Here is a 42,943-nt window from a genome sequence, read left to right as displayed (position 1 = left end):
GGGGGGGGGGGGGGGCCGCGGGGGGGGGGGCGGGGGGGGCCCCCCACCCCGGAGGTGTGCTCAGCCGAGCCGGTCGTAGTACGCGATCTTCCAGGAACCGGTGCCCTTGATCCGTACGCGGTACTTGCCGCTGATCCGCTTGAGCGTGGCGTTGTGCGCCGTGCCGTGGAACGTGACGACGCTGCCCGCCGCCGGGCCGGTGAGCCGCTGCTGGGCGAAGGTCCAGCTCTGCTCGGTGACCACGCCGTCGTTGTCGGACAGGCCGAAATGCTCCTGCCACCACTGGGTGGCCGATTCGGTCTCCGGGCCGAACGAGCCGTCGATCTTGCTCTTCTCGAACGGATGCGGGTCGCCGTCGTCGTCCTGGTACTGGGCGCCGTCCGCCCACAGCACGGTCTGCCAGAGGGCCGTGGCGTTGCTCTCGGCGTAGTCGTCGACGCCGAGGTTCTCCTCGTCCTGCCAGTCGTCGCTGACGGCGCCGCCGCCGTCGATGCCGTGGTACGGCGGGGCGGCGGCCGCCGCGGCCGGTGCCAGGGCCAGGCCGCCGGCGCCCAGCAGTACGGCGGCCGCCATCGCGACGACCCGGGTGCGCATGCTCATGAGCGTGTCCTCTCCTGAACCGCCGTCCCTCGCGGGTCCCCCCTGGGGCGGCTCGCTGTGCGTTCGCAGGACCCAGAGTCACGGTCGGGAGCCGGAGCTGCGAGGCCTGCCGGAGTATCCGGACCGAACGGGGACGACCCCCGCCCCGTGCACCGGCGTCCCCGACGGGCACGGGGTCGCGCGGGACCGCCACGGCAGGGCGGAGGACACGGAACGGCGGGCCCGCGATGCGATGTCTCCCGTGAGTCTGCGGCTCGCGCGAACCGGCGGCTCCGCGAATCGGCGGCTCCGCGAATGAACAGGCGGCACGCGCGAACCGGCGGCCTCGTGAACCGTCGACTCCCGTGAACGGTCGGCCTCGTGAACCGTCGACTCCCGTGAACGGTCGGCCTCGTGAACCGTCGGCCTCGTGAACCGTCGGCCTCACGAACCGGCGGTCCCCGTGCAGTGGCGGCCCCCGCGCAACGACGGAACACCGGTACGAGGACTTCCGGCCGCTCGCCGTACCGGGCACTGTGAACAGAACGGTTCTCCTGTCCTAGGCGGTGACAGGCACATGGCACTGGGTACGGCCGCGGCCCCGTACGAGCTGCGCTTCGACGCCGGGCGGATCTGCCTGGATCTGCTCGCCACCACGCATCCCGGCGAACGGCTCGACGGACTCACGGCGTTGCGGGCCTGGATCACCGGTTCCCGGCTCGTCCCGCCGGGCACCCCGCTGGCCCACGCCGACACCGGCTGGCTGGTCGGCTTCCGGGAACTGCGCGATCACGTGGGGCAGTTGGTGCGGGGGCGGACCACGCCGAGGGTGAACCGGCCGTACGACCTCGCCCTCGCCGTCGCGCTCGCCCGCGTCAACGAGCTGGCCCGCGTCGCCGCGCCCCCGGCCCCGCGCGCCGTACCCGGCGAGGACGGACTCCTGGTGCGGGAGTTGGCCTCGCCGCCGGAGTGCGCCGGGCTGCTCGCCGCCGTCGCCCGGGACGCCGTGGAGCTGCTCACCGACCCGGTCGCGCGGGCGGCGGTCAGGGAGTGCGAGGGCGACAACTGCCCCCTGGTGTACCTGGACACCTCCCGGGGCCGTAGGCGCCGCTGGTGCTCCAGCGAGGTCTGCGGGAACCGCGAGCGGGTGGCCCGGCACCGGCGCCGCGCCGCGCTCGCCCGTGCGTGACCACGGTCACACCAGTCCCAACTCCCGCCCCATTCGCGGCTTCTGTCGGATCTTCATCGAAGTTCCGGGAAAGTGATTTCGACAACACTCCGTTTGGTGACCGGCGAGTACGGGCAGCACGGCCGCCTTCGACGTTGTGTCGGAAATGTAAAGATCACGCGGGGGGAATGTGGGGTCATGTCCCGCTCGTCATGTCACCTCGCAGAAAAATGTGGGGTCTTGTTGAACACACCGTGAGTCACTTCCGTACCGATGGGGGAGCGACCGACTGGGGGAACCCCCGGACACCGGAGGTGGGCGTGCGCAAGGATGCGGCCGTGGCCAATGAACGTGGATCGAGGGCCCGACATCGCATGTCCCAGCCCTCGGAGCCTGATGAGGAGCTGATGCGTGCTCTGTACCGGGAGCACGCCGGACCTCTCCTTGCGTATGTCCTTCGGCTGGTCGCCGGTGACCGGCAACGTGCCGAGGACGTCGTGCAAGAGACACTCATCCGTGCCTGGAAGAACGCCGGACAGCTCAATCGAGCTACCGGATCGGTACGCCCCTGGCTGGTGACGGTCGCTCGCCGCATCGTCATCGACGGTCACCGCAGCCGGCAGGCCCGGCCGCAGGAGGTCGATCCGTCGCCGCTGGAGGTCATCCCCGCGGAGGACGAGATCGACAAGGCGCTGTGGCTGATGACGCTGTCGGACGCGCTCGACGACCTGACCCCGGCCCACCGGGAGGTGCTCGTCGAGACGTACTTCAAGGGGCGTACCGTCAACGAGGCGGCCGAGACGCTGGGCATACCCAGCGGCACCGTCCGTTCCCGGGTGTTCTACGCCCTCAGGTCGATGAAGCTGGCTCTGGAGGAGCGGGGGGTGACGGCGTGATGAGTGTGTACGGGGGGCACGGCGGATTCGGCACAGGTGGTTCGGGTATGTCTGGAGCCATGCAGGAATCTCCGGTGCCCAATGAGCACGAGACCGTCGGCGCGTATGCGCTGGGGATTCTCGACGACGCCGAGGCAACCGCTTTCGAAGCTCATCTGGCCGGGTGCGAATGGTGCGCCCAGCAGCTCGACGAGCTGGCCGGAATGGAGCCCATGCTGGCGGCCCTGGCGGATCTGCCAGGCTCCGGGAGCACGCCGTCCATCGGCGAGTCGCTGTCCGCGAAACCCAGTCCGCGGATGGTCGAGAAGCTCGTCGTGGAGGTGGCCGACACGCGGAAGGCCCGCGGCCGGCGCACCCTCTTCGCCCTCGCGGCCTCGGTCGCGCTGATCGTCGGCGGCCCGCTGGCCGTGCTCGCGGCGAGCGGCGGATCGTCGGACGGCACCTCGAACACGGCGGGCGGGACGACCGCCCAGGCCGCCTTCCAGACCCTGTCCGACAAGATGACGGCCACGGACCCGACGACCCACGTCACCGCGACCGTCGCCCTGGAGAAGAAGGACTGGGGCACCCACGCGGTCCTCCAGCTCAAGAACGTCACCGGCCCGGAGAAGTGCTCGCTCATCGCCGTGGGCAAGAACGGCGAGCGGGAGACGGTCTCCTCCTGGTCCGTCCCGAACTGGGGTTACGGCCTCGCGGACGCCAAGACGGACAAGGCCAAGCAGCCGCTCTACGTCAACGGTGGCGCCGCCTTCACCCCCAACGAGATCGACCACTTCGAAGTCATGACCTTCAACGGCAAGAAGCTCGTCTCGGTCAGCGCCAACGCCTGACCGGCGGATCAGGCCGCGGGAGATCGGCGGCGGCTGTCCGTGCCGGTGAGCGGGACGTGGTGTGCGTGCCACGTCCCGCGTCCACGGCACGATCCGCCGGACAGGCCCCTGGCTTCGGCGGGTCCCCTTCGCGTACGGTTGACGGCTGCCCAGCACGTCAGAAGGGGGCCCGGTGGCCGCTCAGGCTCAGCAATCCGCGGTCGGCTCGCACGGCTCCGAACGGGATTCCGTACAGGACTCGGTCCAGGACTCCGTTCGGGACCGTGAGATCAGCGTCGAACAGGAACACCTCGACCGGGTGTACCGCCGCCTGGAGGAGAAGATCCACGAGGCGGAGTTCCTGATGAACGACGCTGCCAAGCGCGGTCAGGTGGGCACCCCCGGTGCCCTCGCCGAGCGGGACGCGCAGGTCTTCCGGGCGGGCATCCACCTGAACCGGCTCAACAACGAGTTCGAGGACTTCCTCTTCGGCCGGATCGACCTGCTCCTCGGCAAGGACGGCAAGAAGGGGCCCGACGGCGCCTACACCGCCGTGGAACCCGCCGAGGGCGCGGTCCGCGCCGACAACACCGCGGACATCGCGGAGACCCTGCACATCGGCCGCATCGGCGTCCTGGACCAGGACTACTCGCCGCTGGTCATCGACTGGCGCGCCCCGGCCGCCGCGCCCTTCTACAGGTCCACTCCGGTGGATCCCGGGCGTGTCGTACGACGCCGGGTGATCCGCTCCAAGGGCCGCCGGGTCCTCGGTGTCGAGGACGACCTGATGCGCCCCGAGCTGACCGCCTTCCTGGACGGCGACACGCTGCCCGTCATCGGCGACGGCGCCCTGATGGCCGCCCTCGGCCAGGCCCGCAGCCACACCATGCGGGACATCGTCGCCTCCATCCAGGCCGAGCAGGACCTGGTCATCCGCGCCCCCGCCGCCTCCGTGACCTACGTCGAGGGCGGCCCGGGGACCGGCAAGACCGCGGTTGCCCTGCACCGCGCCGCCTACCTGCTCTACCAGGACCGGCGCCGGTACGCGGGCGGCATCCTGATCGTCTCCCCGACCCCGCTGCTCGTCGCGTACACCGAGGGCGTGCTGCCGTCCCTGGGCGAGGAGGGCCAGGTCGCCATCCGCGCCATCGGCTCCCTGGTCGAGGGCGCCGAGGCGACCCTGTACGACACGCCGGCCACCGCCCGCGCCAAGGGCTCCTCCCGGATGCTGCGGGTGCTGCGCAAGGCCGCCCGCGGCGCCCTGGAGCTGAACGGCGCGCCGAACCGGCTCCGGGTGGTCGCCTTCAACCGCCGCCTGGAGCTGGAGGCGGAGGACCTCGACCGGATCAGGCAGACCGCGCTGGGCGGCACCGCCCCGGTCAACCTGCTCCGCCCCCGCGCCCGCAAGCTGCTCCTGGACGCCCTGTGGGCCCGCTCCGGCGCGGCCGGCCGGCACTCCGACCCGGAGCTCGCCGCCGAGCTGCGCTCCTCCTTCGACGAGGACGTCGCCACCGAGGACTCCTTCATCGAGTTCCTCGACGCCTGGTGGCCGGAGCTGACCCCGCAGGCCGTCCTCGCCGCCATGGCCGACGAAAGACGCCTCGGCCGCTGGGCCCGCCGCGTCCTCAACCCCGGCGAGGTCCGCCGGGTGGCCCGCTCCCTGAAGCGGGACGGCCACACCGTGCACGACATCGCCATGCTCGACGAGCTCCAGGCCGTCCTGGGCACCCCCGCCCGCCCCCGCAAGAAGCGCGAGGCGGACCCGCTGGACCAGCTCACCGGCCTGGAGGAGCTGATGCCGGCGCGCGAGGAGTCGCAGCGCGAGCGCGCCGAACGGCTCGCCCAGGAACGGGTCGAGTACGCCCACGTCATCGTCGACGAGGCTCAGGACCTCACCCCCATGCAGTGGCGCATGGTCGGCCGCCGCGGCCGGCACGCCACCTGGACGGTCGTCGGCGACCCCGCCCAGTCCTCCTGGTCCGACCCGGACGAGGCGGCCGAGGCCCGCGACGAGGCCCTGGGCAGCCGCCCGCGCCGCCGCTTCGAACTCACGGTGAACTACCGCAACCCGGCCGAGATCGCCGAGCTGGCCGCCAAGGTCCTGGCCCTCGCCATGCCCGGTTCCAAGGCCCCCTCGGCCGTCCGCTCCACCGGTGTCGAGCCCCGCTTCACCGTGGTCCACGACTCGCTGGAGAAGACCGTGCGGGGCGAGGCGGAGCGGCTGCTCGACCTGGTCGACGGCACGGTCGGCGTGGTCGTCGCCATGGACCGGCGCGCCGAGGCCGCCCGCTGGCTCGCCGGGCTCGGCGACCGGGTGGTGGCCCTCGGCAGCCTGGAGGCCAAGGGCCTGGAGTACGACGCCACGGTCGTCGTCTCGCCCGCGGAGATCGCCGACGAGTCCCCGGCCGGGCTGCGCGTGCTGTACGTGGCCCTCACCCGGGCGACGCAACAGCTGACCGTGGTCTCGGGCGAACGGGACGTACCGGATGCGGCAGGGGTTCCGGACCTGCTCAGGGACTGATCCGGGGGCCGGGGGACAGGTCCCCGGCCGCGCCCGTCAGGGCTGCTTCGGCCCAGGTTTTCCTGTGAAGTCGCCGGACGGGAATGGTCACGCGGGATCCGTTTGTTAGCCTTGTCGTGACACCGGCTCGATCCAAGCCCCCGGGCCCAACCTTAGTCGCTGCGAGCGACCACTTGCCGCGAGGCGAGCATGGCGGGTCGGTGTCATGAACGTCGAAGAGGCCCACGTCACCCGGTGACGTGGGCCTCTTCTTCGTGCGAACAATAGGCACGAAACCCGGCCCGGCTAACGCCTACTGGGCGGTAGGTGCGACGATCGGACGGCACTACCCGCGACACGGTGAACAACGAAGGAAGTCGGCCATGGCAACGGCGCCCAGCGTCTCCTACTCGATGACCATCCGGCTGGAGGTGCCCGCGAGCGGAACCGCCGTCTCGCAGCTCACCACCGCCGTGGAGTCCTCCGGAGGCTCGGTCACCGGCCTCGACGTCACCGCCTCCGGCCACGAGAAGCTCCGCATCGACGTCACCATCGCGGCCAGCTCGACCGCCCACGCCGACCAGATCGTGCAGCAGCTGCGCGGGATCGAGGGCGTCACCCTCGGCAAGGTCTCGGACCGTACGTTCCTGATGCACCTCGGCGGCAAGATCGAGATGGCGTCCAAGCACCCGATCCGCAACCGTGACGACCTCTCCATGATCTACACCCCGGGCGTGGCCCGCGTGTGCATGGCGATCGCGGAGAACCCCGAGGACGCGCGCCGCCTCACCATCAAGCGCAACTCCGTTGCGGTCGTGACGGACGGCTCCGCGGTCCTGGGCCTCGGCAACATCGGCCCGAAGGCCGCCCTCCCGGTCATGGAGGGCAAGGCGGCCCTCTTCAAGCGGTTCGCCGGCATCGACGCCTGGCCGCTGTGCCTCGACACCCAGGACACCGACGCGATCGTCGAGATCGTCAAGGCGATCGCCCCCGGGTTCGCCGGCATCAACCTTGAGGACATCTCCGCCCCCCGCTGCTTCGAGATCGAGGCGCGGCTGCGCGAGGCCCTCGACATCCCCGTCTTCCACGACGACCAGCACGGCACCGCGATCGTCGTCCTCGCCGCCCTGACGAACGCGCTGCGCTGCACCGGCAAGGCGATCGAGAACATCCGGGTCGTCATGTCCGGCGCCGGCGCGGCCGGCACGGCCATCCTCAAGCTGCTGCTCGCGGCCGGCGTGAAGAACGCCGTCGTCGCCGACATCCGCGGTGTCGTGCACGCCGGCCGCGAGGACCTGGTGGGCGCCCCCGCCGACTCGCCGCTGCGCTGGATCGCCGACAACACCAACCCCGAGAACCTGACCGGCAGCCTCAAGGAGGCCGTGCGCGGCGCGGACGTCTTCATCGGCGTCTCCGCCCCGAACGTGCTCGACGGCGAGGACGTGGCCGCCATGGCCGAGGGCGCGATCGTGTTCGCACTCGCGAATCCGGACCCCGAGGTCGACCCGGCGATCGCCCGCCAGACGGCCGCCGTGGTGGCCACCGGCCGCTCCGACTTCCCGAACCAGATCAACAACGTGCTGGTCTTCCCGGGTGTCTTCCGTGGCCTCCTGGACGCCCAGTCCCGTACGGTGAACACCGACATGATGCTCGCGGCCGCGAAGGCCCTCGCGGACGTGGTCACGGAGGACGAGCTGAACCCGAACTACATCATCCCGAGCGTCTTCAACGAGAAGGTCGCGGGAGCGGTGGCGGGCGCGGTGCGAGAAGCGGCGAAGGGCGCCTGAGAAGCGCCCTCGCCGGGAGCGCCCTGAAGGGGCGCGGGGAACCGCGTGAGCAACCCCCCACCGTCCGGCAGCCGAAAACGCGACGCATCCCGCATGATGCGGGGGTCTGGGGGCAGTCGCCCCCAGGCAAACATTTGTGAAACTTGCCACGCCATCCGACCGGCGCGTCGTGAAACCCCCCCTTCGGCCCACCCGTAGGGTATTGGCGGCACCCGGATTGGCGTTCCCGCCGCAGGTGGGGGCAGGATGCGTCCCGGCCCAACATGCGGCTCCGCCGCGTGGCACGCCTCCATGGCAAGAAGAACACGGGAGTAACAACATGAACCGCAGTGAGCTGGTGGCCGCGCTGGCCGACCGTGCCGAGGTGACTCGCAAGGACGCCGACGCCGTGCTGGCCGCTTTCGCCGACGTCGTCGGCGACATCGTCTCCAAGGGCGACGAGAAGGTCACCATCCCCGGTTTCCTGACCTTCGAGCGCACCCACCGTGCCGCTCGCACCGCGCGCAACCCCCAGACCGGCGAGCCGATCAACATCCCGGCCGGGTACAGCGTCAAGGTCTCCGCGGGCTCGAAGCTGAAGGAATCCGCGAAGGGCAAGTGAGCCGGGCGCTTCGCCTGAGCGCCGTGAGTGACTGCGGGCCCGTCGTGGGCGGCCGCGCAGTTCCCCGCGCCCCTTGCGGGGCGTTCCCGTCGAAGACGTGAAGACGTCCGGCGGACCAGCGACAAACGACGATGGGGCGGCCCCTCCACCAGGGGGCCGCCCCACCGTCGTACCGGCTCTCTCCATGCTGTGTCTGCCCGGGGGCGACCCCCGGACCCCCGGCCGGAGGGTGTCGGTCCGGGCCGGGGTGGGAGGCGTGGTCAGCCGAGTGCCTTGCCCGGCAGTTCCACCTTGGCGCCGAGTTCGACCAGCTTCTCCATGCTGTGTCTGCCCGGGGGCAACCCCCGGACCCCCGGCCGGAGGGTGTCGGTCCGGGCCGGGGTGGGAGGGATGGTCAGCCGAGTGCCTTGCCCGGCAGTTCCACCTTGGCGCCGAGTTCGACCAGCTTCTCCATGAAGTTCTCGTAGCCGCGGTTGATGAGGTCGATGCCGTGGACGCGGGAGGTGCCCTGGGCGGCGAGGGCGGCGATGAGGTAGGAGAAGCCGCCGCGGAGGTCGGGGATGACGAGGTCGGCGCCCTGGAGCTTGGTGGGGCCGGAGACGACTGCGGAGTGCAGGAAGTTGCGCTGGCCGAAGCGGCAGGCCGAGCCGCCCAGGCACTCGCGGTAGAGCTGGATGTGCGCGCCCATCTGGTTCAGCGCGGAGGTGAAGCCGAGGCGGGACTCGTAGACCGTCTCGTGGACGATCGAGAGACCGGTCGCCTGGGTCAGGGCGACGACGAGCGGCTGCTGCCAGTCGGTCTGGAAGCCCGGGTGCACGTCCGTCTCCAGCGCGATGGACTTCAGCTGACCGCCGGGGTGCCAGAAGCGGATGCCCTCGTCGTCGATCTCGAAGGCGCCGCCCACCTTCCGGTAGGTGTTCAGGAACGTCATCATCGAGCGCTGCTGGGCGCCCCGGACGTAGATGTCGCCCTCGGTCGCCAGCGCCGCCGACGCCCAGGACGCGGCCTCCAGCCGGTCCGCCAGGGCCCGGTGGGTGTAGCCGCCGAGCTTCTCCACACCGGTGATGCGGATGGTGCGGTCGGTGTCGATCGCGATGATCGCGCCCATCTTCTGCAGTACGCAGATGAGGTCCTCGATCTCCGGCTCGACCGCCGCGTTGGACAACTCCGTGAGGCCCTCGGCGAGCACGGCCGTCAGCAGCACCTGCTCGGTCGCCCCCACGGACGGGTACGGCAGCCGGATCTTCGTGCCGCGCAGCCCCTTCGGCGCCTCCAGGTACTGGCCGTCCGCGCGCTTCTCGATGGTCGCGCCGAACTGCCGCAGCACGTCGAAGTGGAAGTCGATCGGCCGGCCGCCGATGTCGCAGCCGCCGAGGCCGGGGATGAACGCGTGCCCGAGCCGGTGCAGCAGCGGGCCGCAGAAGAGGATCGGGATCCGGCTGGACCCCGCGTGGGCATCGATGTCAGCGACGTTCGCGCTCTCCACGTACGTCGGGTCGAGCACCAGCTCACCGGGTTCCTCACCCGGCCGCACCGTCACCCCGTGCAGCTGCAGCAGGCCGCGCACCACGCGCACGTCACGGATGTCCGGAACGTTGCGCAGCCGACTCGGTGCACTGCCCAGAAGGGCGGCGACCATGGCCTTCGGTACGAGGTTCTTCGCACCGCGGACACGGATCTCGCCCTCCAGCGGGGTGCCGCCGTGGACAAGCAGGACATCGTCGTTGACGGTCATGAATCTCGCGTTCCATGGAGTGGGGCAGGGCCGGAAAGACAGAGTAATCGCCCATCGGCCCCCTCCCGTAAGCCCGAGGACCACCCAGCCGCGTCATAGCTGTGTCACAACACGAACGGTTCCGAACCGGACACATGGGGTCACCGTCCGTGACCGTGCGCCGGGGGCGCTCCCTTCCGCCCTGAGCTGCATTCACCCGCGGGCCCGGATTGGCTCCCCACGCGGCGGGAAGATGCGGGATCATGTCTGGCATGACCGAGGTGTCCTCGCTCACAGGGCGGCTGCTCGTGGCCACGCCCGCCCTGGCGGACCCGAACTTCGACCGTGCGGTGGTGCTCCTTCTCGACCACGACGAGGAGGGTTCCCTCGGTGTCGTCCTCAACCGCCCCACCCCGGTGGACGTCGGCGACATCCTGGAGGGCTGGGCCTCCCTCGCCGGCGAGCCGGGGGTCGTCTTCCAGGGCGGCCCGGTGTCGTTGGACTCCGCGCTCGGTGTCGCGGTCATCCCGGGCGGTGCCAACGGGGACCGCGCCCCGCTCGGCTGGCGCCGGGTGCACGGCGCGATCGGCCTGGTCGACCTGGAGGCCCCGCCGGAGCTGCTCGCCTCGGCCCTCGGTTCGCTCCGGATCTTCGCCGGTTACGCCGGCTGGGGCCCCGGCCAGCTGGAGGACGAACTGGTCGAGGGCGCCTGGTACGTCGTCGAGTCCGAACCCGGCGACGTCTCCTCCCCGTCCCCCGAACGACTCTGGCGCGAGGTCCTGCGCCGCCAGCGCAACGAACTCGCGATGGTGGCCACCTACCCGGACGACCCCTCGCTCAACTGACGGCGCCCCTTCTCTCAACCGTTGTCCGGGTGCTTCAGTACCCTTGGCGTTTATGAGCACTCTTGAGCCCGAGCGCGGGACTGGTACGGGGACCCTCGTAGAGCCGACGCCGCAGGTGTCCCATGGCGACGGCGACCACGAGCGCTTCGCCCACTACGTCCAGAAGGACAAGATCATGGCGAGCGCCCTCGACGGCACCCCCGTCGTGGCGCTGTGCGGCAAGGTGTGGGTACCCGGCCGCGACCCGAAGAAGTACCCCGTGTGTCCCATGTGCAAGGAGATCTACGAGTCCATGGGCAGCGGCGGCGACGGCGAGGGCAAGTAAGGCCCCGTCCCCCGGCTGGGCTGTCAAGGGCCCCGGGCGCGCTTCGGCGTGCGGCCGGGGCCTTTGCCGTGCCCGCGCGTCGGCGCGGCGCGAGCCCTCTCCGCCCGGGAGAGTGGTACAGACCTCTTGTCGGCGGGCTCGTGCGGTCCGTAGGCTCGGTGGTGTTGTGCGGAGCGGAACCGGCGTTGCACATGTTGCAATGCGGTGTGCTCTTCCCGCTTGAGCGGCGCTGCCGGAGGGGCACTGCGTGAAGCTTCCCGTCCCCGCTCCGGTCCGCCCGCAGCCGCCGTGCCGGCAGGGGGAGGAGCTGTGACCGTCGTGAATCCTGTGCGCGGGTCCGGGCGCCCGCCGGGGCCGCCGGACGCCGAGGGGGCCGCGTCGGCGGCCGCCGTACGCGTCGCGTTTCCGCGCCATGGGAAGATCCTGGGCGCCTTCGCTCCGGACTCCTTCCGGCCGATCTCCGGGCGGCGGGAATTCGCCCGCCCCTGCGTCTCGGCGCTGATCGTCTTTCCCGTCGCGACCTCCGTGACCCGATTCCGCATCCCCTTCCGGACCGCCTTGCCGATCACGTTTCCGGTGGCCCGGACGGCGCCCGCGAGGCCTCCTGCACTTCCCGGTGCGGGACTTCGGAAAAGGGGGTGTCGAAGGGGCCGGAGGGGGCCGCGCACATCGACGGGACGGGCCGGTCGCGCATTCCCCGTCTCCGTCCGGAACGACTTCCTGTGCGCCAAGTCGTGCATCCACGGCGGCACTTCCCGGCCGGCGTCGCTGGGGCAGGGCGATGGCGCCCGTCACGGCGACGGCGATTGCGGTGCCGGTGTTCTTCGTAGGCGTACAGCGACGCCCGGTCCAGAGGCCGGGCGGAACGGTCAAGGACTGAGGTGATTTCCCCGATGGATCTGATTCCCGCGCCGCGTACTGTCGTCGCCGGATCCGGCGAAGTGCGGCTTTCGGCGCGCTCCCGGCTCTGCGCGGGCCCGGGGGCGGAGGGCGTCGGCCGCTGGCTGCGCACCGTCCTGTGGGCGGCCACCGGTCTGCCGCTGCGCGAGGGGCGCGAACTCGACGACACCGAAGGCGACGGCATCGGGCTCCAACTCGACCCCCGTCTCGGCGCGGAGGAGTACCGCCTCGTCAGCGACCCGGACGGCGTCCTCGTCGAGGGCGGCAGCGCGGCGGGCGTCTTCTGGGGCGCCCAGACGCTGCGGCAACTCCTGGGCCCCGCCGCGTATCGCCGGTCCGCCGCCGAACCGGACCGCGTCTGGGCCCTGCCGCACCAGGTGATCGAGGACTCCCCCCGATTCGCCTGGCGCGGCCTGATGCTCGACGTCGCCCGGCACTTCATGCCGAAGGAAGGCGTCCTGCGCCATCTCGATCTCATGGCGGCGCACAAACTCAACGTCTTCCACTTCCACCTGACGGACGACCAGGGCTGGCGCCTGGACATCCGGCGCTACCCGAGGCTCACCGAGGTCGGCTCCTGGCGGACCCGCACGAAATTCGGGCACCGGGCCTCACCCCTGTGGGAGGAGAAGCCGCACGGGGGCTTCTACACCCAGGACGACATCCGGGAGATCGTCGCCTACGCGGCCGAACGGCATATCACCGTCGTCCCCGAAATCGACGTGCCGGGACACTCGCAGGCCGCCATCGCCGCGTATCCGGAACTCGGCAACACCGACGTCATCGACACCACCGCCCTCACCGTCTGGGACTCCTGGGGGATCTCTCCGAACGTACTCGCCCCCACTGACAACACCCTGCGCTTCTACGAGGGGGTGTTCGAGGAAGTGCTGGAGCTGTTCCCCTCCACCTTCATTCACGTCGGCGGCGACGAATGCCTGAAGGACCAGTGGCGGGCCTCGCCGGCCGCGCAGGCGCGCATCGAGGAACTCGGGCTCGCCGACGAGGACGCGCTGCAGTCCTGGTTCATCGGCCACTTCGCGAAGTGGCTCTCCGCGCGCGGGCGTCGGCTCATCGGCTGGGACGAGATCCTGGAGGGCGGGATCGCCGAGGGCGCGGCCGTCTCGTCGTGGCGCGGCTACGGCGGCGGGATCGCGGCCGCGCGGGCCGGGCACGACGTCGTGATGTGCCCCGAGCAGCACGTCTACCTCGACCACCGGCAGGCCGACGGCGCCGACGAGCCGGTGCCGATCGGTTACGTCCGCACCCTGGAGGACGTGTACCGGTTCGAGCCCGTTCCGCCGGAGCTGGACGAATCCGGGGCGCAGCGGATCCTGGGCACCCAGGCCAACGTCTGGACCGAGGTGATGGAGGACCACGCGCGCGTGGACTACCAGGCCTTTCCCCGGCTCGCGGCCTTCGCCGAGGTCGCCTGGAGCGCCCTGCCGGATCCGGCGGAACGGGACTTCGCCGATTTCGAGCGCCGTATGGCGTCCCACTACCGGCGGCTCGACGCCCTGGGGGTCGCCTACCGGCCACCGGCCGGACCGCTGCCCTGGCAGCGCCGCCCCGGCGTCCCCGGCCGCCCGATCGACGGGCCGCCCCCGAATCGCTAGCCCGGTCCCGAACACGTCATGGAAAAAGAGCCCAAGGGTCACCGAAGAGTGTCAATCGCCGCGCACAGGTGAGGTGTGGATAAAACGGACCAAGTCGCCGGTGAGGTGGGCGAATGCCTCCTAGCGGACCCGTGCGTTCGAGGCTTGCGAAGATGTGCCAGAGTTGCCACGTCCGCCCTGTGAGCACGTACCGTACGGCCACACAGGTGGGACCAGGTGGGGCAGCGGGAAGGGGCAGCCGGTTTTGAGCACGCACGCACCGCAGGCGGCGCACGCCGTCACGCTGCCCACGACGCTGAACGAGGCGGTGGCGGCCCTCACCGCCATGCCCGCCGCGGTCCCCGTCGCGGGCGGCACCGACCTCATGGCCGCCGTCAACTCCGGGCAGCTCAGGCCCGCCGCCCTGGTCGGCCTCGGCCGGATCAGCGAGATCCGCGGCTGGCAGTACCAGGACGGCAACGCCCTGCTCGGCGCCGGGCTCACGCACGCGCGCATGGGCCGCCCCGACTTCGCGGCCCTGATCCCGGCCCTCGCCGCCGCCGCGCGGGCCGCCGGTCCGCCGCACATCCGCAACGCCGGCACCCTGGGCGGCAACATCGCCACCGCCGCGCCCACCGGCGACGCGCTGCCGGTGCTCGCCGCCCTGGAGGCGACGCTGATCATCGCGGGACCGGGCGGATCCCGCCGCGAGATCCCGGTGTCGCACCTGCTGGCCGGCGTCGAGATGCTCCGCGCGGGTGAGCTGATCGGCTTCGTGCGGGTGCCGCTGCTGCACGCCCCGCAGGTCTTCCTGAAGGCGACCGGCCGCACCGGACCGGGCCGCTCGGTGGCCTCCGTGGCGCTCGTCCTCGACCCCGCGCGGCGCGGCGTCCGATGCGCCGTCGGCGCCATAGCGCCGATGCCGCTGCGGCCCCTGGACGCCGAGCAGTGGGTGGCCCGGCTGATCGACTGGGACAACGACCGCGCGCTGGTCCCCGAGGCGCTGAGCGCCTTCGGCGAGTACGTCGCGGCCGCCTGCATCCCCGACCCGGCGCCCGAGCCCGACGGCTCGGTGCCGCCGCTTCCGCCCGCCGTACTGCACCTGCGGCGCACTGTCGCCGCGCTGGCCCGACGAGCACTGGGGAGGGCGCTGTCATGACCGACGACCAGCACGCGGAGGGCGCGCCCGCGAGCGGTGGCGGCCGCTGGGACCCGCTGCCCCAGGGCGACTACGACGACGGCGCGACCGCGTTCGTGAAGCTCCCCGAGGGCGGCATCGAGGCCCTGCTGTCCGCCGACAGCCCCCTGGCCGCGCCCGGCCACGGCTATGTGCCGCCGCAGATAACGGCCGCGCCCGGCACCGACGCCTGGGGGGCGCCGGCCGACGGCCCCCGGTGGCCCGACCCGAACGCGGTTCCCCAGGAGCGGCCCGCCGACGACCGGTTCACGTACAACCCGGCCGCGACGCAGCAGTGGACGTACGAGGAGCCGCCGCCCGCGCCCGGTCACGATGTGACCGGCCAGTGGTCGATCCCGGTGGCGGGCGGTGATGTTCCGGACGAATCGGGCGAGTTCACCACATCCGCCCTCATGGAGCAGTGGGGCGGCACACCGCCGGCGACCCTGCCGGGCGGCGCCGCCGCGCCATGGGCGCCGGAGGTGCAGGCGTGGGAACACCCCGAACGCCCCACGGAGGGCCCTGGATCGCCCGCCGCGCCCCGCGCGGGCCGCGGCGGCACGGGAAGCCCGGATCCCGCCTCCCAGGCCGCCGGGATGCCGTCTGCGGCCGACGCGCCGACGGGGGGCGAAACGGGCGAAGGGGGCGCGGGGGCGGAGATCGGCCAACCGCACCCCACCGGCACGGGGCCCGACACCGGTGCGGAGACCGACACCGGTGAACCGGCCGCGACCGGAGGGCCCGCCGGGTTCGGCGGCCCGGCCGACGCCGGCGAGGCCGAAGCGCTCCACCACGCCGCCGGCTCCCGCCACGCCCACGACGAGCAGGCCGCCGACGGCGAGTCCGCCGCCCCGCAGGGGCCGCCGCCCGCCCCCGACGACGAGAGCGCAGGGAACGGCGAGAGCGGCGCGGCCGGGAGCGAACACCCCGACGTCGAGGCCGAGGCGGTCGACGACCACCCCCTCGCCTCCTACGTCCTGCGCGTCAACGGCGCCGACCGCCCCGTCACCGACGCCTGGATCGGCGAGTCCCTCCTGTACGTCCTGCGCGAACGCCTCGGCCTGGCCGGCGCCAAGGACGGCTGCTCCCAGGGCGAGTGCGGGGCCTGCAACGTCCAGGTCGACGGCCGCCTGGTCGCCTCCTGCCTGGTCCCCGCGGTCACCGCGGCCGGCAGCGAGGTCCGCACGGTCGAGGGCCTCGCCACGGACGGCCGGCCCTCCGACGTCCAGCGCGCGCTCGCCCGCTGCGGGGCCGTCCAGTGCGGCTTCTGCATCCCCGGCATGGCGATGACCGTCCACGACCTCCTCGAAGGCAACCCCGCCCCCACCGAGTTGGAGACCCGCCAGGCCCTGTGCGGCAACCTCTGCCGCTGCTCCGGCTACCGGGGCGTCCTGGACGCCGTCGGCGAGGTCGTCGCCGAGCGCGAGGCACATGCCGCCGCCGACGCTGAGACGGACGGCGACGAGGCCCGTATTCCCCATCAGGCGGGACCGGGCGCCGGGGGTGTGCACGCGTCGGCGTTCGACTCCCCGGGCACGTTCGGGGCCGGAATCCGGGTTCCGCACGAGCAGCAGTACGACCAGTCGTACGGTGGCAACCAGTCGTTCGGCGGCGACCAGTCCTTCGCCGGCGATCAGTCGTTCGGCGGGAACCAGTCGTTCGGCGGCGATCAGTCGTTCGGCGGGAACCAGTCGTTCGGCGGCGATCAGTCGTTCGGCGGGAACCAGTCGTTCGGCGGCGACCAGTCCTTCGGCGGGGACCAGCGGTTCGACGACCAGAGCCAGAGCTACGACGGCCAGCCCTACGGCCCGGACGGAGGCCAGGCGTGACCAACGAGACCGTCACCACGACCACGGCCGCGGAGACCCCCGTCCCCGCCCCCGAGCCGCTGCCGCACGGCCTCGGCGTGTCGCTGCCGGCCGCCGACGCGGGCGCGAAGACCGAGGGCACCTTCCCGTACGCGGCCGACCTGTGGGCCGAGGGCCTGCTGTGGGCGGCCGTCCTGCGCTCCCCGCACCCGCACGCGCGCATCGTGTCAATCGACACCAGCCACGCGCGCGACATGCCCGGCGTACGGGCCGTCATCACCCACGAGGACGTCCCCGGCACCCCGCGCCACGGCCGCGGCACCCCGGACCGCCCGGTCTTCGCCTCCGAGGTGGTACGCCACCACGGCGAGCCCATCGCGGCCGTCGCCGCCGACCACCCGGACACGGCCCGGATGGCCGCCGCCGCCGTCATCGTCGAGTACGAGGTGCTGGAACCGGTCATCGACCCGGAGCTGTCCTTCGAGGCCGAGCCGCTGCACCCCGACGGCAACCTGATCCGGCACATCCCGCTCCAGCACGGCGACGCGAACGCCACCGGCGAGATCGTCGTCGAGGGCCAGTACCGCATCGGCCGCGCCGACCCCGCCCCCATCGGTGCCGAGGCCGGACTCGCCGTGCCCCGCCCCGACGGCGGGGTCGAGCTGTACCTGGCCTCCACCGACCCGCACACCGACCGCAACACGGCCGCCGCCTGCTACGGCCTGTCGCTCGAACAGGTGAAGATCGTGGTCACCGGTGTGCCCGGCGCGACCGCCGACCGCGAGGACCAGGGGTTCCAGCTCCCGCTCGGCCTGCTCGCCCTGAAGACCGGCTGCCCGGTCAAGCTCACGGCGACCCGCGAGGAGTCCTTCCTCGGCCACGCCCACCGCCACCCCACCCTGCTGCGCTACCGGCACCACGCCGACGCCGAGGGCAAGCTGGTCAAGGTCGAGGCGCAGATCCTGCTCGACGCGGGCGCCTACGCCGACACCTCCGCCGAGTCGCTGGCCGCCGCCGTCTCCTTCGCCTGCGGCCCCTACGTCGTACCGAACGCCTTCATCGAGGGCTGGGCCGTGCGCACCAACAACCCGCCCTCCGGACACGTCCGCGGCGAGGGCGCCATGCAGGTCTGCGCCGCCTACGAGGCGCAGATGGACAAGCTGGCGAAGAGGCTCGGCCTGGACCCCGCCGAGATCCGCCTGCGCAACGCGCTCGCGACCGGCGACGTCCTGCCCATCGGCCAGACCGTGACCTGCCCGGCCCCCGTCGCCGAACTCCTCCAGGCGGTCCGCGACTTCCCGCTCCCCGCGCTGCCCAAGGACACGCCCGAGGACGAGTGGCTGCTGCCCGGCGGCCCCGAGGGCGCGGGCGAGCCGGGCGCGGTGCGCCGGGGCGTCGGCTACGGCCTCGGCATGGTGCACATGCTCGGCGCTGAGGGCGCCGACGAGGTCTCGACGGCCACCGTCAAGGTCCACGACGGCATCGCGACCGTGCTCTGCGCGGCCGTCGAGACCGGCCAGGGCTTCACCACGCTGGCCCGCCAGATCGTCCAGGAGACCCTCGGCATCGACGAGGTGCACGTCGCGCCCGTCGACACCGACCAGCCGCCGGCGGGCGCGGGCTGCCGGGGCCGGCACACCTGGGTGTCGGGCGGAGCGGTGGAGCGCGCCGCGAAGATGGTCCGTACCCAGCTCCTGCAGCCCCTCGCCCACAAGTTCGGCATGTCGACCGAGCTGCTCCAGATCACCGACGGCAAGATCACGTCGTACGACGGCGTGCTGTCGACCACCGTCACCGAGGCGCTGGACGGCAAGGAGCTGTGGGCGACCGCCCAGTGCCGCCCGCACCCGACCGAGCCGCTGGACGCCGAGGGCCAGGGGGACGCGTTCGTCGGCCTCGCCTTCTGCGCGATCCGCGCGGTCGTCGACGTGGACATCGAGCTCGGGTCGGTCCGGGTGGTGGAGCTCGCCGTCGCCCAGGACGTCGGCCGGATCCTCAACCCGGCGCAGCTGAACGCCCGTATCGAGGCCGGTGTCACCCAGGGTGTGGGCATCGCCCTCACGGAGAACCTGCGCACCCCGCGCGGTCTGATCCGCCACCCCGACCTCACCGGGTACGCCCTGCCGACCGCCCTCGACGCGCCCGACATCCGGATCGTCAAGCTCGTCGAGGAACGGGACGTGGTCGCCCCCTTCGGCGCCAAGTCGGTCAGCGCCGTGCCGGTGGTGACCTCCCCGGCCGCCGTCGCCTCCGCCGTCCGCGCGGCCACCGGCCGCCCGGTCAACCGCCTCCCCGTCCGCCCGCAGGCGGCGGTGGTCACGGGCCAGTGAGCCTGTCCGGGGTCGTGGTCGTCGCGGGAGTGATGGCCGCGGGGACGTCGACCGTCGCCCAGGCCCTGGCCGAGTGCCTGCCCCGGTCCGTCCACGTCCCCGGCGACCTCTTCCGCCGCACGCGTAACTCCGCCTGCGCACCCAGCCGTTGGGGCTCTGGCTGGACACCTCGGACCTCACCGTGGAACAGACGGTGACAGCGATTCGCACCGGGACGGAACGGACCAGGGCCGCCTGACGTCATTGTCCGCGGGGCGTTGTCAGTGCCTCGGCGTAGTGTTCTGGTCTGTGGGGGGACACCCGTCCGACGGACTCCTCACCGGACTTTCCATCAGACTTCTCATACGACGTGAAATTTTTGAACTCTCTGATCGCGGGGGCGGCGATGAGCACGACCAGCACGACCGGCAGCGGGGCGACGGCGATCACGCTGACCGAGGCCGAACTGGACCGGTACATCACGCACGAACCCACCCGCAGCCGTCTGGCCGGCCCCGGACTGCCCGACGGCGGCGGCCTGCTCACCTTCGAGCCGCTGCGCACCATCGGCCTGCGCACTCTGGCGGACGTCACCGACGGCCCGACCCGGCTCGCGGAGGAGCTCCGGGACCGCCTGGTGATAGGCGAGCTGCTGGCCCCGGCCGGCCTGGACACCGAGTCGATCCTGCTCGACGGCGGCACCGGCGAGATCAGCACCGCCTACCTGATCGACCCCACCGACCCCCGCCCGCTGGCGCCCTCGCTGGAGACGCTGCTGCGCTTCGCCGCGGTCACCGAGGAACTGACGGGCCTGCGCGGCCGTTTCGCCTCCCTCGCCGGGACGTACGGCACCAAGGCGGCGACCGAGGCCTCCCGCAAGCTCCTGGAGCTCTTCGAGGAGGGCACGGCCGGCCGCGTCCCGCCGTACTGGAAGGCGACGGCCCTGATCCGCCCCCTCAGCCTGATCGCGGGCCCCGGCACGGACTCCGGGCTCGCCGTCGACCTGCCGGTGCGGCTGCTGGACCAGGAGTTCGGGCAGGGCCGGGTGGCCCGCTTCGAGGAGGTCGACTTCCCGCCCACGCTCACCCACGAGCCGACCCGCCGCTTCCTGCGCGAGACCGGCCTCCCGGAGGACGGGGTCCTCTTCCACCTCGACCCGGACGCCCCCCTCCCCACCCTCCGGGAGTACTTCACCGACATCCACCCCGGCGGCTTCCCCCTGGACGACCTCCCGGCCCACGCCGACCGGCTCATACGCCTCGGCTACCTGATCGAGGACAACAGCCTCGTGGTGGACGGCACCACGGGCGCCGTCCTCAACTTCTCCGAGCCCGAGGCCGCCCTCTACCCGCTCAACACGGACATCTCCACGCTCGCCTACACCCTCTGGCTCCTGCACCACGAGCGCACCATCGACGAGCACCTGAACCACGAACTCACCACCGAGGCCTACGACCAGCTCGCCGCGACCATGCTCCACACCCTCGCCACCATCGACCCCACCCCCCTGACGACGGACGCCGACTGGCACTACTGGACGGAACTGTTCCAGGACGAGGCGGGCGGGATCCTGTAGCGGCGCCGGGCGCCCCGGGCCGGGGCGGCGGGGGGCCGGTCAGGTCACCAGGCCCCGTCGGTAGGCGTAGACGACGGCCTGGACACGGTCGCGCAGGCCCAGTTTGGCGAGGATGCGGGACACGAAGGTCTTGACGGTCTCCGGGCTGATCACGAGGGCCGCGGCGATCTCGCTGTTCGAGCGGCCGTCCGCGATCAGGCGCAGCACCTCCAGCTCGCGCGGGGTCAGCGGGACGTCCTGCGGTGCCCCGCTGTCGGAGGGCCGGATCCGGGCCGCGTACCGGCCCACCAGCCGGAGGGTCACCTCGGGGTCCAGCAGGGCCGCGCCGGTGGCCACGGTCCGGATGCCGTGCAGCAGCCGGTCCGGGGGCGCGTCCTTGAGCAGGAAGCCGCTGGCGCCCGCGCGCAGGGCGTCGTAGACGTACTCGTCCAGGTTGAACGTCGTCACCACCAGCACCTTCACGGGATGCGGCACCCCCGCGCCGGCCAGCAGCCGGGTGGCCTCGATGCCGTCCAGGACCGGCATCCGGACGTCCATCACCACGACGTCGGGGCGCAGCCGGGCGGCGAGGTCGACCGCAGTCCGCCCGTCCCCGCACTCACCTACCACCGCCAGGTCCGGTTGGGCGTCGATGATCGTCGCCAGCCCGGTGCGGACCAGCACCTGGTCGTCGCAGACCAGGACCCGGACCGGCGCCTCGCCACCGCCACCGCCACCGCCACCGCCGACGGCGGCGGTGCCGCCGGACATCCCGGTCACGCCGGGCTCCCCGCGGGTATCCGGGCCCGGACGACGAAGCGGCCGTCGTCCGCACGCCCCGCACTGAACTCGCCGCCCAGCACGGCCACCCGTTCCCGGAGACCCGCCAGGCCCCGCCCGCTGCCGCCCGGGGACGCCGTGACCGGGGCGGCCCCGTCCGTGCCGACCTCCACGGTGATCTCCTTCCCGCCGTGCCGCACCCGTATTGAAGTGGGGCTGCCGTGGGCGTATTTGAGGGCGTTCGTCAGGGCCTCCTGCACCACCCGGTAGGCCACCAGGTCGGCGCTGCCCGCCGACGGGGTCGGCGTGCCCTCCTCGGTGAACTCCACCGGCTGCCCGGCCCGGCGCGTCTGTTCCACGAGCGTGAGCAGCCGGCCGGCGGGCGGCGTCCTGCTGCCGCCGGTGCTGCCGCCGGTGCCGCCACCGATGTGGGTGCCGTGGTCGGGATTGAGCAGGTCGAGCAGATGACGCAGGTCGGAGATGGCCCGCCGACCGGTGTCGGTGACGGCGGTCAGCGTCTGGTCGAGGCGGTCCGGCGCCGCGGTCAGATACCGGGCCGCCTCCGCCTGCACCACCATCGCCGTCACGTGGTGGGTCACCACGTCGTGCAACTCACGGGCGATGCGCGCGCGTTCGGCGGTACGGGTGTCCTCGGCGACGCGCCGCCGCCGTTCCGCCTCCGCGGCCCGGGTGGAGCGCAGCCACGCCCCGACGCCCCAGGCGAGGACCAGTGCCAGGTAGAACGTCACGAACCCGCTCGCCGTCTCGCCCCCCGACCCCAGCCGGTACAGCGCGACGGCCAACGGCACGTAGGCCGCGGAGAACGCCAGGGCGGTGACCTTTCGGCGCCGTTCCAGATGGGCGCCGGTGCTGATCAGGGCGAGCGGCAGTGCGCTGCCCGCGACCGAGTGGTAGCCGCGCAGCTGGTCGACGGCGAAGCCGAGGCAGACCAGCGCGAGGGAGACGGCCGGCCACCGCCGGCGTGTGGCGAGCGGCAGGCACTCCAGGCCGAGCACCGCGATCGTCAGCGCGCCGAAGGGGCGGGTCGGCACGTCTCCGACCTGGGTCCCCTTGCCGGACAGCGGCGGCAGGAACGACCCGGCCAGGAGCAGCAGCCCGAGCGGCAGATCTCGGACCGTGACGTCGAGCCGGCGCCACCACCCGGGCGCCCGACGGGCACTGATCACCGGTGCAGTGTAGCGACGGCACCGGCCTGGGCGTCCCGGCGCCGACGCGGCATCAGATGCCCTCGCCGTCCGGCGAGCCGGAGGAACGCGGCCGTCACCAGCAGCCCGAGCAGCACCGAGTACAGGCTCGCCTCCGGCCCGAACTGCCCGCCGGTGACCAGCTGCGAGCCGGAGGTGGCGGCGTCCAGCAGACCCTTCTGCGCTCCGCCGCTGCCGGAGACCTCGGTGCCGAAGAGGCCGGACTCGGCGAAGTTCCAGCCGAAGTGCAGGCCGATCGGCAGCCAGAGGGTGCGGGTGGCGGCGTACGCGGCGCCGAGCATGCCGCCGGCCTCGACCGCGATCGCCAGGGCGCCCCACACGGTCGCGTCCTTGTTGAGCAGATGCATCATCCCGAACAGCACCCCGGTGGACACCAGCGCGATCCAGGTGCCGGTGCGCTCCTCGACGATCCTGAACAGCACGCCCCTGAAGAGCAGTTCCTCGGTCACCGCGGCGGCGGCCATGTACCCGACCAACCCCACCGCACCCGTCACCGACCCCGCGCCGTGGACCGTGTAGTCCCCGAGGAAGGCGATGTTCCCGATGACACACGCGAAGGTCACCAGACCGATCAGCGCCCCGCGCCCGAACGCCGCCCGCGCACCGTCCCGCCCCACCTCGCTGCTCGGCCGGTGCTCGGTCCGCCGTACCACCCACCCGTAGACGAGCACCGCGACCACGGCGGTGAGCAGGCCGAGGACCAGGGTGAGGAACCAGTTCCCCTGCACCGCCGCGACGCCCTGCCCCCCGACGAAGGCGACCGCCGCGACCGCCAGGAGCTGCCGGACCAGCCTCATGATGACCCCCTCACAGGATCCGCGGCCGGGCGCCGCGACTGGCCCGAACGCTACGGATCGGCCGCCCCGAGATCGTCACCGCTCAGTGGACACCTGCCGGTAGCTCGCACGGGGGACACCCCCGAACCGATGGCCACCCCTGTCACACACCGTCACCACCGGGGATGCGGGACCGCCCCCCGCCCCCTAACGTCGCAGGTGAGGATGAGCCAAGGAGCGGACATGAGCCGAACCAAGCGCATCAGGACCCGCGGCACGGCCCGAAAGCCGGGGCCCAGGATGACGTCACGCAGGGTGACTCCACCGACGGCGCCCCCTCCGACGGCACCCGAACACGGGTCGCCGCAGCCGGCGCCGCCCCGCGACCACGCCTTCCCGCACGGCCCGCCGCGCAGGCCGACCCGCATGCGCATATCCGTGACCAACCCGTGGTCGGTCACGGTGATGAGCTTCTTCTTCCTCGCGGGCCTCGGAATGTGCGTCCTTGGCGCCGCGCTCGCCACGTCGGTGCTGCTGGACATCGTGGCCCCCGGCGAGTGGCCGACCCCGTGGGAGACGCTGATCATCGCGACGGGCGTCGTCGCCCTTGAGATCCTCCTGGGCACCGTCCTGGCGTGCCTGTGCGGCTTCATGTACAACTACACCGCCCGTTTCAGCGGCGGCGTCGAAGTGGCCCTCACCGGCGACCTCGCCGACCCACCCCCGGCCGCCCAGGCCCTCCGCCTCCTGACCCGCCTCCGCCGCCCCGAAGCCGCCCCCCGCCCCCGGCGGCCATAGCCACACCAACAACCGGGGGCGGCACCCCCTCGGGGGTGCCGCCCTTCCGTTCTGCCTGGTCAGACTCGGTCGGCAGAGCCCCCTCTGCGCATCCGTAGCCCGTCCCACCGCCGGGACTGGACCGAGTGGAAGGCTCTTTTGGCAGAGGTGAAAGTTCGAGACGGGCGTTTGCACGACGCGCGCCACACAGCCGCCACGGTCCTACTCATCCTGGGTGTCCCGGAGCGGGCCGTCATGGGTCTCATGGGGTGGTCGGCCACAGCCATGGCCGCCCGCTATCAGCACATGGTTGATGCCGTGCGCGCCGACGTCGCGAAGCGAGTGGACCGAGATGGGCCAGCCTGATAATGACGATGGTGCGGCTGACTCGCACACACAAGTGAACTGGGAAGGGTGAAAAGGGCGGCTCTCTTCCCGGGCTGCCGCTCTTTTCTTCTGTTGGTCAAGCCCGTCGCCTACGGCCCACGCACTGATGGCTGAGGGTGTGACACGTCAATTTAGACCTTGCGTGAAGTCGAGATTCGCTGGTTCAGTGTTAGGTTCCCCGGTCAATTCTGTAAGTGGGGTATTGTCGCTGACGACTTCAAAGGTGAATGAGTCAAACCAGACGCATCCGCTGCCAATCAGGAAGGCACCTAGGAGAATTATCCTCCCTTCCGGAGGTACGTCGAGTACGATCTCTCTCCTTATCCATCCGCTCGTACCACTCAGCCTTCGGCTCTCCGATGAAGTATTCTCAAAGGCGATGTGATTCCCCTGGGCGTCGACACGCAGCCATATCGCGGCTTGTTCGGTCACGTCCTTTGTGCGCATCAATGCTGAGAGTCGGACTCTCTTCCCAGCGTAGTTGTCAGCCTGAAAGCTCTGCATCAGACCCCCGATACTTCGCGGGTTTGGCCGGGTGGCGCGGATGAACGCACTGGCGGTTCCCGACTGGTGCATGTGATTATCGAGGCCGTAGGTGTGATCCTCGGTTTCGCCTCCGGTGACGTGCCAGCCTTTCGGGAGGGCCGCAGAGTCGAAATCTGAGGTAGGGGACGTGGTGGATGCAGCGACTAGTATCGCCGTCTCGGCCCTGGTTCGTTCCGCCTCAGCGTCGAGCTTGCGGGCTTCGGCGCGTATTCGTTGTCGCGTCGTCAGGTAGGTGATGAGTGCGACTGCTGCGCCGCCGATCCCGGAACTGACGATATTGGACAGCGGAACGGCCATGGTTCCCCCAAGATCGCGCAATCCTTCCTAACGACGAGCAAAGATTCTCATGACTGTGGGCCGCAAGACAGGCCGGACGTTAATCGATCTTCCTGTGCCGCTCGTTGTGCTGGCACAAGATAGTTTGAGGCAGTCGAGCCGAGCTGCACTGATTGCCGGTGGGGCCCCGCGAGTGAGACGGGAACTGAGACGGACGACTGAAAGGGCGGCACCTCAGTGGGTGCCGCCTTTCGTTCTGCCTGGTCAGGCAGTAAGAGGCCGTGGCGGGAATCGAACCCACGTAACTCGCTTTGCAGGCGAGTCCCTGAACCACTCGGGCACACGGCCGTGTGCGTGACTTGAACGTACGGGGCCGCGAGGGAGGGGCTCAAGGGGATCGGCGGGGCTGCAACGGGACTGCCATACGGCGTTCACGAACCGGGGGGTGTACGACCAAGGTCGGAGGCGGGGTGAGGCTTGCGACAGGGGTCAGAGGGGGGATTGGGGCTTACGGTGGTCCGCATGACCGCCCTTGAGCCGAGCGACGCCGTCGTCGCAGACGAGACCACCGCCCACGTCGACGCGGGCGGTGTGCTGGGGCGGTCGTACCGGGCGCTGAGCGTCGGGATCGTGTCCGTCGTCCTGCTCATCGCCTTCGAGGCGACGGCCGTCGGCACGGCGATGCCCGTCGCCGCCCGGGAGCTGGACGGGGTGTCGCTGTACGCGTTCGCCTTCTCCGGGTACTTCACGACCAGCCTCTTCGGGATGGTGCTGGCCGGGCAGTGGTCGGACCGGAAGGGACCGCTGGGGGCGCTGACGGCGGGGATCGGGGCCTTCGCCACCGGGCTGCTGGTGGCCGGAACCGCGCAGAGCATGTGGGTGTTCATCGCAGGACGGGCCGTGCAGGGGTTCGGCGGCGGGCTGGTCATCGTCGCCCTGTACGTGGTGGTGGGACGGGCGTACCCGGAGCGGCTGCGGCCCGCGATCATGGCCGCGTTCGCCGCGAGCTGGGTGGTGCCGTCCATCGTCGGGCCGCTGGCCGCGGGCGCCGTGACCGAGCAGCTCGGGTGGCGGTGGGTGTTCCTCGGCATTCCGGTGCTCGTGGCCCTCCCGATGGCGCTCGCCCTGCCGCAGATTCGGCGCCGGGCCGGCGGGCCGGTGGGGGAGGCGGCCGACGGGGACCGCGGGGGCCGCGGGGCCTTCGACCGGCGGCGGATCCGGCTCGCCTTCGGAATGTCGCTCGGCGCGGGCCTGCTGCAGTACGCGGCTCAGGACCTGCGCTGGCTGTCGGTCGTCCCCGGCCTGCTCGGCGGCGCGCTGCTGGTGCCCGCCGTGCTCGGACTGCTGCCCCGCGGTACCTACCGGGCGGCACGCGGCCTGCCCTCCGTCGTGCTGTTGCGCGGGGTCGCGGCCGGTGCCTTCATCGCCGCCGAGTCCTTCGTGCCGTTGATGCTCGTGACCCAGCGGGGACTGTCGCCCACGCTCGCCGGGTTCTCGCTGGCGGCGGGCGGGGTGACCTGGGCGGCGGGCTCGTGGGTGCAGGCGCGGCCGCGGGTGGAGCCGTACCGGGAGCGGTTGATGACCCTCGGCATGGTGCTGGTGGCGGCGGCGATCGCCGCGGCGCCGACGGTGCTCGTGCCCGGCGTGCCGGTGTGGACCGTCGCCGTCGCCTGGGCCTTCGGCTCGTTCGGGATGGGTCTGGTGATCGCGTCGGCCAGTGTGCTGCTGCTCCGGCTCTCCGCCCCGGAGGAGGCCGGCGCCAACTCCGCCGCCCTGCAGATCTCCGACGCCCTCTCGAACGTCGTCCTGCTCGCCGCGACGGGCGCGGCCTTCGCCTCCCTCGGCGGCGGCAGCATGACAGGGGCGGCCGGCTCCGGTTCCCATCCGGCGGCCTTCGCCGCGGTGTTCCTGCCGATGGCGGGTGTGGCGCTGGCCGGGGCCTGGGTGACGACCCGGCTTCGTGATCTGTGACGTGAGTCCCACCCGGGGGTGCCCCGGCCTGGTCCGCACGTGGACGGCCACGGGGCGCCGGTAGGGTGGCCCGGTTGTCATACGCAGCCGCCCGACCCTCGTGCCCCTCGCGACCCCCCTTACTACGGAGACCGTGACTACCACCGCCGCTTCCCCGTCCTCCTCGCACTCCCACCACCTCTCGCCGGCCTTCCCCGGCCGGGCGCCCTGGGGTACCGCCGGCAAGCTGCGTGCCTGGCAGCAGGCGGCCATGGAGAAGTACGTCCAGGAGCAGCCGCGCGACTTCCTGGCCGTGGCGACGCCCGGCGCCGGGAAGACGACGTTCGCGCTGACCCTCGCCTCCTGGCTGCTGCACCACCACGTCGTGCAGCAGGTCACCGTCGTCGCCCCCACCGAGCACCTGAAGAAGCAGTGGGCGGAGGCCGCGGCGCGGATAGGGATCAAGCTCGACCCCGAGTACAGCGCCGGACCGCTCAGCCGGGAGTACCACGGGGTCGCCGTGACGTACGCCGGTGTCGGGGTGCGGCCCATGCTGCACCGCAACCGCTCCGAGCAGCGCAAGACGCTCGTCATCCTCGACGAGATCCACCACGCCGGTGACTCCAAGTCCTGGGGCGAGGCCTGCCTGGAGGCGTTCGAGCCGGCGACCCGGCGGCTGGCCCTGACCGGTACGCCCTTCCGGTCCGACACCAACCCCATTCCCTTCGTGACCTACGAGGAAGGGCAGGACGGGATCCGGCGCTCGGCCGCCGACTACACGTACGGCTACGGCAACGCGCTCGCCGACCACGTCGTGCGCCCCGTCATCTTCCTGAGTTACAGCGGCAACATGCGCTGGCGGACCAAGGCCGGTGACGAGATCGCCGCCCGGCTCGGCGAGCCGATGACCAAGGACGCCGTCAGCCAGGCCTGGCGTACGGCGCTCGATCCGCGCGGTGAGTGGATGCCGACCGTGCTGCGCGCCGCTGACCAGCGGCTGACGGAGGTCCGCAAGGGGATCCCGGACGCGGGGGCCCTCGTCATCGCCTCCGACCAGGACTCGGCCCGCGCCTACGCCAAGCTCATCCGCGAGATCACGGGCAGCAAGGCGACCCTGGTTCTCTCCGACGACACCGGCGCGTCCAAGCGGATCGACGACTTCAGCGCGAGCGACGACCGGTGGATGGTCGCCGTCCGGATGGTGTCCGAGGGCGTCGACGTACCCCGGCTGGCGGTGGGGGTCTACGCGACGACCATCTCCACTCCGCTCTTCTTCGCCCAGGCCGTCGGCCGGTTCGTGCGCTCCCGGCGGCGCGGCGAGACCGCGTCCGTGTTCCTGCCGACCGTCCCGGATCTGCTGACCTTCGCCAACGAGATGGAGGTCGAGCGCGACCACGCCCTCGACAAGCCCAAGAAGGAGGGCGAGGAGGACCCTTACGCCGAGTCCGAGAAGGAGATGGAGGAGGCGAACAAGGAGCAGGACGAGGACACCGGCGAGCAGGAGCAGTTCGCGTTCGAGGCACTGGAGTCCGAGGCCGTCTTCGACCGGGTGCTGTACGACGGCGCCGAGTTCGGCATGCAGGCCCACCCCGGCAGCGAGGAGGAGCAGGACTACCTCGGCATCCCGGGGCTCCTCGAACCCGACCAGGTACAGCTGCTGCTGCAGAAGCGGCAGGCCCGGCAGATCGCGCACAGCCGCAAGAAACCGGACACCGAGGCCGACCTCCTCGAACTCCCGGCGGAGCGGCGGCCCGTCGTCTCCCACAAGGAGATGATGGAGCTGCGCAAGCAGCTGAACACGATGGTGAGCGCGTATGTGCACCAGAGCGGGAAGCCGCACGGGGTGATCCACACGGAGCTGCGCCGGGTGTGCGGCGGGCCGCCGAGCGCGGAGGCCACGGCGGGTCAGTTGCGGCAGCGGATCGCCAAAGTCCAGGAGTGGGCCACGCGGATGCGGTAGCCGGCCGGGTGCGCTGCGTACATAACGGTTCAAACCGAAGTAGTCCATACCGGTGTCTGACCGGATTCTGGACGGAGGCTTCCGCTCAGCGAACCCGCACCGCTACTGTCCGGCTACGCACACGCCCCGTGGCAGCGCCGCCGCGGAGCGCAGCCGTGAAGCGACTGGGCCCGGAGCCGCCGGGCCGTCCTGCCGATCGGCGGCCTCTGAAGCGCGTCGCTGACGGGACTCGGCGACGCATCCGCCGCGACGGAGGCTGCCGGCCTCACCACCGAAGGAGTGGGCGTCGTGACCGCGGAGACCTCTCAGACGCTCGACCGGGGACTGCGCGTCCTCAAACTGCTGGCCGACACCGACCACGGGCTGACCGTCACCGAGCTTTCCAACAAACTGGGCGTGAACCGGACCGTGGTGTACCGGTTGCTGGCCACGCTGGAGCAGCATGCGCTGGTACGACGTGACCTGGGCGGGCGAGCCCGGGTCGGGCTGGGGGTGCTGCGCCTCGGCCGGCAGGTCCATCCCCTGGTACGGGAAGCGGCCCTGCCCGCGCTGCGTTCGCTCGCCGAGGACATCGGGGCGACGGCGCACCTGACGCTGGTCGACGGGACCGAGGCGCTCGCCGTCGCGGTCGTCGAGCCGAGCTGGACCGACTACCACGTGGCCTACCGGGCCGGGTTCCGGCATCCGCTGGACCGCGGGGCCGCCGGCCGGGCGATCCTGGCCGCACGGCACGCCTCGCGGGACGACCCCGGCTACACGCTGACCCACGGCGAACTGGAGGCCGGGGCGAGCGGGGCGGCGGCGCCGCTGCTCGGGGTGACGGGGGTCGAGGGCAGCGTCGGGGTCGTGATGCTCGCGGACTCCGTGCCGGAGCGGGTCGGGACGCGGGTGATGGACGCGGCACGCGAGGTCGCGGAGGCGTTGCGGTAGGCGCCGGGAGCCGCTCGCGTGCCACCGGAGCGATGGCCTGAACAGGTCGCCGCGTTAGATTGACTCCGTGCTCTCACGTCTCACGCGTCTCCAGGCCGTCGCCGTCTGTGCGGTTCCCGTCGTGGCCCTGATCGGTACGGCCCTCTTCGCGCCGCTGCCGTTCTCGGTGGCCCAGCCCGGACTGACGGCGAACGTGCTCGGGGACAACAAGGGCACCCCGGTGATCACCATCTCCGGGGCGCCCACCCGCACGACCAGCGGGCAGTTGCGGATGACGACGATCGAGGCGACCGGTCCGGACGCGCGGGTCTCGCTCGGCGATGTGATCGACGGCTGGTTCCGGACGGACCGGGCCGTGATGCCGCGCGACTCGGTCTACCCGAGCGGCAACAGCGTCAAGGAGATCGAGCAGCACAACACCGAGCAGATGGAGCAGTCGCAGGACGCGGCGGCCCAGGCCGCGCTGAAGTACCTCCACCTGAGCGCGCACAACGTCAAGGTGACCCTGAAGCTGGCCGATGTGGGCGGGCCGAGCGCGGGGTTGCTGTTCTCGCTCGGCGTCGTCGACAAGCTGGACGGGAACGGCAGCGGGGGCGATCTCACCGGTGGGCGGACCATCGCCGGTACCGGGACCATCAGCGCGGACGGCACGGTGGGCGCCGTGGGCGGGGTCGGGCTGAAGACGCAGGCCGCGCGGCGGGACGGGGCGACCGTCTTCCTCGTGCCGAAGGACGAGTGCGCCGACGCGAAGGCGGAGCTGCCCAAGGGGCTGCGGCTGGTGCCGGTGACCACGTTGAAGGGCGCCGTCTCCGACCTGGTCGCCCTGGAGAAGGGCCGGCAGGTTCCCAGCTGTTGAGCCTCGGGCGCGGGCAAGGCCGAAGGCCCCTTCGGGGCGCTGCCCCGGGGGCCTCAGGTGCCTTCGCTGTCCGCCGCCGCCTGTTCCACGAGGGGGATGATCCGCAGCGGAACGGGGTTCTCCATGACGATCGCCGTGGAGGCCCGGACGATGCCCTCGAACCCCACGACGCGGTCGATCACCCGCTGCAGGTCGGAGTTGGAGCGGGCCACCAGACGGCACTGCATGTCGCCGGTGCCGGTGGTGGTGTGCAGCTCCAGCACCTCCGGCACGGTCGCCAGGTGGGCGCGCACGTCCGGACCCTGCCCCTGCCGGATCTGCAGGGTGGCGAACGCGGTGACCGGGTAGCCGAGGGCCGCCGGGTCCACCTGGGGGCCGAACCCCTGGATCACCCCGTTCGACTGCAGCCGGTCGAGGCGGGCCTGCACCGTCCCCCGGGCCACCCCCAGCCGACGGGACATCTCCAGGACCCCGATGCGCGGCTCCCGGGCCAGCAGCACCAGGATCCGGCCGTCGAGTCGATCGATCGCCATGGGCCGCCTCCGGATGGTCACCTTGTACAGAAAGTCGAGCGATAACGCCGTCTGGTCGAGCATATTGCCCAGCCGGACCGGCATCTATTGCGCACCTTGTCGAGCCGGTTCACCCTTCGGTCATGACGCAGACCACACAGCACGCTCCCGCTGCGACCACCCGGCAGGCCGACCCCTTCCCGGTCAAGGGAATGGACGCGGTCGTCTTCGCCGTGGGCAACGCCAAGCAGGCCGCGCACTACTACTCCACCGCCTTCGGCATGCGGCTGGTCGCGTACTCCGGACCGGAGAACGGCAGCCGTGAGACCGCCAGCTACGTCCTGGAGAACGGCTCCGCCCGGTTCGTCCTCACCTCCGTCATCAGGCCGGAGACCGAGTGGGGCCGCTTCCTCTCCCGCCACGTGGCCGAGCACGGCGACGGGGTCGTCGACCTCGCCATCGAGGTGCCGGACGCCCGCGCCGCCTACGCGTACGCCGTCGAGCACGGTGCGCGGCCGGTGGCCGAGCCGTACGAACTCAAGGACGAGAACGGCACCGTCGTCCTCGCCGCGATCGCCACCTACGGCGAGACCCGCCACACCCTCGTGGAGCGCACCGGGTACGACGGCCCGTACCTGCCGGGGTTCGTCGCCGCGTCCCCGATCGTCGAGCCCCCCGCGCGCCGCACCTTCCAGGCCGTCGACCACTGTGTGGGCAACGTCGAACTCGGCCGGATGAACGAGTGGGTCGGCTTCTACCACCGCGTCATGGGGTTCACGAACATGAAGGAGTTCGTGGGCGACGACATCGCCACCGAGTACAGCGCGCTGATGTCGAAGGTGGTCGCCGACGGCACCCTCAAGGTCAAGTTCCCGATCAACGAACCGGCGATCGCGAAGAAGAAGTCCCAGATCGACGAGTACCTGGAGTTCTACGGCGGGGCGGGCGTCCAGCACATCGCGCTCAACACCAACGACATCGTCGAGACGGTACGGACCATGCGCGCGGCCGGCGTCGAGTTCCTGGACACCCCGGGCAGCTACTACGACACCCTCGGCGAGTGGGTGGGCGACACCCGGGTGCCGCTGGACACCCTGCGCGAGCTGAAGATCCTCGCCGACCGGGACGAGGACGGCTACCTCCTGCAGATCTTCACCAAGCCGGTCCAGGACCGCCCGACGGTCTTCTTCGAGATCATCGAACGCCACGGCTCCATGGGCTTCGGAAAGGGCAACTTCAAGGCCCTGTTCGAGGCGATCGAGCGGGAGCAGGAGCGGCGCGGCAACCTCTGACCCCCGGCCCACGGCGGTGGCGTGTCCCGGCGGTGCCCGACCGCCGGGGCCGCCGCCGCTGCCCTGCCGCTACTGCGGCGGCTCCTCGTTCGGCGGCTGGTCGCCCAGGGCCGTGAGGGCGGTGCGGGCCGCCGGGGTCTGCAGCGGGGAGAAGTACGGGTTGGTGCGCAGGGCGTCCTGGAGGTGGCGGCGGGCCGGGGCTTCGAGGTCCAGGTCGCGTTCGATCATGCCCCGGTGGAAGGCGTACGGCGCGCTGCGCACCCCGCCGCCCTTCGTCGAGTCCGTGGCGATCGAGGCGTAGCGCAGCGCCTCCTTGTCGTCGCCCGCCCGGTGCAGGGCCCAGCCCAGGGCGTCGGCGACCTCGATGCCGGGCTGGCGCTCCCACTCGGCCGTCAGCCGCTCCACCGCCTCCTGCGGTTCCCCGTGGTCCGCCTCGTACTGCCCGATCACCAGATCGTCGTCGACCCCGGCCTCCATCTCCCGCCGCACCTGCTTGCGCATCAGCTCGTACTGCGCCTCCGCCTGCCGCCCCATCCCCAGCGACTCGTACAACTCGCCCAGCTCCAGAGCGACCTGCGGAGTCGGCCGGTGCGCGAGCGCACCCTGGTACGCGGTCAGCGCCTCCTGCGTCCGGCCCAGCGCGGCCAGCGCCCGCCCCTGCCCGGCCCGCGCGGCCGGCTGGTCGGGGTCCAGGCGCACGGCCGCCGTGAAGTGCCGCAGCGCGTCGTCCCGGTCGCCCCGCTCCCAGGCCAGCTGCCCGGCCTGGCACAGATACGCGGCCTGCTCGGCCGGCGTCAGGGCGGCCGCCGCCGCGTCGGTCACCTGGGCCACCGCGTCCTCGCGCCAGCCCCGGTCCCGGTACACCGCCGAGGCCCGTGCCATCACCGCCGGCTTCACGCCCGCCCCGACCTTCAGCGCCGTCAGCTTGTCCAGCGCGGACCGGGCCGCCTTGTAGTCGCCGAGCCCGTTGTACGCGTCGATCAGCACCGGGTACGCCGACCACCGCTTCGGCGCCGCCTTCAGCGCCTCCTCACCGAACCGCCTGGCCTCCGGGAAGTCCCGGCGCGCCACCGCCAGCCCCGCCAGTGCGCCCAGCGCCTCGGCGTTGCCCTGGCCGGCCGCCTTGAGGGAGGTCTGCAGCGCGTGTTCGGCCCGGGGATAGTCGCCCGTGTCCGCGGTCCGGCGCGCCCGCTCCAGATACGCGGCCCCGAGCGCCGCCCAGGCCGTCGCGTCCTTCGGCTGCGCCCGCACCCGCGCCTCGCGGGCGCCGATGAGCGCGGTGAGGTCGGGCAGCGCGGCGGGCAGTCCGTTGAGGACGGCCGTCTGCGCCGCCGCGAGGGCCGCCGCCCGCGCGGCCGCCTGGGCCCGCGGTCCGGCGGCCGGGGCCGGTGCGGCCCGGTGCGGCTCGCGCGGCCGCAGCAGCAGCGTGCCGCCGGCCGCCACCGCGCCCGCCAGCGCCACGACCAGCAGCCGCCGCGTCACCCGGCGGCGGCGGCGCCGCGGCGCCGGTTCGGCGAGCAGTGAGGTGGCGGGTGAGGACGGTCGGTCATCCAGCGCGCACATGACTCACACTGTGCGTCAATATGACGACCGCGTCCGTGCGGCCCAAGGAGCGGGGCGTGGGGTTCACACCGATGGCCCCTGGTGCGACGCTGTGATCATGAGCCGTATCGAAGCGCCTCGGGACGAGGCCACCAGCAACCTCACCGACCGGCTCCTCGCGGGTCTGCCGGCCGACGCGGTCCTCGTCGATCCCGACGTGACCGCCTCCTACGCCAACGACATGGCGAGCTTCTGCCCGGCCGGCGTCCCGGCCGTCGTCGTGCTGCCGCGCACGGTCGAACAGGTCCAGCACGTCATGCGCGTCGCCACCGAGCTGCGCGTCCCGGTCGTCCCGCAGGGCGCCCGCACCGGCCTGTCCGGCGCGGCCAACGCCACCGACGGCTGCATCGTGCTCTCTCTGACCAGGATGGACCGCATCCTGGAGATCTCGCCGGTGGACCGCATCGCGGTCGTCGAGCCCGGCGTCGTCAACGCCGCCTTCTCCCGCGCGGTCGAGGAGCACGGCCTGTCCTACCCCCCGGACCCTTCCAGCTGGGAGATGTGCACGATCGGCGGCAACATCGGGACGGCCTCGGGCGGCCTGTGCTGCGTGAAGTACGGGGTCACCGCCGAGTACGTGCTCGGTCTGGACGTGGTCCTCGCGGACGGGCGGCTGATGTCCACCGGCCGCCGGACCGCGAAGGGGGTCGCGGGGTACGACCTGACCCGGCTGTTCGTCGGCTCCGAGGGCTCGCTCGGCATCGTCGTGCGGGCCGTGCTCGCGCTGAAGCCGAAGCCGCCCCAGCAGCTGGTGCTGGCCGCCGAGTTCGCCTCCGCGGCCGCCGCCTGCGAGGCGGTCTGCCGGATCATGGAGGGCGGCCATGTGCCGTCCCTGCTCGAACTGATGGACCGTACGACCGTGCGGGCGGTCAACGAACTCACCCGCATGGGCCTGCCCGAGTCCACCGAGGCCCTGCTGCTCGCCGCCTTCGACACCCCGGACCCGGCCGCCGACCTCGCCGCCCTCGGCAAACTCTGCGAGGCCGCGGGCGCCACCCAGGTGGTCCCGGCCGACGACGCCGCCGAGTCCGAACTCCTCCTCCAGGCCCGCCGGTCCTCGCTCGTCGCCCTGGAGGCCGTCAGGGGTACCACGATGATCGACGACGTGTGCGTGCCCCGCTCCCGGCTCGGCGACATGATCGAGGGCGTCGAGCGCATCGCCGCCAGGCACCGGCTGACCATCGGGGTCGTCGCCCACGCGGGCGACGGCAACACGCACCCCACGGTCTGCTTCGACGCCCAGGACCCCGACGAGTGCCGGCGCGCCCGCGAGTCCTTCGACGAGATCATGGGCCTCGGCCTGGAACTCGGCGGCACCATCACCGGTGAACACGGCGTCGGCGTGCTGAAGAAGGAGTGGCTGGCCCGGGAGATCGGGCCGGTGGGGGTGGAGATGCAGCGGGCCGTCAAACACGTCTTCGACCCGCTGGGCATCCTCAACCCCGGCAAACTGTTCTGATCCCGCACGCCTGCGTACGGCTCCCATCGGGCGGGGCCCTCACTGGGCGAGCAGCTGGTCGAGCGCCTCGTCGATCCCCAGCCGCCCGGCCTCGCTGCCCGGGGGCACCACCCGCAGAGTCCGTTCCAGCCAGGCGGACACCTGGGCGGTCGGCGCCTCGAGCAGGGCGTCTCCGTCGGGTGAACTCAGCGCCATCAGCACGACGCTGCGGCCCTCCGCCTTCGTCGGCCACACCCGCACGTCCCCGTGCCCGCTCGGCCGGAACACCCCCTCCACGAGCAGGTCGCGGGCGAAGGTCCAGTGGACCGGGCACGCGGAGGTGACGTGGAAGCCGACGTGGACGGCGTACGGGTCGTCGGAGCGGTAGGTCAGCCGGGCCGGGACCGGGATGCTCCGCTCGGGGGACAGGATGAGCCGCAGCTCCAGCTCGCGTTCGACCACGGTGTGGGACATGGCGTTCGGTTCCTCTCTCGGTCGGTCGTGCGGGCGCCCGCGGGTGGGCCCGTACGGGGGGAGAGCGGCTGGGGGGCGCGCGCATTACGCGGGTTCCGGAAGATTTTTTTCCGATGCGGTGAAGGGGGTGTACACGGCTGCCCGGAAAGGGGCGGGTCCTGCGGGACTGGCGGTGACGGGCACCCGCGTCTGATAGATGTGGAGGCTCGCACTTCACCCCCGAGCAGATACGGGATGACGGACATGACCGCCCCAACCCCGGCACCCGGTGACGAACGGCCTCGCGAGGGCTACTACCCGGACCCGTCCATCCCCGGCTACGTCCGCTACTGGAACGGCGCCGCGTGGGTGCCCGGCACCAGCCGCCCGGCCCCGTCCGACGGCGAGCCGCTCGTCGCCCCGCCCGGCTCCCGACCCGCGGCTCCCGCTGTCCCCGCGGGCCCCGCCCCGGTGGCTCCCGGGGCCTCGGCGGTCGAGGAGACCGGCCCGCACTTCTTCGACGAGGACCCGCGGCCGGACGGCGCCTCCGGCTGGCAGGCCGAGGGCAGCGCCTGGGGCGGCGACCCCCGGGCGGCCGGCTCCCCGGCCGGCCCCGACGGCCGGTCGCCCCGCACCGACGGCACGCCGACCCTGCCGCCGGCGGACCAGGACGACGTCGACTCGGGCGGCACGTTCATCTTCCGCAGACCGACGGTCGGCCCCGCGGGAACCCCGTCGGCGGCCCGGCCGCCCCTGGACGACGGCACGCTGACCTTCCGTCCGATCCGCGACGAGAGCGCGCCGACCCCGGGCGCCGGTGCGGCCGGTGCGGCCGGTCCGGGTGGTGCGGGCGCCGGTGGCAGCACCGGCGCCGCGGCCGGTTTCGGGGCGCAGGGCCCGGTCGGCGCGCCCGGCGCCTCCGGCACCGCGCCCCCCGGCTTCGGCGCCGGAAAGGCGGCCGCCGCCCGCGCCGCCGCAGGCCAGACGCCGCCCGGCCCCGCCCCGGCATCCCAGGCCGCCGCCCAGTCCGCTGTCCCCGCCGTCCCCCCACAGCAGTCCGCCGCGCCCCGGTCCCCGATGGCTCCCGCCACCCCCATGGCCGTCGGTGCCGGGGGCGGCCAGGCCTCCTGGGCGCAGCAGGTGCACCAGCTCGCCGGTGACCAGCCGGTCGCCCCCTGGAAGCCCCCGGTGGAGGACCCCTTCCAGGCGGCCGCCCGGCGACAGGCGGCCGCCCGGCCCGCCGGGCTCGGCAGGCGGTTCGCCGCGCGGCTCGTCGACAGCCTGGTCGTCGGCGCGGTGACCGGGGCCGTCGCCGTACCGTTCGGGACCAGGGCTGCCGACCACGTGCAGGACAAGATCGACGCGGCGAAGCTGTCCGGCCGTACCGAGACCGTCTGGCTGCTCGACGGCACGACCGGCCTGTACCTCGGGATCGTGCTCGGCGTCCTGCTCCTGGCCGGCGTCCTCTACGAGGTGCTGCCCACCGCTCGATGGGGCCGCACGCTCGGCAAGAAGCTGTTCGGCCTGGAGGTGCGGGACATCGAGGGCCACGAGCCCCCCGCCTTCGGCGCCGCGCTGCGCCGCTGGCTGGTGTACACCGTGCCCGGACTGCTCGGCATCGGGATCGTCGGCGTCGCCTGGTGCCTGGTCGACCGCCCCTGGCACCAGTGCTGGCACGACAAGGCGGCGCACACCTTCGTCGCGGGCTGAGCGCATTGCTGAGGGCGCCGGGACGGGCCGTCGCTCGTCTGCGGCGCCGTCGTGGCTGGTCGCGCAGTTCCCCGCGCCCCTTCGGGGGCGGTGCCCCCGGCCCCTTCCGGGTGCTGATGGCGCCGGGACGGGCCGTCGCTCGTCTGCGGCGCCGTCGTGGCTGGTCGCGCAGTTCCCCGCGCCCCTTCGGGGGCGCTGCCCCGGGCCTCTTCGGGGGGCGCTGCTCCCGGCCCCTTCCGGGTGTCCCGTCCCCCGTACGGCCGCTCGCCGGGTGCGGGTCCGGTCGCTTCGCGGTGCACTCGGGCCATGAGCACCGAACCGCCCCCGCCCCCGGGCTCAGGAGAGCCGCCGGAAGACGATCCGTTCCGCAAACAGCCGCCGCCCTCCTACGGCGGCGGCCCCTCCGGAGCGGGCGGCGGCCCCTACGGGGGCGGTGCCGGCGGCGGTCCCTACGGCGGCGGCCCGTACGGAGCGGGCGGCTACCCGGCAGACCCGCTCGCCGGGATGCCGCCGCTCGCCGACAGCGGCAAGCGGACCCTCGCACGGATCATCGACATGATCCTGGTGGGCATCGTGGTCGCCCTGCTCACCTGGGCGTTCGGGGTGAGCGAGTACCAGGTGAACGGCGACCGGATCTCGGCGGGCCGGTCCCTGGCCCAGTCGATCATCGCCGTGGTCCTGTTCGTCGCCTACGACACCCTGCTGATCGCCAGGTCGGGGCAGACCCTCGGGATGAAGTGGCTCGGCATGCGGGTCGCCAACCTGTCCGACGGCGCCACGCCCACCGGCCAGACCTCGCTGTTGCGCGCCCTCGTGCTGTGGGTGCCGTTCGCCTTCTGCTGCGCCTGCGTGTGGACGGTGATCTGCGGCGGCTGGAGCTACTTCGACAAGCCGTACAGGCAGGGCCTGCACGACAAGGCGGCGAAGACGGTGGTGGTCAGCACCCGCGCATAGCGGGGCCGCGGCCGGGCACCAGGGGGCGCACAAGCAGTCGGCGGGTCCGTCAGTTTCACGGATCCGCCGACTTCACCGGTGCGGGTACGTCAGGGCGCGGTGGGCTCCCGGACGGGTTCGGCCGTGGCGGCGGCCACGGTCTCCCGGTGCACGGGGACCCGCACCTCGGGCGGTGCGGCGGGGGCGGGCCGGGACTGCGCGACCGTGCGCGGCCGGGGCAGCGGCACCGTCATGGCCACCAGCAGTCCCAGAGCGAGCGCGGCGAGCGCGATGACCGCGATCCCGATGCCCGAACTCGTCTGTGACAGCAGCAGCATGGCGAGCGTCGAGCAGATCACGGTGCACGAACCGTAGACGAGCTGTGCCGGGGTCGGACGAGGCATGGCAATCGTGTCCTCGGGAGATGTGGAGGTGAGACGGGGAGCCGGCCTTGGTTTCCACCGGCTTCCGGACGTTCCACCGTTCGACTCTATTCGCGTGCATGCCCGAGCGGAACGACCGGTAAGCGTGACCTAACCCACGGTACCGGTGCACAGGGGGCGCACGGTCGCATGGCATACGGCAACCAGCGGCATATGCGCGCCGGTTGAGGGGGCCACTTCGGGGGTAGCGCGCGGCCCGGCGTCCGTAAAGCGAACTTCCGCTCCGCATAGTGCAGTTGAACGCTCTGAGTCAAGGTCTGTCTTTTCTCGTAAACCAGTAGTCAAATGTCGTCACTTGAATCGACGCGTTGAACGTGCGCGCACGGACCCCCAACCATGACCCGGTCCTCGTTCCCGTGCGCGCGGCGCGGGGGAGGAACTCAAGTGACCAGCAGACCCTGGACGTTCAGAGCGATCGCCGTCGGCGTGACGCTCGCGACCGCCTCCGTGGGCTTCGCCACCTTCGCGGTCGCGGAGGCCGCGATCCCGGCGGCGACCAGCACCACCGTCCACCGGCACGACCCGGCGACGAAGCAGGAGGAGCACGACCTCGACGGCCCTCTGAGCAAGACCCAGGAGGCCCAGCGCCAGGAAGCCCTCGACCAGGTCATATCCGGCAAGGCCCAGGTCAAGGAGCGGGACGGATCCAAGGTCGTCCAGCTCAAGGGCAAGAAGGGCGACAGCAAGTACGTCGAGCTCGGCCGCGAGAAGACGGACAGGATCTTCACGATCCTGGTCGAGTTCGGCGACCAGAAGGACCCGCGGTACGGCGGCACGGACGGTCCGCTGCACAACCAGATAGCCGAGCCGGACCGCACCAAGGACAACTCCACGGCGTGGCAGGCGGACTACAACCAGGCCCACTTCCAGGACCTCTACTTCGGCACCGGCAAGAACACCGAGTCGCTGAAGAAGTACTACGAGAAGCAGTCCTCGGGCCGCTACTCGGTCGACGGTGAGGTCACCGACTGGGTCAAGGTCCCCTACAACGAAGCCCGTTACGGCAACAACGCCTGCGGCTCGACCACCTGCTCCAGCGTGTGGAACCTGGTGCGCGACGGCCTGAACGCCTGGGTCGCCGACCAGAAGGCGGCCGGCGAGTCCGACGCCGCCATCAAGGCCGACCTCGCCCAGTACGACCAGTGGGACCGCTACGACTACGACGGCGACGGCAACTTCAACGAGCCCGACGGCTACGTCGACCACTTCCAGATCGTGCACGCCGGCGAGGACGAGTCCGCGGGCGGCGGCGCGCAGGGCACGGACGCGATCTGGGCCCACCGCTGGTACGCCTTCGGCACCGACGCCGGCGCCACCGGCCCCGCGGGCAACAAGCTCGGCGGCACCCAGGTCGGCGACACCGGCATCTGGGTCGGCGACTACACCATGCAGCCGGAGAACGGCGGCCTCGGCGTCTACGCCCACGAGTACGGCCACGACCTCGGTCTGCCGGACGAGTACGACACCAACGGCGGCGACAACTCCACCGGTTTCTGGACCCTGATGTCCTCCGGCTCCTGGCTGGGCACCGGCAAGGAGGCCATCGGTGACCTGCCCGGCGACCTGAACGCCTGGGACAAGCTGCAGCTGGGCTGGCTCAACTACGACGTGGCCAAGGCCGGCACGAAGTCCAGCCACAAGCTGGGCGTCGCCGAGTACAACACCAAGGACAAGCAGGCCACGGTGGTCACCCTGCCCGACAAGGCGGTCACCACCACGGTGGTCACCCCGGCCCAGGGCTCGACCCAGTGGTGGAGCGGCAGCGGCGACAACCTCAAGAACACGCTGACCCGTGACGTCGACCTGACCGGCAAGTCCTCCGCGACCCTGAACCTCGACGGCTGGTACGACATCGAGTCGGGCTACGACTACCTCTACACCGAGGTCTCCACCGACGGCGGTGCCAACTGGACCGCCCTGGACGGCACGGTGAACGGGGCGGCCATCCCGCGCGACGGCAGCGACAAGCCGGCGCTCACCGGTTCGGTCGACGCGTACACCAAGCTGTCGTACCCGCTGGACGCCTACGCGGGCCAGAAGATCCAGCTCCGCTTCCGCTACCAGACCGACGGCGGGGTGGCGCTCAAGGGCTTCGCGGCCGACGAGATCACCCTGACGGCGGACGGCGCCACCGTCTTCTCCGACAACGCCGAGTCCGCGGACGCCGCCTGGACCGCCGCCGGGTTCTCCCGCATCGGGGCGTCCTTCACCAAGGACTACGCGCAGTACTACATCGCGGAGAACCGCCAGTACGTGTCGTACGACAAGACCCTCCAGACCGGCCCGTACAACTTCGGCTTCTCCACGACCCGTCCGGACTGGGTGGAGCACTACCCGTACCAGAACGGCCTGTTGATCTGGAAGTGGGACACCTCCGAGGCGGACAACAACACCAGCGTCCACCCCGGCACGGGCCTCATCCTCCCGGTCGACTCGCACCCGACGGCGCTGAAGTGGTCCGACGGCACGGTGATGCGCAACCGCGTCCAGGCCTACGACTCGCCGTTCAGCCTCTACGCGACGGACGGCATCACGCTCCACAAGGCGGACGTGGCGACCAGGATCAGGCAGTCCTCCGGGGTGTCGGTCTTCAACGACCACAAGAGCGACTACTACGACGCCTCGAACCCGACCGGCGCTGTCAAGATCACTGACACCAACACGAAGATCAACATCGTCACCGAGGCCCGAGACGGCTCGACGATCTCCCTCCAGGTCGGCCCCGCGGTGAAGTAGTCCGCATTTCCGCAGGTCAGACACGTATCGGCGGTGACCCCTTGGCGGGTCGCCGCCGCTCGTGCTTAGGTGCGTCCTGTGGCTTTCTTATTGACACCGACGCGCACGGGGATGTGACCGCATGGCCGCAGGAGGGTTCTGCAAGCTGCCGAACGGCAGGGTGGTGGTGGCGCTGAACCTGCCCAGTCCGACCACCCCGGACAGCTCGTCCGTCGTCCGCGTCCTGGTCCACGCCCAGAACCGCGCCCGAGCCCTGACGCGCCTCAGGAACCTGGGCATGCGAGCGGTCTACCTGCGGGGCAACGCCGCCCCGCCGACCCCGGACGAGATCACCGCCGTCCTGCACCACCCCGACGGCCTCATATGGCGAACGGCGCCCGACAACGGTGTCACCCCCCTGGAACTCTGGCGCCCGATCACCTCCCTCCTCCGCCGCCCAACCCCAGCGTGAGGACCCCAGGGGCGCGGGGAACTGCGCGGCCAGCCCCCACCGGCCCGCAGGCGCCCACCGCCCGGTTCGGCACCGCCGAATTCCGCCGTCGTGGTTGAGCGCCGCTGCGGCGGGGTGAGGGATGAGCGGGACTGGGGTGGAGGTACCAGTGCCGGGCAGGGCGGCCGCCCCAGGGGCGCGGGGAACTGCGCGACTGGCCCCCACCGGCCCGCAGGTGCCCTACCGCCCGGTTCGGCACCGCCGGAATCCGCCGTCGTGGTTGAGCGCTGCTGCGGTGGGGTGAGGGATGAGCGGGACTGGGGTGGAGGTACCAGTGCCGGGCAGGGCGGCCGCGCCGGGGG

At 72.0% G+C, this 42,943-nt stretch carries 34 protein-coding genes, 1 tRNA gene and 1 pseudogene; 25 read left to right on the top strand and 11 right to left on the bottom strand.

What is annotated here, in order from left to right; translation table 11 throughout:
- Positions 1–60: 60 nt before the first annotated feature.
- Positions 61–600, bottom strand: a complete 540-nt coding sequence (locus tag AB0M11_RS29425; RefSeq protein WP_365710727.1) for a peptidoglycan-binding protein — start codon at positions 598–600, stop codon at positions 61–63.
- 556 nt (positions 601–1,156) lie between these two features.
- On the opposite strand from AB0M11_RS29425, the gene AB0M11_RS29420 reads away from it, so the two are divergent.
- From AB0M11_RS29420 to AB0M11_RS29395, 6 genes are all read left to right on the top strand, one after another.
- Positions 1,157–1,768, top strand: coding sequence for an ABATE domain-containing protein (locus AB0M11_RS29420; protein WP_365710725.1), 612 nt, complete (start codon positions 1,157–1,159; stop codon positions 1,766–1,768).
- Between the two features lie 353 nt (positions 1,769–2,121).
- The gene (locus AB0M11_RS29415) at positions 2,122–2,643 is read left to right on the top strand and encodes a sigma-70 family RNA polymerase sigma factor (protein WP_010039908.1); all 522 of its coding nucleotides are present in this window, start codon (positions 2,122–2,124) and stop codon (positions 2,641–2,643) included.
- Positions 2,643–3,473: a zf-HC2 domain-containing protein gene (locus AB0M11_RS29410; RefSeq protein ID WP_365710723.1), complete on the top strand. Its 831-nt coding sequence runs from the start codon at positions 2,643–2,645 to the stop codon at positions 3,471–3,473. Before AB0M11_RS29415 ends, AB0M11_RS29410 begins: the two co-directional genes overlap by 1 nt.
- Positions 3,474–3,741: 268 nt before the next feature.
- Complete coding sequence (locus AB0M11_RS29405; protein WP_365710731.1) at positions 3,742–5,973, top strand: UvrD-helicase domain-containing protein; 2,232 nt, start codon at positions 3,742–3,744, stop codon at positions 5,971–5,973.
- A gap of 362 nt (positions 5,974–6,335) precedes the next feature.
- Positions 6,336–7,739 carry an NAD-dependent malic enzyme gene (locus tag AB0M11_RS29400; protein ID WP_365710721.1) on the top strand — a complete coding sequence of 468 codons (1,404 nt, stop codon included), beginning with the start codon at positions 6,336–6,338 and terminating at the stop codon, positions 7,737–7,739.
- Between the two features lie 319 nt (positions 7,740–8,058).
- The gene (locus AB0M11_RS29395; protein WP_089106629.1) at positions 8,059–8,340 is read left to right on the top strand and encodes an HU family DNA-binding protein; all 282 of its coding nucleotides are present in this window, start codon (positions 8,059–8,061) and stop codon (positions 8,338–8,340) included.
- 394 nt (positions 8,341–8,734) lie between these two features.
- Here AB0M11_RS29395 and murA read toward each other — a convergent pair whose 3' ends face one another.
- Positions 8,735–10,075 (bottom strand): UDP-N-acetylglucosamine 1-carboxyvinyltransferase, encoded by a 1,341-nt coding sequence (gene murA / locus AB0M11_RS29390; protein ID WP_365710719.1) that lies wholly within the window; start codon positions 10,073–10,075, stop codon positions 8,735–8,737.
- A gap of 251 nt (positions 10,076–10,326) precedes the next feature.
- Between murA and AB0M11_RS29385 the strand changes: the two genes are divergently transcribed.
- The 7 genes from AB0M11_RS29385 (at position 10,327) to AB0M11_RS29355 (ending at position 20,589) form a co-directional block, all read left to right on the top strand.
- On the top strand, positions 10,327–10,899 hold the full coding sequence (locus AB0M11_RS29385; protein ID WP_217545775.1) for a YqgE/AlgH family protein: 573 nt from the start codon (positions 10,327–10,329) through the stop codon (positions 10,897–10,899).
- Between the two features lie 52 nt (positions 10,900–10,951).
- Positions 10,952–11,224, top strand: coding sequence for a DUF3039 domain-containing protein (locus AB0M11_RS29380; protein WP_365710717.1), 273 nt, complete (start codon positions 10,952–10,954; stop codon positions 11,222–11,224).
- A gap of 893 nt (positions 11,225–12,117) precedes the next feature.
- The gene (locus AB0M11_RS29375; protein WP_365710715.1) at positions 12,118–13,740 is read left to right on the top strand and encodes a beta-N-acetylhexosaminidase; all 1,623 of its coding nucleotides are present in this window, start codon (positions 12,118–12,120) and stop codon (positions 13,738–13,740) included.
- A gap of 244 nt (positions 13,741–13,984) precedes the next feature.
- Positions 13,985–14,878, top strand: a complete 894-nt coding sequence (locus AB0M11_RS29370; RefSeq protein ID WP_365710713.1) for an FAD binding domain-containing protein — start codon at positions 13,985–13,987, stop codon at positions 14,876–14,878.
- Entirely contained in the window at positions 14,875–16,725 is a 1,851-nt protein-coding gene (locus AB0M11_RS29365) for a 2Fe-2S iron-sulfur cluster-binding protein (protein WP_365710711.1), read from the top strand. Before AB0M11_RS29370 ends, AB0M11_RS29365 begins: the two co-directional genes overlap by 4 nt.
- Positions 16,722–19,034, top strand: a complete 2,313-nt coding sequence (locus AB0M11_RS29360; protein WP_365710709.1) for a molybdopterin cofactor-binding domain-containing protein — start codon at positions 16,722–16,724, stop codon at positions 19,032–19,034. Before AB0M11_RS29365 ends, AB0M11_RS29360 begins: the two co-directional genes overlap by 4 nt.
- 385 nt (positions 19,035–19,419) lie before the next feature.
- Positions 19,420–20,589 carry an SUKH-4 family immunity protein gene (locus tag AB0M11_RS29355; protein ID WP_365710707.1) on the top strand — a complete coding sequence of 390 codons (1,170 nt, stop codon included), beginning with the start codon at positions 19,420–19,422 and terminating at the stop codon, positions 20,587–20,589.
- Between the two features lie 39 nt (positions 20,590–20,628).
- Here the strand turns inward: AB0M11_RS29355 and AB0M11_RS29350 are convergent, their stop codons facing one another.
- Genes AB0M11_RS29350 through AB0M11_RS29340 form a run of 3 tightly spaced genes read right to left on the bottom strand, consistent with a single transcriptional unit; the run spans position 20,629 to position 23,371 of the window.
- Positions 20,629–21,339 (bottom strand): response regulator transcription factor, encoded by a 711-nt coding sequence (locus tag AB0M11_RS29350; RefSeq protein ID WP_365710729.1) that lies wholly within the window; start codon positions 21,337–21,339, stop codon positions 20,629–20,631.
- Between the two features lie 5 nt (positions 21,340–21,344).
- Positions 21,345–22,535: a histidine kinase gene (locus AB0M11_RS29345; protein ID WP_365710705.1), complete on the bottom strand. Its 1,191-nt coding sequence runs from the start codon at positions 22,533–22,535 to the stop codon at positions 21,345–21,347.
- A complete protein-coding gene (locus AB0M11_RS29340; protein ID WP_365710703.1) occupies positions 22,532–23,371 on the bottom strand; it encodes a type II CAAX endopeptidase family protein in 840 nt (279 codons plus the stop codon). The genes AB0M11_RS29345 and AB0M11_RS29340 overlap by 4 nt, the downstream gene beginning before the upstream one ends.
- Before the next feature lie 405 nt (positions 23,372–23,776).
- Here AB0M11_RS29340 and AB0M11_RS29335 point away from each other — a divergent pair, with 405 nt between their 5' ends.
- Both AB0M11_RS29335 and AB0M11_RS29330 read left to right on the top strand, forming a co-directional pair.
- Positions 23,777–24,148: a DUF3566 domain-containing protein gene (locus AB0M11_RS29335; RefSeq protein ID WP_365710701.1), complete on the top strand. Its 372-nt coding sequence runs from the start codon at positions 23,777–23,779 to the stop codon at positions 24,146–24,148.
- A gap of 93 nt (positions 24,149–24,241) precedes the next feature.
- Positions 24,242–24,545: pseudogene (locus tag AB0M11_RS29330) on the top strand (tyrosine-type recombinase/integrase); the annotation flags it as partial.
- Between the two features lie 95 nt (positions 24,546–24,640).
- On the opposite strand, the gene AB0M11_RS29325 reads toward AB0M11_RS29330, so the two are convergent.
- Together AB0M11_RS29325 and AB0M11_RS29320 are read right to left on the bottom strand one after the other, a co-directional pair.
- Complete coding sequence (locus AB0M11_RS29325; RefSeq protein ID WP_365710699.1) at positions 24,641–25,357, bottom strand: hypothetical protein; 717 nt, start codon at positions 25,355–25,357, stop codon at positions 24,641–24,643.
- A 255-nt stretch (positions 25,358–25,612) separates the two neighbouring features.
- A tRNA-Cys gene (locus AB0M11_RS29320) sits at positions 25,613–25,684 on the bottom strand.
- 174 nt (positions 25,685–25,858) lie between these two features.
- On the opposite strand from AB0M11_RS29320, the gene AB0M11_RS29315 reads away from it, so the two are divergent.
- From AB0M11_RS29315 to AB0M11_RS29300, 4 genes are all read left to right on the top strand, one after another.
- Positions 25,859–27,307, top strand: a complete 1,449-nt coding sequence (locus AB0M11_RS29315) for an MFS transporter (RefSeq protein ID WP_365710697.1) — start codon at positions 25,859–25,861, stop codon at positions 27,305–27,307.
- A 133-nt stretch (positions 27,308–27,440) separates the two neighbouring features.
- Positions 27,441–29,246, top strand: coding sequence for a DEAD/DEAH box helicase (locus AB0M11_RS29310; RefSeq protein ID WP_365710695.1), 1,806 nt, complete (start codon positions 27,441–27,443; stop codon positions 29,244–29,246).
- A 288-nt stretch (positions 29,247–29,534) separates the two neighbouring features.
- Positions 29,535–30,176 carry a helix-turn-helix domain-containing protein gene (locus tag AB0M11_RS29305; protein WP_365710693.1) on the top strand — a complete coding sequence of 214 codons (642 nt, stop codon included), beginning with the start codon at positions 29,535–29,537 and terminating at the stop codon, positions 30,174–30,176.
- 67 nt (positions 30,177–30,243) lie between these two features.
- Positions 30,244–31,032: a S16 family serine protease gene (locus AB0M11_RS29300; RefSeq protein ID WP_365710691.1), complete on the top strand. Its 789-nt coding sequence runs from the start codon at positions 30,244–30,246 to the stop codon at positions 31,030–31,032.
- A 53-nt stretch (positions 31,033–31,085) separates the two neighbouring features.
- On the opposite strand, the gene AB0M11_RS29295 is transcribed toward AB0M11_RS29300, so the two are convergent.
- A complete protein-coding gene (locus AB0M11_RS29295; protein ID WP_365710689.1) occupies positions 31,086–31,565 on the bottom strand; it encodes an Lrp/AsnC family transcriptional regulator in 480 nt (159 codons plus the stop codon).
- Between the two features lie 122 nt (positions 31,566–31,687).
- On the opposite strand from AB0M11_RS29295, the gene hppD reads away from it, so the two are divergent.
- Complete coding sequence (hppD, locus tag AB0M11_RS29290) at positions 31,688–32,836, top strand: 4-hydroxyphenylpyruvate dioxygenase (protein ID WP_365710687.1); 1,149 nt, start codon at positions 31,688–31,690, stop codon at positions 32,834–32,836.
- A 69-nt stretch (positions 32,837–32,905) separates the two neighbouring features.
- Here the strand turns inward: hppD and AB0M11_RS29285 are convergent, their stop codons facing one another.
- Complete coding sequence (locus tag AB0M11_RS29285) at positions 32,906–34,399, bottom strand: tetratricopeptide repeat protein (RefSeq protein WP_365710685.1); 1,494 nt, start codon at positions 34,397–34,399, stop codon at positions 32,906–32,908.
- A gap of 91 nt (positions 34,400–34,490) precedes the next feature.
- Here AB0M11_RS29285 and AB0M11_RS29280 point away from each other — a divergent pair, with 91 nt between their 5' ends.
- Entirely contained in the window at positions 34,491–35,897 is a 1,407-nt protein-coding gene (locus AB0M11_RS29280; protein WP_365710683.1) for an FAD-linked oxidase C-terminal domain-containing protein, read from the top strand.
- Positions 35,898–35,936: 39 nt separating this feature from the next.
- On the opposite strand, the gene AB0M11_RS29275 is transcribed toward AB0M11_RS29280, so the two are convergent.
- Positions 35,937–36,350, bottom strand: coding sequence for an SsgA family sporulation/cell division regulator (locus AB0M11_RS29275; protein ID WP_365710681.1), 414 nt, complete (start codon positions 36,348–36,350; stop codon positions 35,937–35,939).
- A 243-nt stretch (positions 36,351–36,593) separates the two neighbouring features.
- Between AB0M11_RS29275 and AB0M11_RS29270 the strand changes: the two genes are divergently transcribed.
- Together AB0M11_RS29270 and AB0M11_RS29265 are read left to right on the top strand one after the other, a co-directional pair.
- Entirely contained in the window at positions 36,594–38,039 is a 1,446-nt protein-coding gene (locus AB0M11_RS29270; protein WP_365710679.1) for an RDD family protein, read from the top strand.
- Between the two features lie 306 nt (positions 38,040–38,345).
- Positions 38,346–38,993, top strand: a complete 648-nt coding sequence (locus AB0M11_RS29265; protein ID WP_365710677.1) for an RDD family protein — start codon at positions 38,346–38,348, stop codon at positions 38,991–38,993.
- An 89-nt stretch (positions 38,994–39,082) separates the two neighbouring features.
- Here the strand turns inward: AB0M11_RS29265 and AB0M11_RS29260 are convergent, their stop codons facing one another.
- Entirely contained in the window at positions 39,083–39,376 is a 294-nt protein-coding gene (locus AB0M11_RS29260; protein WP_365710675.1) for a hypothetical protein, read from the bottom strand.
- Between the two features lie 423 nt (positions 39,377–39,799).
- Between AB0M11_RS29260 and AB0M11_RS29255 the strand changes: the two genes are divergently transcribed.
- Together AB0M11_RS29255 and AB0M11_RS29250 are read left to right on the top strand one after the other, a co-directional pair.
- Positions 39,800–42,151, top strand: coding sequence for an immune inhibitor A domain-containing protein (locus AB0M11_RS29255; protein WP_365710673.1), 2,352 nt, complete (start codon positions 39,800–39,802; stop codon positions 42,149–42,151).
- Positions 42,152–42,272: 121 nt separating this feature from the next.
- The gene (locus AB0M11_RS29250; protein ID WP_365710671.1) at positions 42,273–42,602 is read left to right on the top strand and encodes a hypothetical protein; all 330 of its coding nucleotides are present in this window, start codon (positions 42,273–42,275) and stop codon (positions 42,600–42,602) included.
- Positions 42,603–42,943: the final 341 nt, after the last annotated feature.

Source organism: Streptomyces sp. NPDC051987, from assembly GCF_040680735.1.
GTDB lineage: Bacteria > Actinomycetota > Actinomycetes > Streptomycetales > Streptomycetaceae > Streptomyces.
The sequence above is the reverse complement of the archived record's forward strand: the minus strand, read 5'-3'. Positions and strand labels throughout refer to the sequence as shown.

Bases quoted from the DNA above. Each gene is read 5' to 3' on its own strand.
- murA (WP_365710719.1), bottom strand. From the start codon at position 10,075: ATGACCGTCAACGACGATGTCCTGCTTGTCCACGGCGGCACCCCGCTG.
- AB0M11_RS29375 (WP_365710715.1), top strand. From the start codon at position 12,118: ATGGATCTGATTCCCGCGCCGCGTACTGTCGTCGCCGGATCCGGCGAA.
- AB0M11_RS29355 (WP_365710707.1), top strand. From the start codon at position 19,420: ATGAGCACGACCAGCACGACCGGCAGCGGGGCGACGGCGATCACGCTG.
- AB0M11_RS29415 (WP_010039908.1), top strand. From the start codon at position 2,122: ATGTCCCAGCCCTCGGAGCCTGATGAGGAGCTGATGCGTGCTCTGTAC.
- AB0M11_RS29385 (WP_217545775.1), top strand. From the start codon at position 10,327: ATGACCGAGGTGTCCTCGCTCACAGGGCGGCTGCTCGTGGCCACGCCC.
- AB0M11_RS29350 (WP_365710729.1), bottom strand. From the start codon at position 21,339: ATGTCCGGCGGCACCGCCGCCGTCGGCGGTGGCGGTGGCGGTGGCGGT.
- AB0M11_RS29425 (WP_365710727.1), bottom strand. From the start codon at position 600: ATGAGCATGCGCACCCGGGTCGTCGCGATGGCGGCCGCCGTACTGCTG.
- AB0M11_RS29410 (WP_365710723.1), top strand. From the start codon at position 2,643: ATGAGTGTGTACGGGGGGCACGGCGGATTCGGCACAGGTGGTTCGGGT.
- AB0M11_RS29380 (WP_365710717.1), top strand. From the start codon at position 10,952: ATGAGCACTCTTGAGCCCGAGCGCGGGACTGGTACGGGGACCCTCGTA.
- AB0M11_RS29275 (WP_365710681.1), bottom strand. From the start codon at position 36,350: ATGTCCCACACCGTGGTCGAACGCGAGCTGGAGCTGCGGCTCATCCTG.
- AB0M11_RS29420 (WP_365710725.1), top strand. From the start codon at position 1,157: ATGGCACTGGGTACGGCCGCGGCCCCGTACGAGCTGCGCTTCGACGCC.
- AB0M11_RS29285 (WP_365710685.1), bottom strand. From the start codon at position 34,399: ATGTGCGCGCTGGATGACCGACCGTCCTCACCCGCCACCTCACTGCTC.
- AB0M11_RS29260 (WP_365710675.1), bottom strand. From the start codon at position 39,376: ATGCCTCGTCCGACCCCGGCACAGCTCGTCTACGGTTCGTGCACCGTG.
- AB0M11_RS29270 (WP_365710679.1), top strand. From the start codon at position 36,594: ATGACCGCCCCAACCCCGGCACCCGGTGACGAACGGCCTCGCGAGGGC.
- AB0M11_RS29315 (WP_365710697.1), top strand. From the start codon at position 25,859: ATGACCGCCCTTGAGCCGAGCGACGCCGTCGTCGCAGACGAGACCACC.
- AB0M11_RS29265 (WP_365710677.1), top strand. From the start codon at position 38,346: ATGAGCACCGAACCGCCCCCGCCCCCGGGCTCAGGAGAGCCGCCGGAA.
- AB0M11_RS29365 (WP_365710711.1), top strand. From the start codon at position 14,875: ATGACCGACGACCAGCACGCGGAGGGCGCGCCCGCGAGCGGTGGCGGC.
- AB0M11_RS29400 (WP_365710721.1), top strand. From the start codon at position 6,336: ATGGCAACGGCGCCCAGCGTCTCCTACTCGATGACCATCCGGCTGGAG.
- AB0M11_RS29395 (WP_089106629.1), top strand. From the start codon at position 8,059: ATGAACCGCAGTGAGCTGGTGGCCGCGCTGGCCGACCGTGCCGAGGTG.
- AB0M11_RS29340 (WP_365710703.1), bottom strand. From the start codon at position 23,371: ATGAGGCTGGTCCGGCAGCTCCTGGCGGTCGCGGCGGTCGCCTTCGTC.
- AB0M11_RS29295 (WP_365710689.1), bottom strand. From the start codon at position 31,565: ATGGCGATCGATCGACTCGACGGCCGGATCCTGGTGCTGCTGGCCCGG.
- AB0M11_RS29250 (WP_365710671.1), top strand. From the start codon at position 42,273: ATGGCCGCAGGAGGGTTCTGCAAGCTGCCGAACGGCAGGGTGGTGGTG.
- hppD (WP_365710687.1), top strand. From the start codon at position 31,688: ATGACGCAGACCACACAGCACGCTCCCGCTGCGACCACCCGGCAGGCC.
- AB0M11_RS29335 (WP_365710701.1), top strand. From the start codon at position 23,777: ATGCGCATATCCGTGACCAACCCGTGGTCGGTCACGGTGATGAGCTTC.
- AB0M11_RS29325 (WP_365710699.1), bottom strand. From the start codon at position 25,357: ATGGCCGTTCCGCTGTCCAATATCGTCAGTTCCGGGATCGGCGGCGCA.